This is a genomic window from Cyclobacterium sp. SYSU L10401 (genome assembly GCF_010993705.1).
Classification (GTDB): Bacteria; Bacteroidota; Bacteroidia; order Cytophagales; family Cyclobacteriaceae; genus Cyclobacterium.
The window spans coordinates 883,146-940,816 of the sequence record NZ_WOFO01000001.1; the positions used below are offsets into that span (position 1 = coordinate 883,146).

Here is a 57,671-nt window from a genome sequence, read left to right on the forward strand (position 1 = left end):
TGACTCCTTATGCCTTCTTCCATTTCCAGAATAAAAGATTTGTCGTCCAATATCTCGAGCCGTACCATACCGGTGAACTTTTCGGGTCGCTCGTTAAAGCTATTGTACCGAATACTTATAGGGCAGCTTTCTCCATAAAGCTCCTCGTACCGGTTAAATCCCTTTTCAACATAAAAGTTGTTGTAAAGTGACATTTGCTCCAACGATTTTTTGATCAATGAAGTAGATGTCAATACCTCTATTTCATTTTCAATAATATTGGTGGTCTGATAACCATCCAAATCATCTAAAACGGTATTGGTTGAAAATCCTTTTTTTGCCTCCTCATTGGTATTTATCATCAAAGTGGAGGTGATTTCGTATTGCTCCGGTGTATAATAAATATATGCCAGGGCAGCGGCGCAAAAAAATGAAACCCCCACGAGAAATAAATACCACTTCCTGAGATATTTTTTTAAATAAAATTCAAGGGGAACTGAACTAGATTTTCTTAAATCAATTTCCTGGCTCAATAAGTCCTTAATGTCCATGGTTAAATAAAAATTACTGTTAAATAAAAAGGAATTTAAACTTGCTGTTTGGTCACAACTTCGTCTGGTCAATCACAAATTCAAGATTGAGATCAAAAGGATCCATCAAAATTGACATGCTATTTTAATGGGAAAGAAGCTGTTTAAAGAAAAAAAAATATTTAATTTTTTAAATTTAATATTTATAAAATTAAATATTACCTGTCGTCCACAAACAACGCTGTTTTGCTATTTATTTTATTACAAACTTTTTTATGTATTTAAAATACATTTTTACAAATGTAAAAAATATTTAATCAAACTCAAATATTTTTTCATATATAAAAAAATGATTTTTGTCAGATTTCCGTTTCCTCCCAAAGTTAAATTTGGATTAGAAGCTTAAATTTTTCGGTGGAAGCTGACTATCTTATTAATATTTTGGTTTTTTTGTATTTTTAATATGGAAATAACTATATCCGAAAAAGTATGGAATAATATTTTAAAATCTAATAAATCTTTTCAAGAAGCTTTAGGTTATAGCACTTCTTTTTCGGCTTTAAAAATTAAATATTTAAATTAAAAACAGTAGTAATTATTAAAATATAAATAAAAAAATAAAAAATTATATCTTTCCTTTCTTCTTCAACTGCCAATACCGCATCAGACCGCTTACGGACATCCAGCTTGGATTCGCATACTCATAAAGTAATTGCAGTTTTTTGTCTGCTCCATGCTGTTCCATTTGACGGGTGGTGTAGGTCTGAAAGGCAGCTTCAACTGCTTCAATAGGGTTTTCATTATCAAAATGGACCTTCATCCAATTTGCCCAGTCATCCAGCGCATTATCCAATAGGGCAAAGTGTTTGTTGGGGTTGGTGATTTCCCCGAAGTGCGTCAGGTATATCTTTTCAGGATTCTGATCTAAAATGATCCTCATGGATTTTTTCCAATCTTCCAGATGAATATCGGGAGGAGGGCAGGGGGGGACCACTGGTCCATCGGATATTTTGACTCCTCCTACATCACCTGTAAAAATATTTCTCCCCAATTGCCAGGCAATGTGATGGCTGGCATGACCGGGGGTATGCAGGGAAGTAAAAGTCATATCCCCGATAGGGATGGTTTCTCCATGGGAGGCCGCAACCAATCGGCTCTCACTTATGGATTTCATTTTGCCCCAAAGCAGCTCCATGTTTTCTTCACCGTAAATCTTAGCTGCAGAATTCCAAAGTCTTTCCGGACTGGCCAGGTGAGGAATCCCAAGTGGGTGCAGGTAGATTTTAGCCCCTTCCTCCGCAAGTTTCCAGGCCGCACCGGCATGGTCGAAATGGATGTGTGTTAGCAGGACTGCATTCACGTCACCTGGCTTAAGTCCATGCTGTTGTAAACCCGCCACCAGGCTTTCCCAGGTGCTTTCCGGTCCTGTTTCTATCAGTACATGGCTGTCATTCTGGCTAATCAGAAAGCTGGCAATGGTATTTTTTTCTTCCTTAAAGTGCAGGTCAATGATCTTTATCTGGTACATTATCCGAATAAAGTATAGTTTCCAAACTGATCCATGGGTAAGGTTTTCCGAATGACAAAAGCACTGTCATTGGCCACCTGATTGACCATAGGAGATACGGTATACTTTGTCATTTCTTCATCAGGATAGGGTCCAAGCATTCCCAGCAATTCCTCTTCGGAAGTACGGGTATCCAGCCATTTGGCCTCGTCCTCTTTCTTAAGTATCACAGGCATCCGATCATGTATTTCGGCAGTAAGCTGGTTGGGAGATGTGGTTAAAATTAAAAATGTATGGGCTGTTTCACCTTTTTCGGTTTCAAACTCCTCCCAGATCCCTGCCAAAGAAAATAAAGTTTCTCCATGCTGCACAAAACGATAGGGAACCTTTGTCTTTTTCCCTATTTTTTTCCATTCAAAAAAACCATCAGCAGGTACCAGGCAACGATTTTTTTTAAAGGCAGCTCTGAAAGTAATTTTTTCAGCGATGGTTTCAGCCCGGGCATTGATGAGTTTACTGGATACTGGTTTGTTTTTTGCAAATGCAGGGGTAATCCCCCAATAAAAATGGGAAAATCCTTTGGGGCTTTCAGAGGTAATCACAGGGACGAGTTGAGAGGGTGCTATATTGTATCGTGGAACAAAAGGTTCCAGCATTTCAGCTTCAAACCTGTTTTCCAGGTCTGTTTTTGTTTTGGCAAGTGAGTATCTTCCACACATATTGAATTGAATTCAGCTTCAGGTAATGATGTAATTTAAAGATAATTTTCGCTTTGGATAAATTCAAGTGCCCTTATTTCAGACCAGTACCTTTCGGTCCTGGATCTGGGACTAAACCCTACGTGGCCTCCCTGCCTGGGGAATTCCATGTAAACCTTATCTGAGCGTTCTCCAATTTCCCTGGGATAACAAGATTTGCTTAGAAATGGATCATTCAGGGCGTTTAAAATCAGGCAGGGGAGCCTAATGGATTTCAGGAAAGTGAGGGAGGCGTTTTTTTCGTAATAATCCGCCGCATTTTCAAACCCATGCAATGGGGCAGTAAAGGCATCATCAAAAGCCCTGAGCGTGGAAATGGATGCCAGAGATCTGCCTTGAATTATCTCCGGAAAATCCAGGGCTTTTTCTCGTATTTTTTTCTTTAAGGAAAGGAGAAAATTATAAGCATAGATTTTATTTTTGAAATGATCTATCCGGTCACAGGAAGCACTTAGGTCAAGCGGTACAGAAATGGTCACGGCCTTTTTAATCTTATTCTGGCCAGGCCAATGCTTTTCTCCAAGATACTTGAGAGTGAGGTTTCCTCCCAGACTAAAACCAATCAGGTAAATGGTGCGGTATTTTACAGAAGCATGGCAAACCACCTCGTTTAGGTCATAGGTGGCACCGGAATGGTAAAAAATAGGTTTCAGGTTGGCAGGGCCGCTGCATCCCCTGAAATTCCAGTTCAACACATCATACCCATTATCAAAAAACATGCGGGCCATTCCTGTCATGTAGGGTCTTTGGCTATTTCCTTCCAGACCATGGCTGATGATGATGAGTTTTGAGCTGCCTTGCCTCAGCCAGTCCAAATCAAGAAAATCACCGTCTGCTGTGCTAATTCTTTCTCTTTCAAACCTTAAGCGATGCTTTTCCCTGAACAGTGCAGGGATAATGGTCTGCATGTGACCATTAGATAGCAGCTGATGGGGATTGTAATTTGATTTTATAAGTACAGGCATTTGAAAGGCGCAGGCATTCCGGAATCATTTCTTACGTGAAAATACTATTATTAAATTTGAATAAACATATTTTAAGAACTATTTTTGGATTGCTGAAAACATGAATTCGAATAATATAACTTATGGCCGAAATAATACGAATGCCCAAAATGAGCGACACCATGGAAGAAGGGGTGATTGCACAATGGTTAAAAAAGGTAGGAGATGAAGTAAAGCCCGGTGATATTCTTGCGGAGGTAGAGACGGACAAAGCTACCATGGAACTGGAGTCTTATGATGAAGGGGTATTGCTTCACATCGGTGTGGAAGAAAAAGACGCCGTACCTGTAAATGGGGTCATAGCCATTTTGGGAGAAAAGGGTGAAAATATAGATGACTTGCTGGAGGAAATCAAATCCGGTGGGGACGAGGCCTCTTCCAAAGACAGTGAACCCAAAAAAGAGGAATCAGAGGAAAAAGAAAAATCATCTGATACAAAATCAGAAGCGAAAAGTGAAAAAATTGATACCTCAGGTATCAATGCCACGCTGATCACCATGCCTAAAATGAGTGATACCATGCAGGAAGGAACCATTGCCAGCTGGTTGAAAAAGGAAGGAGATGAGGTAAAATCAGGTGATGTTTTAGCCGAAGTAGAGACCGACAAAGCTACCATGGAGCTAGAGTCCTATGAGGATGGCACCATTTTATATATTGGGATAAAAGAAGGCGATTCAGTAGAAGTCAACGGTGTCATTGCCATTATTGGAGAGAAAGGGGCCGATTATAAGAAGTTACTTGAGGCCCATAAACAAGAGGCGTCCTCAGAATCGGCAGAAGAAAGCACCAAAGAAGCAGAAGAACCGAAGAAAGAAACCTCGGAGAAGCAAGAAACCACCAAAAAAGCCGATGCTCCTAAAAGCACATCAAGTGCCAATGGCAGGATAAAGGCTTCTCCTCTGGCCAAAAAGATGGCCAGGGATAAGGGCATTGATATTTCGCTGGTAGAAGGCTCCGGTGACGGGGGCAGAATCATTAAAAAAGACATTGAGAATTTCGATCCATCCAAAGTTGCTGCAGCCGATAAGTCCGCCGGGGCAAGGGCAAGCGGTCCTGCTGTGGGTCAGGAATCTTTCAGAGAGGAAAAAGTTTCTCAGATGAGGAAGGTGATTGCCAAGCGGTTAGCTGAGAGCAAATTCACTGCACCTCACTTTTACCTGACCATGGAAATCAACATGGACAAGGCCATTGAGGCGCGTAAGAGCATGAATGAAGTGGCTCCAGTCAAAATATCCTTCAACGATATGGTGATAAAAGCTGTTGCGGCTGCTCTAAAACAACATCCCAATGTAAATTCCGCCTGGATGGGCGATAAAATCAGATACAATGAGCATGTACATATCGGCATGGCAGTGGCGGTAGATGAGGGCTTATTGGTGCCTGTGATCAGGTTTACCGACAGCAAAAGCCTTTCGCAGATATCCCAGGAAGCCAAATCTCTTGCAGGTAAAGCCAAGAATAAGGAACTTCAACCCAAAGATTGGGAAGGGAACACATTTACTGTGTCCAATTTGGGCATGTTTGGTATTGATGAGTTTACCGCTATCATTAATCCACCGGATGCATGTATCCTGGCCATAGGAGGAATAAAACAAACCCCTATCGTTAAAGATGGAGAAATTAAGGTAGGTAACTTGATGAAGGTAACCCTTTCCTGTGACCACCGGGTAGTAGATGGAGCCATAGGATCTGCTTTCCTACAGACTGTCAAACAATTATTGGAAGACCCTGTCAGGATACTTATCTGACAGTCAAAGAATCAATTAATGCCAAAAAGTCCTGGAAGTGGGACTTTTTGTTTTTAGTACAGTTATTGAAAGGATTGGGATAAAAAAGGAATATGGAAAAACTGAAATCAACCACCGTAGTAGCCATCAGTCATGCCGGACAGGTAGCCATTGGGGCAGATGGGCAGGCTACTTTGGGAAATACCATTGCGAAGAGCAGTGTCAATAAAATCAGGAAATTGCAGGGAGGAAAAATCGTTACTGGCTTTGCTGGTTCTACAGCAGATGCCTTCACGCTTTTAGAAAAATTTGAAGAAAAATTAGGTAAGTACAGCAACAATATGAAGCGGGCAGCAGTGGAATTGGCCAAAGAATGGCGAACAGACCGGATGCTGAGCAAGTTGGAAGCCATGATGATCATAGCAGATGCTGCTGATGTACTTATCATTTCAGGTACGGGGGACGTTATCGAGCCCGATTTGGGTATAGCAACCATCGGTTCCGGTAGCATGTATGCCCAATCAGCAGCCAGGGCACTCAAAAAATACGCACCCCAACTCAGTGCGGAAGAAATGGTCAAAGAAAGTCTGAATATTGCGGCAGACATCTGTATTTATACCAACCATAACATTATCATTGAAAAGGTAAATGATTAAATAAGGGCCTTCAAAATTTGATTTTGAAGGCCCTTTTTTCTAAACTTCAAAGTCATATACCTTCACCTGAGACCATTTATCTTTGTGGTCTTCTACAAACTGAAGGTGAATCGGATCTGTCTGGTAGAGGTCATGGTCACTGATGTTGTCAAAATAGACGGTCAGTGAAATGTGAAAACTATGGTCCACTACGTCTCTCCGTTGGGTTCCGGCTGGCACACCGATTTGGTAGTCTTTTACACTCTCGGTCTGGGCGATTTTCTTGCAGCCATCCATTACGGTTTTAAGATCCTCATCGGGCTTGTGCAGCCAGAAAAACACTTGATGTACAATCATGTTTGCGTGGGTTTTAGCGATGGTTTTTTGTGAAATAAATGCTCCTAGTCCCAAAGCAGTCAGGGAAGCCATAAATTTTCTTCTGTTGAGCATTATTTTTGTATTTTTATTAATAATAGTTTGAAGGATTAAATATAAAAATATATAGTTTAAAAAATTAAAAAGAACGGAATGAAATATAGAAAACTTGGGAAAACCGGAATGCATGTATCGGAAGTATCATTGGGCACCTGGCAGGTAGGAGGTGGCTGGGGAGGCTCCTTCGACAGGAAAGCAGCTTCTGATATCATCCATGAAGCAATTGATCAGGGCATAAATTTTATCGATACGGCGGATGTTTACGATGCAGGCATGAGCGAGGCAGTCGTGGGAAAAATCATCAGGCAGAGAAATGAGGAAGTTTTCGTGGCCACCAAGTGTGGCAGGCAAATCCAGCCGCATACAGCGGAGGGCTATACACCGCAAGTTTTAAGAGGCTATGTGGAAGCTAGTCTGAAGAATATGAATCTGGAATCCATTGATTTGATTCAATTGCATTGCCCTCCTACTGAAGTCTATCACCGGCCTGAAATTTTTGGTCTTTTTGAAGATTTGAAGAAGGAAGGGAAGATCCAAAACATGGGGGTAAGTGTGGAAAAGGTAGAAGAAGCAATTTTTGCCCTTGACTATCAAAATGTAACTACGGTACAGATCATTTTCAATATGTTTCGGCTAAAGCCTTCAGAAGAATTTTTCAGTCTTGCTAAAGCGAAAGATTCCGGGATCATTGTCCGGGTGCCTTTGGCAAGTGGGTTGTTGGCTGGGAAAATTGATGAAAGCACCAGGTTTCATCCGGAAGACCATAGAAATTTCAATAGAGAGGGAAAAGCTTTTGATAAAGGAGAAACTTTTTCCGGGATTGATTTGGACCAGGGTGTTCAGGCTGTAAAAGAACTGAAAGCCCTGTTCGGAGACAAGGCACCACTGGCAGCTTTAGCCATCAGGTGGGTTTTAATGTTTGAGGAAGTGTCTACTGTAATACCCGGAGCATCAAAACCGGATCAGGTTAAGGCGAATGTCGAGGCCGCATCCTTAGCGCCTTTAACAGGTAAAGAAATGGACACGGTGGCAGATATTTACAATAAGTATTTCAAAGCTGAAATTCATGAAAAATGGTAATAAAAAAGCCATGAAAACATGCTTTCACAGCTTTAGTCAATAAACAATAAACCCAAAATAACCCAATATAAGATAGGTAATGATCTGATATTCAATTAATTAAATATAAGTCAATTTAATTAATTTATCAACCCCTTTCCGGATAAAACTGGGGAAATACGTTTTTTCTTACCTCTTCCCCTTGTTTTGGGAATCAGTAAAATTAGGTAAGCAGAAATGATGACACATTGCCGATAGGTGAATTGAATACTTAAAAAAACCGGTGGAGCCACCCAAAACTCCACCGGTCCAATGGATAAAAAATCAGTTTTCCGAAAAAATCAGTCATAAAAGTCAGCGGATTTTCAGGCTTTTGCAGCCAATTTTTCTCCCATGAGTAGCACCTCATAGACCTGTACTTCGGTGATGTACTTTTTATTACCTTCCTTGTCCTCGTAAGACCTACTCACCAATTTTCCCTGAACACAAATTTCTGAACCCTTGTCGGTGTATTTGTGAATGATTTCAGCAGGCTTGCCGAAAGCAACGATACTGTGCCAATAGGTTTCATCAATTTTCTCCCCTTTGCCATTTTTATAGGATTCGTTGATGGCCAGGTTCAACCTTACCATTGGGGTGTTTCCATTGACTGTTTTAAATTCTGCTTTTGCACCCAGTCTTCCAATCAGTTGTACTTTGTTTTTAATAGCGTTCATGACTTTAATTGTTTTAGTTAATAATGTGAATGATTTCCGAAATGGAACAGGACAAAATTGGGGGGAGGGGCAAAATTTATTCGGGTTTTTTTCGTTTAAAACCGTTTGTAAATGTTTGTAAACGTTTTCAAACGGATACATTTATTTGTTAAATAACTTTTTTTATATATATTATGCTTAATTTTTACTTTAAAAGGACTTTTATGCCGGCACCACCTAAAAAATGTATAAGCTGTGGAAAGCCCCTGTTTGGTAGGGTTGATAAAAAGTTTTGTGATGATTATTGCAGAAATCACTATAACAATCAAATGAAATCAGGCAGCAACAGGCTGATTCGTAACATCAACAATGCCTTGAAAAGGAATAGAAATATCCTGTCTAATATTCTACCTGATTCGGAAGATACCGCAAAAATCCTCCGGGGACAAATGCTCGAAATGGGGTTCCAGTTCAGGTACAGCACCCATACTTACACGAATAAAAAGGGAAACGTGTATGCTTATTGTTACGATTACGGCTATTTAAAACTTGATCAGGAATGGATCCTTGTGGTCAGAAACAAAGAAGAAAAGAAGGACAGGTCCAAATTTATCAAATCATGAAATTGGGCTTATCCAGTTTTTTGTCTATCCTGTAAGCCGCATTAAGCAGGCCAACGTGGCTGTAGGTTTGAGGGAAATTTCCCCACTGGCTGCCGGTATGCTGGTCGACATCTTCAGAAAATAAATTCAGGTGATTGCAATATTTGCTTAAGGTTTCAAAACCTTCCATAGCTTCGTCCAATCGGTTGACACAGGCAAGTGCTTCAATGTACCAAAAAGCACAGATCAGGAAGGTGGTCTCCGGCTCACCGAAATCATCCAGGTGCTTGTAGCGGTAAAATAAATAATTTTTAGCTAACAGATCTTCTTCCAATGCCTTTAAGTGGTTATTGGCACTTTCAATATCATTGCCAAAATACCCCATGGTGATCATTTGCAGGGTACTGGCATCCATGTTTTTGGTTCCGATGGCCTGGGCATAAGCCTTTCTTTCTGGAATGTAACAAGCTTCAATTTTTTTGATGGCCTTGTTTTTTAATTCAATGGCTTTGTTTTGCATGCTCACATCTGAGAGCCGCTCGGCAATTTTTACCGCGGCGCTGGCTCCTGCCCAGTGAAACAGGAAAGTATAACAATGTTCCTGTTTTAAATTTCTGAATTCCCACAGTCCGGCATCTTTTTCATCCATTGTTTCTTCTATTTTTTGCAATAGATTGTTGATAAAAGGTTTGCTGTGGCTTTTTTCCGATTCAATAAACCTTTTATCTGCATACAATGGCAACAGGCTTACCAATACCTGACCGTAAAGGTCGTTTTGAATGTGGGTATAGGCCTGGTTTCCAAAGCGCACGGGTTTATTACCCAGGTATCCTTCAAGATCGGCCACCGTTTCCGGCAACCTGGAGGAGCCTGTAATGGAATAAAGTGGCTGATACCTGCCTTTTTCATCCATAGGCAGGTTTTGGATAAATTCAAAGTAGCGCTCCAATTCCTCAAAGTGTCCCAGGTGGTTGAATACATTGAGTGTATAGTAGGCATCCCGCATCCAGCAATAGCGGTAATCCCAGTTTCTGGTGGAACCTGGAGATTCAGGGAGACTGGAGGTGGAGGCAGCTATGATGCCTCCAGTATCTTCATACTGATGGATTTTTAAAACCAGGGAGGAGCGTACGACAAGCCTTTGATAAAAATTCGGGATACTGGTAGACTTTACCCAGTTTCGCCAATATTGGGAGGTGGCATTCAGGAATTTTTCGATGGTGCTCTCTATGGGTGCTTCCAAAGGATTACCGTAAGTGAGTACCAGGTAAACCGTTCTTTGCAACCTGAATTCCTGTTCCTCCATGATATAGGTTATAGAACAGTTTGTGGTCAGCCTTACCTGCTGGTCTCTTCCTGCAAATTGAATGTGGTTGCTGCCAGGAGTAGGTATCAGTTTTCGTTTTCCATAATCTGCCACTGGCTGGCAGTTGATTTTGATTTTGGGTTCCCCCACCAATGGCTCAATTTTCCTGACCAACATTAAGGGCTTGAAATAACGGTCGAAATTGAAAAACCGAGGGGCAAAATCGGTTACCTTGTAGTTTTCTCCTGCAGAAGTTTCTACAAAGGTTTCCAATATATTGGTGTTTTCCTTATAGCCCTGGCGGGAAGTGAACCCCCCATTTTGGGGTAAGATGGTAAACTCCCCCCCCTTTTCTTTGTCCAACATACTTCCAAAAAGAAAATCGCTATCAAAGCGGGGCAAACAAAGCCAACTGATATTGGTGTTTTTCTCGATATGGGCAATATAACTGCAATTACCTATAAGGCCGGTACCGTAAGTATGTTTTTCCATTGAAAAGCTGGTTAAGATCTATAAGACAGAATACGCCATTCTTTTAGGGATAATAAAAGGATTGGGCAATTAATTTACGAAGTTATTAAAATAAAGACTTGATAGTAATAAAATGATACCTTTATTACTTTAATACCTCCAAAAATTTTCGGGACACTTTTACCAGCATGCTTTGATTGATACTCGGTATCCGGATAATAAAGTAATCCTGATTTGATTTTTGGATACATTCGCCTTCAAAACCCTGCAAGGCCCCCCCCAAAATCCGTACCTGTTCCCCTTTCTCAATATCATCGGTTTCTACCTCTACAGCTACCCCTGTTTCAATTAACCGTTGGATGGTGTCGATTTCACTTTGTTGGACCATGGCATGCTCCCCTGAAAAATTGATAAATTTAACCGCTCCGCTGATTTGTAAAGCCTCCCAAAGCCTTTCTTTACTGGTGTAGACAAATAGATACCCGTTAAACAAGGGTCGCTGTACTTTTTTCTTTCGATCACTCCACTGCCTTATTTCTTCTATCATAGGAAGGTAAACGCTGGTGCCCTTTTCTAGTAGCCTTTGGGCAACTTTTTTTTCTGCTCTTGGCGCAGTGTACATTACATACCAGTTACATTTTTCCGTCATCATATACAGGGTTAAAATCCGAAAGTACCGAATAATTTGGGTAACCTTCAATACCTGGTTTTTGTAATTTTTTATATTTTTTTTCCCAACCTCATCTGAATAAGCATTGAAATATATTTTTATGCTTTTTAAATAAAAAATAATGGATTTAAAATAAAACTTTACAGTTTTGATTTTTTTATTTACTTTTGAGAATTAACTCTAAAAAACTGAACCTGAAGCCTAACTGACAATGAAACCCTGATTTTATTCAGACATTTTTAATATTTCAAATTAATTGGATTGGTAGGAGTAAGAAGCTTGGGAAATTTTAAAATGAGGACATTTTGTGGCTTATGGCAGTTTTATTTTTGTAATTAAACAGCGAAAATCGAAATCATGGAAATTGTTAATGTGGTATTATCTGGAGGAGTAGGGAGCCGTTTGTGGCCGCTTTCACGCAAAAGTAAACCAAAGCAATACCTGCCCATTTTTAATAATGAGTCCCTTTTCCAGAAAACTGTACAGAGGAACTCTGGTATTTGCAACCAGGTAATGGTGGTGGGTGGCGTAGATAATTACAAGCTTTCCAGGGATATACTGGAGGCAATGGGTATTTCCGCCTACCTGGAGTTGGTGGAAGCTGCACCTCGCAATACCGCAGCGGCAATAGCATTTGCAGCCCTTTCGGTACCTTCTGATGCCATTTTACTGGTTACCCCATCGGACCACCTGATTGGTGATGTAGACAAATACGAGGAGGCCCTGAAGCAGGCGGTGGCTATGGCTCAGAAGGGCGCATTGGTAACCTTTGGGCTGATCCCGACAAAGCCGGAAACCGGGTTTGGTTACATAGAACATCAGGGCAATGAAGTTCTTGGTTTCAGAGAGAAGCCGGGTTTGTCCAGGGCAAAAGAGTTTTTGCAGAAAGGCAACTTTTTATGGAACAGTGGCATGTTTTGCTTCACTGCGGGGACCTATCTGGAAGAACTTCAGAAGTATGAGCCGGAGGTATTGGAAAAGTCAGCTAAGGCATTGGAACATGCAAGGGATGGCTTTTTGCCACTTGAATTAAGTATGGAAATTCCTTCTATCAGTGTAGATTATGCGGTGATGGAAAAATCAGATAAAATCAAGGTGGTGCCCTCCTCCTTTTCCTGGTCTGATATGGGGTCTTTTGAAGCACTATATGACTATTTCCAGGTTGGAAGCAAAGAAAGAAGTGGAAATAACCTGGTTTTGGGTACTGCCAATAAGCATGTGGAATTTGTTGGCCTGGAAAATGTGGTACTGGTAGAAACAGCTGATGCGATCTTAGTGCTGCACAAGGAGCATGCACAGGAGGTCAAAAAGGTGTATGAAAGATTGGAAAAGGAAAACCCCGGACTATTAAATTAAAAAAATGTTAGACAAACAGACCAAAATATATGTAGCAGGTCATAAAGGCATGGTAGGGGCTGCCATTTTCAGGTCCCTAAAAGAAAAAGGTTACCAAAACTTAATTGGCCTGGGCAGTAGTGAATTGGATTTGAAAAACCAAAAGAATGTCAAATCATTTTTTGAAAGTGAAAAGCCTGAGATCGTGATAGATGCCGCCGCAAGGGTGGGAGGAATCATGGCCAATAACAATTATCCCTACCCCTTTTTGATGGAGAACCTTTTGATCCAGAATAACCTGATCGATTTTTCTCTTCAGGCCGGTGTGGAGAAGTTTATTTTTTTAGGAAGTTCCTGTATTTACCCTAAGCTTGCACCTCAGCCACTCAGGGAGGATGTGCTGCTTACTGCCGCATTGGAGCCAACCAATCAATGGTATGCATTGGCGAAAATAGCCGGTGTAAAAGCTTGTGAAGCCATCAGGCAGCAATATGGTAAGGACTTTGTGAGCCTGATGCCAACCAATCTTTACGGGCCCTTTGATAATTTTGACTTGGAAACCTCCCATGTTCTTCCGGCCATGATCAGAAAATTTCATGAAGCAAAAATCCATGGACATGAACACGTCAAACTGTGGGGAAGCGGCACTCCGATGAGAGAGTTTTTGCATGTGGACGATATGGCAGAAGCGGTTGTTTTTGCCATGGAGCATACCTTTGAAGACAATTTATATAATGTGGGTACAGGGGAAGACCTTACCATCAGATCCCTTGCTGAATTGATTCAGCGTGTTACCGGCCATCAGGGAGATATCCTCTGGGATAGCAGCAAACCGGATGGAACGCCCAGGAAATTGATGGATGTTAGTAAAATGACAGCAGCAGGCTGGAAAGCCAAAATTGGATTGGAACAGGGTATTCAAGACACCTACCAGTGGTTCCTGAAAAATATCGATCAAATCAAACAGGTTAAATTGTAATATATTTTTATCAGCATTAAATTAAATTATCTATGAAAACGGCGTTAATTACAGGCATTACCGGGCAGGACGGCGCCTATCTTGCAGAACTTTTATTATCCAAGGGATACATTGTACACGGAATAAAGCGAAGAGCATCCCTTTTTAATACAGACAGGATTGACCACTTGTATCAGGATCCACACGATGATAACAAGCGTTTGTTTTTGCACTATGGAGACCTGACGGATTCGATGAATTTAACCCGGATCATTCAGGAGACCAAGCCGGATGAGATTTACAACCTGGCAGCCATGAGCCATGTAAAGGTGAGTTTTGATACCCCTGAATATACAGCCAATGCCGATGGGGTGGGCACACTCCGAATACTGGAAGCTGTTAGACTTTTGGGAATGGAGAAACAAACGAAAATATATCAGGCTTCGACTTCCGAGCTGTACGGTTTGGTACAGGCCGTTCCACAGTCTGAAACCACTCCATTTTATCCCAGATCTCCTTATGCCGTGGCCAAGCTGTATGGGTATTGGATCACGGTAAACTATCGGGAAGCCTATGGGATGTATGCCTGCAATGGGATTTTATTCAATCACGAATCTCCATTAAGAGGGGAAACGTTTGTCACCAGAAAGATCTCAAGAGCGGTGGCCAAAATCGCTTTGGGATTGCAGCAGGACCTGTATATGGGTAACCTGGATGCCAAAAGGGATTGGGGACATGCCAAAGATTATGTGGATGCCATGTGGAGGATCTTGCAACAAGAAGTTCCCGAGGATTATGTCATCGCAACCGGCGTCACTACCAAGGTCCGGGATTTCATTAAAATGGCCTTTGATGAAGTAGGGTTTAAGTTAAAATTTGAAGGGGAAGGCTTGAATGAAAAAGGTATCCTGGAAGAAATTGACAGGGAAAAAGCGTTTGATATTCTGGGTACTTCCCATTTTAAAGTCAAAAAGGGGGATGTTTTGGTGAAAATTGACCCGGCTTATTTCAGACCTACAGAAGTTGACCTTTTGATCGGAGACCCGACCAAGGCCATGACCAAATTGGGATGGAAGCCAAAATATGACCTTAAGATGCTGGTAGAAGACATGGTGCTTTCAGATGTAGGCTTGTTCAAACGGGATATACATTTGATGAAGGGCGGACATAAGGTACTGAACCAGGCGGAGTAATAAGGATTTTGTTTAATAGGTAAAATTTTAAGTTATGCGTAAAATTTAATTATTTTGCGCATAACTTTTTTAATTTCAATCAGGCTTTAACTTTTATTCCTAATTTAATTTTGTTTTTTCGTTTGCCAGGACCGATTCAATAAATAAACATCTTATGTAATTCCGCTGGTATTGCTTACTTTTGTGCGGATATTCAATATTTTCCCCTTTTTTGTTGATCATAAAGGTTATCTCAATATTTAAAACTCTTTTGCTGAATGTAACTGAGGAGGCGAAGCTTTAATTTTTTGATAAATAAACATCAGAAAGTTTTATTTGATTGCAGTCTCATCACTATCAACAGGTACTCAAATGCTACTAAAAATTTCAATTCAAAAACTAAGATTTGTTCTTTTAGGTATTCTATTAGGTGTAGGGTTGGTCTCTTACGGCCAATCCTTGCAGGATATTCAAAACCTTAAAGTGGATGAGCTTTCTGATGCCCAGATAGAACAACTGATCAGGCGTGCAGAGTCATCCGGGATGAATGAGGCGCAATTGGAGGCTATGGCCAGGGAAAGAGGCATGCCGCCGGCAGAAATAAGCAAGCTTACCCAGCGCATTCAAATGCTCAAATCAGGCAATGTGGAAGGGACAAATGGGAGACAAAATCAGGGGGCTAATCAACGACAGGTCGAAGGTAATGTCAGTGATCAGATCGATGTTTTTGATTCTTTGAGACAATCAGACCCCTACTATGACCTGAGCCCGGAGCAAAAGAAGATTTTCGGTTTTACGTTATTTCACAATAAAGAACTTAACTTTAATCCTAATTTAAACCTCCCTACACCTGACAATTATGTGTTGGGTACCGGAGATCAATTATTAGTGGACGTGTATGGCGCGTCTCAGCAATCCCTGGACTTAACTGTATCTCCTGAAGGTACAGTTTTTATTCCGGATATTGGCCCGGTCAATGTAGGTGGGGCAACCATTGAAGCGGTGAGATCCCGCTTGAAGAATGCTTTGCAACAGATTTATTCTGGCCTGGGAGGAGCCAGTCCCAATACTTTTTTCCAGATCAGGGTAGGTAATATCCGAACCATACAGGTGACCATGGCAGGCGAGTTGAGGGTTCCCGGGAGTTATTCCATGCCTTCTTTTGCGAACGTCTTCAATGCCTTGTATCAGGCAGGGGGGCCAAATGAAAACGGGTCATTTAGAAATATTCAAGTTTACAGGGACAGCAAATTGGTAGGAGAAGTAGATATTTATGCCTTTTTGGTTGAAGGAAAACAGGAAGGAAACATTATTTTACAGGACAATGATGTAGTAATTGTCCCTCCTGTGAGAACGAGGGTAGAATTAGATGGGCCGGTCAGGAGGCCTGGTATTTTTGAAATTAAACCAGGAGAAAGTATCACCGATTTACTTTCCTTTGCCGGCGGATTTAAAAGTAACGCTTACCGAGAACTGATGACGGTAAGGCGAACGACAGATCAGGAAATGCGGGTGGATAATGTATATAACAACGATTTTGAAACCTTCGCCATCAGGGATGGAGATTTTTTTACGGTAGGAACTATCCTGGAGCGGTTTGAAAACAGGGCACAGGTTTCCGGGGCGGTTTTTCGTCCTGGCGAATTTGCCATAGAAGATGGCATGAGCTTAGAGGCATTATTGAAAATGGCAGGCGGCCTTCGTGGTGACGCCTTTTCTGAAAGGGTTTCCTTATACCGTACCAATCCTGATTTTACTATGGAAATCATTACCCTAAACCTGGGTGCGATACTTTCCGGCGAAGGGCCAGACATCAAATTGCAAAGAGAAGATATCCTGCACGTTCCAAGCATTTATGATCTCAAGGAAGAATACCATGTGCAAATTTCAGGAGAGGTAAACCGTACCGGTGTTTATCAGTTTGCAGACAGCATGACGGTAGGGGACCTGATTGCCAAAGCCAAAGGTTTCAAGGAGTCTGCTACCAGCTCAAATATAGAAATTGCCAGAAGGATCAAGGGAAATGTCAGTGGTGAAATTGCCCAAATTATCAATATATCCATAGATCCCAATTTAAAAATTAGCGAGGAAGAAAAAAACATTCTCCTGCAGCCTTTTGATCATGTATTTGTCCGGCAAAGCACTGGCTTTCAGCCTGAAACAGTTGTTGAAGTGGAGGGGGAAGTTTTTTATCCCGGGGAATATGCACTTGAAAAAAGAGATGAAAGAATATCTGATGTATTGAATCGGGCAGGTGGCATGAATCAATTTGCCTACGCCAAAGGAGCGACTTTAATCAGAAGAACCGAGTTTTTCAAGACTAAAGAAGAAGAAGTATTGAAGCTGGAGCAACTGGAGTCCTTGTTGGAAAATATGGAAAGGGATGAAAAGGTGGAGAATGCAGAGTCTGAAAAAGAGTTGATGAAACGGCTGGAGGAGAGGGTCGCACTTCTAACGGAAGAAAGGGTAAAAAATAAAACAGGAACAGATGGTCAGGAAATGGAAAGCTTTTCAGAGGACAGGTATCAATTTCTGGAAGGAGCGGACAGCTCTGTCATGGAAGAAGCTACCCGGGATAAGGAATTAATAGGGATCGAATTGGATAAAATCCTTCAACAACCGGGCTCAAAATATGACCTGATATTACAGGAAGGGGATGTCATCAGTATACCTAAGGAGCTACAAACAGTAAGAATGCGGGGGGAGGTTTTGTATCCCACTACGGCAAGATATGATGAAGGCAGGAGTTTCAGGAATTATATTTCCAGAGCTGGAGGGTTTAGTGAATCAGCGCGGAAATCCCGCTCCTATGTGGTTTATGCCAATGGGGATGTGAAGAGAACCAACAGGTTTTTATTTATTTCCTTTTTTCCAAGGTTAGAACCCGGCGCAGAAATAATTGTTCCCCAAAAACCTGAAAGAGAACCCATGTCTGTACAGGCATGGATTGGTATGGCCTCAAGCTTAGCCACTTTGGTTATCTTGATTGATAGGGTTAGGAGGTAAAAAAGAATGGCCCATTTTATTTCCTTCCAGAATATTCCAGGCTGATAATATAAGTAGTATGGCTCCGGGTTTAAAAAAAAGTATATTAACAGGGATATTTTGGAACACCATCCAATTGGTCATCAATAGAACTTTTTCTTTTGTAATCAAACTTATTCTGGCTAAAATTTTATTTCCAGAAGAATTTGGTTTAATCGGGATGGCGGTTGTTTTTACCAGTTTTGTCGAAGTTTTTAATGATTTGGGCTTTGGAGCAGCAATTGTTCAGAAAAAAGAAAACTTAATCAATGAAAGTCACTTCCATACAGCTTTCTGGACTGGCATTGTTTGGGCGATAGTTTTATATGCTTTTATTTACTTTTTTTTAGCAGACCTGGCAGCAAATTTTTATGACGAACCTTTACTCGAAGAAATCATTCCGGTCCTGAGTTTGGGGATTTTACTGAACCCCATAAACCTGGTGCATAAAGCTCAATTGACCAGGGCAATGAATTTTAAAAAATTGGCCTACATCAGCAACACAAGTAGTATTATTTCCGGTTCAATATCTTTAATCTTAGCGCTACTTGGATTTGGAGTTTGGTCATTGGTATTCAATTCCGTAACAGCGTACGTCATTTCCCTTCCACTTTTTTTTGTAGCGACGGGTTGGAAGCCGAAATTTATTTGGGTAAGAACTGCATTCGATGATATTTTTGGCTTTGGCGTAAACACAATGGGTACCCAGGTTTTCAATAACCTGATCAATAAATTTGATTATCTGGTTATCGGCAAACTACTTTCTGTTTCTGCTCTGGGGGTTTATACTTTGGCATTTACGCTCACAGATACCTTTAGGGGCCAGCTAATGACGGTAATGAACCGGGTCATGTATCCCATATATGGTAAAAAGCAGGATGATAAGGTCTCTTTAGTAAAGTATTACCTAAAAGTGGTGAAATATAACTCCATGATCATTGACGGGATCATGATGGTTTTGGTAATTTATGCGGAGCCTATTATATTGTTGTTTTTTGGTGATAAGTGGATAGATACAGTCATTCCCTTACAGATTTTGTCCTTGTCAGTGGTCTTTCACATGATGGTTAGTTCCAACACCTCTCTCATCAGGGGTATGGGAAAACCCGGATTGGAATTCAGGCTACAGTTGTTTAAATCATTGGTACTTTATGTGCCTTTAATTTATTTTGGCACCAAATTTTTTGGTACCGCTGGGGCAGCTTTTGCGATCCTTATAAACAAGTTGATCAGTGTTATAATCGCCCAATATTTTCTCAAAAAATTATTGGGGATTAGTCTTATGGCATTGGTTGATTCTACCAAACCTGCATTGATCAGTTTTATTGCAGGATCTCTTTGGGGCTATGTGAGCTTTAATATATTTTCCCTTCATTGGGTAATTTCGGCCCTTATCGCAGTTGGCATCTATATGGGAGGCATCTACTTCATCGCAGGTAAGGAAATCAAATCGGAACTATCTGGTTTGAGAAAATTAAAAGCAGCTTAACAATGATTGAAAAATTAAAGAAAAAAATATCCTGGAGATACAGGCGTTGGGTAGAGATGCAGTTGCCATTTCACGTCTATAAAAGTAGGTTTTTAGCTACGCTATATTATTTTTTATTTTCAGATGCTTTCAGGAGGGAGAATCAAGCAGTACTGGCAGGGAAAGTAAAACATTTAGAGCGCAACCAAAAAGATAAGTCAAACCTATACTTGTTGGTTCGGAACACTCATAGAATTGAAAAAGGCTTGCTTATGCGGCCCATGAGGAAAACTTTTGCATTGGACTACATAGGCGAAACGGTGGATGCCTATTCCGGTTTTATCAAAGAAGAAGCAGGAAATCACGAAGCCCAGCAAAAATGGTTTACCGATGTGATAAGCAGCTACTTTGAATCAGTGGAAGAAAATGAAATAATAGCTGTAGAAAAAGAGAAGTTTTTTAAGTGTAAAGATTTTTTAAACGGAAAGGAGAGCCCAATTAGGTCTGTGCCCTACATGAGAAATAAGGAAACACTTTCCCCGATCACCTATGAGCAATTTTATGAATTGAACAGGCAAAGGAGGTCTGTGAGATGGTTTCAGGACAAACCAGTAGAAAGGGAGAAAGTCGATAAGGCGATTTTAGCGGCGATTCAGGCTCCAAGTGCCTGTAATAGACAGCCTTTTGAATACAGGGTGCTGGATAATCCTGATCTGGTGAAAAAAGTGGTTGATTTTCCGATGGGAACCAAGGGGTATGCCCATTCCATTCAGACGTTTATAGTAGTGGTGGGTAATCTGGATGCCTATTTTAGTGAAAGGGACAGACATTTGATATATGTGGACGCCTCTCTTGCCAATATGTCGCTAATGCTCGCCTTGGAAACATTGGGCTTGAGTAGTTGCCCGATCAATTGGCCTGATATTGAAAACAGAGAAAGAATGATGGAGGAATTTTTAAAACTTTCGCCTTATCAGCGTCCAATAATGTGCCTGGGTATTGGTTACCCTGACTTCACAGGTAAAGTTGCTTTTTCAGAAAAAAGAAGTTTGGATCAAATCAGAAAATACAATTAAATGATAGTCGAACTAAGAGGTGTGGGATTTGTCAATAAAGGAGCCGAACTTATGCTTCATGCCATGATGGATAAGGTGAAATCCAATTATCCTGATGTGGTATTTGCCATGGAAGTTAACAAGGCCTCGCCTTTAAAAAAGATTTGGTCCCTGGGAATCAAAGCCAAAACCAATGTAACCATAAAGAGGGTACCATTAAATGGTATTTTTGGCCTGTTGCCTGCTGAAATAAGAAGCAAACTGGGTTGGGTCATGGAGGACGAAATACAGGTGATACTTGACGGTTCAGGCTTTAATTATGGAGATAAATGGGGAGCAAAAAGGGCAGGAGACAGGCTTGCTGACCACCTGCCAGGGTGGAAGGAAAAGGGTAAAAAAGTAATTTTATTACCTCAGGCCTTTGGTCCTTTTACAAAAGCAGATTTGATCGAAAGGATGGGAATCATTCTCAATGAATCAGATTTAATTTTTGCCAGGGATAGGATTTCCCTTGAATTTATCCAACAAATAGCTAAAAACCATCACCAAAATAAAATTCATTTAGCGCCTGATTTCACGAATCTAAAAGCTCCGGTGTGGCCTGAAAGCAAGAATCAGTATGCCAATATGCTGGCCATTATTCCTAACCAAAAGATGCTGGAAACCGGCAACAATGCCCTAAACCAAAATTATCCGGAGTTTCTTAAGCACTTAATTGAACTGGCGATAAATAGGGGACAGCGGCCTTTTTTCCTGATTCATGAGAGTAAGCATGACAAAGCAATAGCAGCTATGGTCAACAGTCAGCTTTCAAAACCGATTCAAATTGTAGAAGAAGAAGACCCCCTGGTAGTAAAAGGTATCATCGGAAGCTGTTTTGCGGTGATCACCTCAAGATTTCATGGCCTGGTAAGTGCACTTTCTCAGTCTATCCCCTGTCTGGCCACAGGATGGAGCCATAAGTATGAAATGCTTTTCGAAGATTATGGTTACCCGGAAGGCCTTTGCCAACTTCAGGAAGAAATGGTTTACTACGAAGGTAAACTTGATTTGATTGTAAAAGAAGATTTAAGGATAGAATTGATAAAAAAGCTGAATACTGCTTCAAACAGGCAGAAACAATTGTCTAACGACATGTGGCAACTTGTTTTCAACAATATCAATGAATTGGTTTAGTATTTGACCTTGTCCTTGTAATTAAAAGAAATTTGGTATCCATTATTATTCCTGTATTTAACAGAGAAGGGTTATTGGCGGAAACCCTTGATAGTATAATCAGACAAACCTTTTCGGATTGGGAATGCATTTTGGTGGACGATGGCTCCCAAGATAGAAGTCTTGAGGTGTTACATAATTTTGCGGGCAAAGAGGCAAGATTTAAAGTATATGAGCGACCTGAATCCTGGCCAAAAGGAGCCCCTTCTTGTAGAAATTTCGGCTTTTTAAAGGCTTCAGGTACTTATATTCAATTTTTTGACTCCGATGATATCATGCTTCCTGAAATGCTGGCGGAAAAGGTCTCCTTTATACAGGAAAATAAAGGAAATGATTTTGTAGTTTCTAAGATGGCGGAATTTATTACACCGGATGAATGGTCTCCTCCCAATTACCAGTGTATATCTAGAAATACGGTAGAAGATTTTTTAAAATACAGAATATATTTTCTCACTCCTGGACCTCTTTTTAGAAAATCCTATCTCGATAAGCAATCCAAACTTTTTGATGATCAACTAAATAAACATCAGGAATGGGAGTTTTACTCCAGGTTGTTGCTCCAGGGATGCCAATATAAATTATTGGATAAAGTTCATTGTCTCAGGAGGATTCATGATGATAGTATTAAGTCGATTTTTTCTACCTCCCAGGAAGTAGAGGCAAAAAATTTAAAATTAAAGGCTTTAACAAGGTTAAATAGGAATACAGGTAATAACTACCGGGGATTGATGATCAAATTGTTTTGGAAAGATTACATTCGAAGTTCCTTTCTGTTTTTAAAGTATAGAAAATTTAAATATTTCCAAACATTAAATGAGAGTTTAATGTCTTTTTTAAGATAATTTAATACTTCATCAAATATTTATTTTTGAATATAATGAATACAATAAGATACGAATCAATAAGTCTAATAGTGGATGAACATGAGTAAAAAAATACAGGTGTTAGATAAATTTATTTCCGATTCTTTTCAAAGTGAGGAGATAAGTATTAAAGGGCTTGTTGGAACATTTTTAAGCTTTAGGGCTTGGATCGTTTCAGTTACGATTGTGGTATTCTTATTTGGCCTGGTTTTTCTAATCACTTCGCCTGATGAATATGTTTCGAATTCTAAGCTTCTTTTGGAACAACAGGAAGGTTTTAGCGGAAAATCCCTGGGAGGCCTTGCCGGAATCTCTGGATTAGGAAACCTGGGTTTGGGAAATCAAGACTCTGAGTCTATCCCAGCCGAGCTCATTCCTGATTTGGTGAGGGAAAGTGATTTTCTTAAGGAATTGATTGATGAAAAGATTTACATATCAGAGAAACGTGATAGTGTAACTTTAATTCAATTTGTCAATGAATATGAGGAGCACCACTTTTATTATTATCTATTTAGGCTTCCTGCGATGATCAGGACCAAAGTTTCGTACACCCCGGCTGGGGGCGAAAAAAATATACTTCCATCGATAATGGATTCAGAAAATCAGGATATACTATCTTTAAATCCTGAAGAAAGAAAGACAATTGAGCGATTAAGGGATAGAATTCAGATTGAAAAAGAGGACCGACTACTCTTGATACAAACAAAAATGCAAAACGCAGTAGGCAGCGCTCAGCTGAATGGTATTTTAATCAGAAAGTTAAAAAGCTACCTAACGGATTTAATATTAGAAAAGGAAATTCAAAATTTTGAATTTATTCAGGAGCGAACGGATGAGGCTAAAAGCAGGGTTGAAAATACCCAGAAAGCGCTTGCCAGATTCAGAGATAGCAACAGAGGTATCAATTCACAACTGGTAAAAACCGAAGAGGATAGGTTGCAAGCGGATTTTAACCTGGAATTTAATGTCTATACTTCCCTTGCGCAGCAACTGGAGCAAGCGAGAATAAAAGTGCAGGAGGCGACCCCAATGCTGACTGTTTTTCAAAAACCTCAAGTACCAACTATCAATAGTGAACCAAAATATATTTTACTAGGATTGGTTTTTCTTGTGGTCGGATTGGTACTTGCTATCCTTTCTTTTTTTGGATTGCTGGTATTTAGAATGGTTAAATTTCATTTTTCCGATGTTTAGTGTTATTATTCCCATATTCAATAAATTCCCGCACCTGGATCGATCCGTTGATTCGGTACTCCATCAGGATTTTAAAGATTTTGAATTGATACTGGTGGATGACGGATCCACAGATGGGAGTTATGAAAAAGCACTTTCTTTTAAGGATGATCGCATAAAGGTATTTCAAAGGGATTCCCCCGGGCCAGGAGGCTATGCTGCCCGGAATTTTGGAATTCAAAAGGCAAAATACGATTGGGTGGCCTTTTTGGATGCCGATGATGAGTGGCAGGAACACCATCTTTCTACCCTTTCAGGATTACTGGCATTCCAACCAAATGCTCAAATTCTTTCTACCTGCTGGCTGGATAATTTTGACAGCGAGGATCGTCAGAGGACTTTTCCCAATGCTTATTGCAAGGAAAACCAGGCAAGGGGTATCCATGAAATAGGCATCCTTACTTTTTTAAAAAGCAGCAGTAAAGGGGCACCTCCATTTTGGACTGGGGCTTTAGCGATAAAAACGACACTGCTGCGGTCCATCAAAGGTTTTCCTGAAGGCAGGTGCAAAAGGGGAGGAGATGTGGATACCTGGCTACGAGCCATGTATTTTGGGAAATTAGCTGTATGGTCTCCTTTGCAAACGGTGACTTACCATAGGGATTCAATGAATATGGTGACAAAGCAGGAGAAATTTGAATTGGGTTGTGAAGCAGAGACCGTGAAAATCCTTGCTAAAAAGGCCAATAAATCCGAATTAGAAGCCCACTTGCATGTGTTTTTAAACGCAAGAATCGTCAGCAGGTGGCTTCAAACACTGAGAGTAGGTCAAAGACCAGGATCACTTTTGGGAAAAGTATCCTGGAAATACCTTGATTTAAAAGGAAAAATATTAGCTCTAACTTCCATGTTGCCAAATGACTTTGTCTCTCAGGTATATCGGCGTTTGAAAAAAGGGAAATACGACTAAGCTTTGGGTATTAAATTAAGATTGCCGGAACGCCTGTCCATTGGAAAGATCCTCCAGTGGGATTTCTTTTCTGTTTTGCTGGTGGTACTCCTTTTTTTCAGGATACTGGTGGACAGATCTGGATTAGGTGCTGCCGTTGGGCTGGCCCTTTTGGGAGGGTTTTTCCTCCTGTTACTGTTTAAATTGAGATTGCCAAAGTACCTGCTTTTATACTCGGGTCTGTTTTTTCTGTTGGTCGGTTTCGCTGCTCTTAATGCTGTTTACATCCATAAAGAACCCTTTTTTACCATCAGGGGAGTGATTCGCTACTTCTCCTATTTTGCGGTGTTTATCATGGCCTATTACAGCAAGGTGTCCTTTAAGCAAATTTTTATGCTATACACCCTGGTGGTTCTGCTGGAAGGTATGCTGGCTGTTTTTCAATTTTTGTTTATGGGAATGGAAAGACCAAGCGGTACTTTTATCAATTCAAATCACTTCAGCTACTTTTTGGTGCCTTATTTTGCCATTTTACTTATCGTCTACCGGCTTTATTTCTTTTCTTTTCTTGTTTTTCTTTTTTCCGCATTCCTGGGTGGTATGGGTGGGGTGATCAGTCTTTTGTTGGTGTTGTTTTTATTCATGCTCCGCTATGCCAGGCGATGGCAGAAAATTTCTGCGGTATTAATCTTTCCTATTTTCCTGGCAGGGACAGCATTATTGATGCAAAACAGGATTAGGGAGCTGACTGACGTATCTACTATTACGGAGAGACTTGCCGAAGATCAGGCAGGGGGAGGCAGTTCCCTGGTATGGAGAATAGTGACCTGGAAACTGATGTATGATGAGTTGGTGGAAAAGGATGGCCTGTACACTGGCATGGGTTTGGAATATGCTTCACTGGTTAGCCCTTACTTTCTGGAAAGCAGCATCAGAGAGCCACACAATGACTACCTGAGGGTATTGCTTGAATTCGGCCTGTTTGGGCTATTGATGTTTTTATTCGCTTTGTATTACGCCTTGTCCAGGATGAGAAAAGCCTCCATAAAATACAATTCAAAGATTTACTTTGCCATCTATACTGCGCTGGCAGCCATTTTTTTAGGAATGATTGTTGGCAACATCATTGTATTGAACACACTTTGGTGGTTATTACTATCGGTGATTGCCATCCTCCATAAAGAAGAAAAGGAAAAAACAGAAGCTTAAATGAGCCATAAACTTGCGATCATAACACCGGCAAAAAATGAGGCAAAAAACATCCCGAATCTGGTTCGAGGGATGGCCAGCCAAACCCACAAACCGGACTTATGGATTTTTATCAATGACGGGAGTACCGATGATACGGTTCAGGTATTTGAAAAAGAGTTGGAGGGCAAAGCCTCTGCCTTTGAGAAAACCACTGTGCTGCGGATAGACTATCAGGATGAAGAAAGTGGGTATGCATTAGGGCCAAAGTATAGCAGAATCATCAAGTTTGGGCTGGAGCAAATTTTCAATCTCGAAAAGAAAAGTAAGGTTGACTATGATTTTTTAGGGATTTTGGACAGCGATGTGGTTCCGGAAGAAAAGTACTACGAAAGCCTGCTGGAAAATTTCAACGAGGATCCTAAACTCGGGATTGCTTCTGCAGCCCGCCAATTGGAAGACTATGGAAGCGAAATCATCACCAGCTATGTAAATAGGAGTTTCGCCCCAAGTGGATTCAGGGTATGGAGGCGAAAATGCCTGAATGAGACAGATTATAAGATATCGGTTTCTCAGGATGCCGTATCTGCTGCCAAAGCCATCATGATGGGCTGGAAGGTAAAGTCCTTTGCTGATTTAGAAGTTCGTTTGAGACAAAGAGGAGCTAAATTTGGATACGAGTACTATGGGAAATCTGCCTACATGCGACATGTACCCTATTTATATGTATTGGCAGGGGCTGCCAGGATGTTTCTTCGGGGGAAAAAAATGGATGCCAGACAATACATCAATGGCTATAAGGAGGCCGCCAGACAAAACATCAGCCGGATTGATGATCCTTTGGCAATAAAATACTTCAGGCATCGGTTTTATTATAAATTACTGGGAAAGTAATGAAACCAAAAGTCATTCTGTTAATTTATGGGTCAGGCGGGCATAAAGCCCAAATGGAAAGGTTGCTGGATCGCATGGTAGAGAAAGGTGCAGGGAATGGATTGAAATTTCTATCCATTACGGAAAGTGGAGCATCCATTAAACATCCCCTTGTGGTGGAAAATAAAGAACAGCCTGCCTTTAGGAATAAATATTTCTCCCTTGCCAACTTCTTAAAAATACCACAAAAATACCTTAATTTCTTTCAGTGCTTTTTATCCATCAGAAAAAAATACCAGGTAGTTGCTGTTATTTCTACCGGGCCGGGATTGGCGATTCCTTTTTCATTCTTATTTAAGATGGTAAAAGCTAAAATTATCTTCATTGAAACCTGGTCCAGGTTTGAAACCCAATCTTATGCCGGAAAGGTAATGTACCGGCTTGCTGATAGGTTTTATATTCAAAACCGCTCCCTGGCCAGGTTTTATCCATCGGCTATTTACTCTGGATTATTATGAATATCTTGGTCACAGTAGGTACAACCAGGTTTGATTCTTTGATAAAATTCCTTGATCAAATGGTCATACCATCGGATATTACCTTCACTTTCCAAATTGCCGACGGGACGTATAAGCCACGTAACCATCCATTTTTTTCATTTACAGAAAATATAGATCAATATTACCAAAAGTGTGAGGCAGTTATTTGCCATGCGGGTGCAGGGACCATTTACAAACTTCTGGAACTTAGGAAACGAATTATCATAGTACCCAATACAGAAAGAACAGATAACCACCAATTGGATATAGCGGCATTTATGGGCAATAATGGACATGCCCTGACGATCATTGATTTTAATGAACTTTTCAATGCCCTGCAGCAAATCAGGGAAATTGATTTGATACCTTTCGAAAAACATGACTTTGATAAAACTGAGGAAATTCTCAGGTACAGCGTGAGTGGGCGTTAAGCTTTTCTTTTTTTATTTTGATTCCTATTTTTTATAGCCGTAACATGTCCGTGATCAAGTTTAGAAAGGGTTGGTTTATCTCCTTGCTTTTCCTCCTTTTGCATTTTGATGCTTTTTCCCAGCTCCTGGCACCGGGCACTCCGATTTTGGACGAATTTTCCAGAAGACAGCAGTTAATCAACCCTGGGAAAGCAGCTGACCCAGAGAGGCTAGCCATTCGTCCCATCCTGGCAGATGCGGTCGGCCTGAAGAAAACATCAGATTCAAAGAAGAAGCTGTTTGAATTTTCTGTCCTCCCATTATTCATTAATCAAACCATAAATACCCAAAGACCTTATGGCTGGGGTGATTTTGGAATCCCACCGGGACGTGGATTTCAGCATTACCTGAGTGGCGGATTTTTTGCCAGCTTAGGATTTTTAAACCTACAATTTCAACCAGAAGTTGTCTTTGCTCAGGATAAGCCTTTTCAGGGTTTTTCTGATGGTTTTTCTCCTGCTGTACAGCGCGCTCGGTTCCACTATTGGAACAATGACGATACCCCGGAAACTTTTTCGGATGGAGGGTATAGCAGGTTTTGGTGGGGCCAATCAAGTTTGACAGCCAGTTTTGGAGCATTTGAAATTGGAGCATCTACACGTTCCATTTGGTGGGGGGCGGGACAATGGAGTTCACTCACTTTTTCAAATAATGCCGAAAGTTTTCCACATTTTACCTTAAATACCACCAGGCCGGCAAAAACCCCCATTGGTAATTTTGAAGGGCAAGTACTGGTAGGAAGGTTGGAAAACTCGGGAAGAGAAGCTTCCCAGATTCCACAGTTAAATGACAGGTATTTCCTCCCTTTCAATGGAGATTGGAGGTATTTGAATGCTTTGATGCTGAGTTATCAGCCAAAATGGGTGCCTGGCTTATTCATCGGTTTTCTAAGGACCTTTCAACAGTATGATGAAAATAGAGGCGATACATTCAGGGACTATATGCCCATTTTTGATGCTTTCCAAAAAAAGAACTTTTTTGAAGATGGAAACACGCTTGCCTTTGACAATGAAGCCAGAGATCAGCAGGCAGTGATCTTTTTACGCCTGGTAAATAAAGAGGCAAAGGCGGAGATATATGGGGAGTACGGTAGAAGGGACCACTCATACGACTGGCGGGAAGCGCTGATGAACCCGGAACATGCCAGAGCTTATTTGATGGGGTTTCAAAAGCTTTTTTCATTGAAAAAAGAAAACAAGTATTTCCAAATCAGGGGTGAAATGACCCAACATCAGGAATCTGTGAACCGGTATATCCGGTACGAAGGTTTGGGTGGGAGGACCTCCTGGGCCACACATTACCAGGTAAGGGGGTTTGTCAATAGAGGGCAACCTTTAGGAACTGGCATAGGTACGGGTAGTAACAGCCAAACCCTTGAATTTTCATTTGTTGAAGAGTTCGACAAATTGGGGATAATAGTGGAGAGAATCGCCAATCACCAGGATTTTTATTACCGGGCCTTTGGCCAACAAAAGGAGGTGCAGCCCTGGGTGGATCTCAGTGCAGGACTAATTTTTGATAAACGCTGGAACAATTTTTTGTTGGGGTCAAAACTCCAGTTGGTGAATGGAAGAAATTATCAATGGCAAAGTGCCGACAACAGCAGTCCTGAATTTCCTTCAGGAAATCATTTGCTGTCCTTTCATGGTAACCTCCAATTGGTTTACTTATGGGATTATAAGAATAAATAGTTAGTTTAAGGGCTTGTAAATATTCATCTGATAAAAATAAAGAAAATGAAAATACTGGTAACGGGTACAGCAGGATTTATAGGTATGCATCTGGCTCAAAAGCTTTTGGAAAGGGGTGATGAAGTAATTGGGGTAGATAGTATCAATGATTATTATGAGGTTCAGCTAAAGTATGATCGCCTGAAACTAACCGGTATTGATCCGGCAAAGATCGATTACGGGAAAATGGTGAGCAGCACCCGACATCCCCAGTATCAGTTTATTCAGCTTAAATTAGAGGATAAAGAAGGGTTATTTAAACTTTTCAAAGAGCAAAAAATTGATAAAGTGGTGAATCTGGCAGCTCAGGCAGGGGTGAGGTATTCCCTGACCAATCCGGAAGCCTACATCCAGGCCAATATAGTTGGTTTCCTGAATATACTGGAGGCCTGCCGTCATTTTGAGATCAAACATTTGGCTTATGCTTCCTCCAGCTCTGTATATGGCACCAATACCCAAATGCCTTTTTCCACCAGTCAAAATGTGGACCATCCGGTATCATTGTATGCGGCTTCCAAAAAGTCAAATGAGCTAATGGCCCATACCTACAGCCACCTTTTTGGTCTGCCTACCACTGGTCTAAGATTTTTTACTGTGTACGGACCCTGGGGTAGACCAGATATGGCACTATTTCTGTTTACAAAAGCCATATTGGAGGACAAACCCATTCAAGTGTTCAATTATGGAGAAATGCAAAGGGATTTTACCTATGTAGATGATATCGTGGAGGGAGTAATTCGGGTAGTAGATCATCCTCCACTGGAAAATCCGGATTGGGATCCGGCGACCGGGGATGCCAGCCAATCAAAGGCTCCCTATACCGTATATAATATTGGGAATTCCAATCCCGTACGTTTGATGGACTTTATCAAGGCCATTGAGGGAGCACTGGGAAAGGAAGCCCAAAAAGACATGTTGCCCCTACAGCCGGGAGATGTTCCGGCTACTTTTGCAGACACCAAACCCCTGGAGAATGAGCTGGGATATAAGCCCGCCACCTCCGTGACATTTGGTATTCAAAAGTTTATAGATTGGTACATAAGCTACTATAATGTGTAATTAAATTTCGGTTTTCAGGAAATTTCACGTAAAAACACTAATATTGTAAATTCATTATGTTTACTTTTGTGAAAACTTTCATAATATGAATATTTTTCTATCCACAGTTACATCATTTTTCTTTGGTTTTTTAATGACTCCTGTATTGATCATGGTATTGAAAAGGATCAATTTCATGGAAGCTCCGGGAGGACGAAAGATACACGCGGGTAGTATTCCATCCATGGGCGGAATCGCCATTATTTTTGCAGCTTTTTTAGGGCTTTTTGCCTGGTTAAGCTTTGACCAAATCGTGGAAACCAGGTATTTTCTGGTCGCCCTTGGAATCATGTTTTCAGTTGGCCTACGGGACGACCTGATTGAGTTGAGTGCCACCCAGAAATTAATCGGCCAGTCAATTCCGGCTTTTTTCGTGATTGTGATGGCCGATATCCGTATCTCGGGATTGTATGGATTCATGGGGATTTATGAAATCCCTTACCTGATTAGTGTATTGATTACCTTCTTTGCTATTTTGATATTGACCAATTCCTTCAACCTTATCGACGGCGCTGACGGCTTGGCTGGGTCACTCAGCCTGGTCACCCTGACGATTCTGGGTTTCTGGTTTTTTAGCCTGGGGATGACGTCCTATAGCTTGATATCCTTTACGCTGGTTGGCGGTGTTCTTGCATTTTTGGCATTCAACTGGCATCCGGCAAAAATATTTATGGGAGATACCGGTTCTTTAAGTCTGGGTTTTGCGCTTGTGGTATTGGTTATTTTATTTGTAGATAAGACGGGAACCATGGCCCCCTGGGAAGGCTTAAAGGTAAACGCACCCTTTTCAGCCGGGATGGCATTCCTGATTGTCCCCATTTATGATACGGTCAGGATCTTTATCAAACGGAGCCTAAAAGGTAAATCCCCACTTAAACCAGATAAAAGCCATGTCCACCACTTTTTACTTCGAATGGGTCTTAAACATGACCAGGTGGCCTTGACGCTGGGAACAGTTAAACTTAGTTTTATTGGCATGGTCTTTTTTGGTTATGCATTAAATGATCACATACTCTTTCCTGTGCTGACCCTGGTGGCCGTTTCCTTAGGTATATGGATGGACAAACGAACACTTAAAAACATCAAAAACAACTGTAAAAAAGCGCCCAGCTTGTCCGAAAAAGGAGCCATCAGAAAGAAGAAGCCCTTTGCCAGGCGCAAACCTGAAATTTCGAAAAGTGTACTTTCGGATAATAAAATCAATATGAACTGAATGCCCTGAGGAAATTTGAATCAGGGTACTATATTATTGAAAAAGGCCGCTACCTGAGGGAGCGGCCTTTATTTTTCCATTCATTCATTTTCACACGTCACAAATTTCCACCCCTTGCTGTAGGGAAGCCAGTTTATCTTCCCGCTTGGGAATAAACTCCTGACCCACATATCCGGTATATCCGGTATCCAGGATGGCCTTCATAATGGCAGGATAATAGAGTTCCTGTGTTTCGTCTATCTCGTTTCGTCCAGGCACTCCTCCGGTGTGGTAATGGGAAATATAGGTATGATTTTTTTTGATGGTGGCAATCACATCTCCTTCCATGATCTGCATGTGGTAAATATCATAAAGAAGTTTAATGTTTTCAGATCCCACGGCCTTACATACTTCAACGCCCCAGGCGGTATGATCTGCCTGATAATCTTCGTGATTTACCTTGCTATTCAATAATTCCATGCACATGATGACCCCATGTTTTTCTGCGGTAGGCATGACTTTTTTCAGCCCCATGGCACAATTCTCAATCCCTTTGGTATCATCCAGTCCGTTTCGATTTCCGGAAAAACAGATGATCTGCTTGTAGCCTGCAGCAGCCACTTTGGGGATTACCTCTTCGTAACTTTTGATCAGTTCTTCATGCAGTTCCGGATTGTTCCAGCCCCTTTCGATTCCCAAACCCGCACCCCAGGGCATGGCACAGTCCAGTCCATGTTTTTTGAGAATGGGCCATTCCTCCGGTCCGGCCAATTCTATAGACTTTAGACCGATTTCTACTGCAGCCTTGCAGAGGTCTTCGAATGCAATATCATTGTAACACCACCTACACACAGAGTGGTTGACATTGCCTTTTAAGTTTTCCGGAAGCTGTGCTTCCGCTGCCAAAAGCCGGCTGGACAAACCGGGGACCAGCATGCCTGCCAGGCCTGTACCCGCAATTTTCTTCAATGCTTTTCTTCTTGGGTTATTCTTGAAATTTTTCATGAAATAATAAGTTAATTAAGATTCTTTTTTTAAGGACATCAGGTAAGCTACCAGGTCCACCAATTCCTGGGTACTCATCGCCTTCTCCAGTCCGGAAGGCATCATGGAGTTTTCCATTTGTTCCATACTGTTCATGTCTGCCGTTTTAATGGGTACAGTATTGCCCCCCGGCATTTTTAATTCTATATCGGTCTCGGTTTGGCTGGCTATTATTCCACCCAGGGTACTGCCATCTTTCATTTGAAGGACATAACCTTCATACCCGAAGCTGATTCCCGCATCCGGGTGAAGGATGGAAATGTACTGGGCCTCTTTAGAAAGCTTGCTACCTATTTCAGTAAGCTTTGGCCCGAAATCCATCCCAACATCACCTGCTTGATGGCAAAGGGCACAATGGTTTTTGAATACCACCAGACCTTTCTCTTCACTTCCCTCCATGGCCAGCAATTCGTTCATTGGGGGGAGGGGATTTTCATCGTCGGTAGAACTATCCAGGTAACTCGCAGCTTCGGCACGTACACTTTTTCTCCAGGCACGGCTTACTCCGGTGACAGCTGCAGGGATGAGGTTGTCAGGAAGCCTTTGAGACTTCAAAAGTTCCAATATTTTTTCTTCTCCTCCATAACTACCGCCGATAGCTGAAGTGGCCTCCCTCCGAGTATTGAGGGGTAAAGAACTGTCAAAGGCCATGTCTTCGAGCATTTGCAGGGACTCCTGTGTACCGATGCCTCTTAGTACCAAAAGCATGGGGTACACTTTTTCTTCCTCGCCACTATAAAGCACCTCTTTGATGCGATTGATTCCATCCAGCCTCAAAAGCAGGCTGGCGGCGGTCCTCCCCAGGTTGTTATCACTTTGATTCAAAGCCATCTCCAGTAGCCTTGGATTTTCTGACTGTACTTCAAATTTTTGTATCAATTCCAGATAAGGTTCGGTCCCCACACTTTCATCCAGGGCTTTTCTTAGGGCTTCCTGGGCAATTTCCGATCGATTCAAATAATCCGGATCCAAATGAGTAAGCACCAGTTTATGGATGCTGTTGCTTTCCTCCTGATTTTCCTGACGCAAAGACCCCTCTTCGAGCATTTTTACCAGTGCAGCAGATTTCCCTTCCTTATCCGGATTAAAGTCAAATGCCCTGAAATACCGCAGGCGATCCTCCAGAGGTTGGCTTTGATCTGAGGCCAGGTCAGCCAGGTGCGGCACAGCATTTCCTGTCCGTGATCTCCAAATGATGTCCTGGTTCTTTTTGCTGGTCATCAGCTCGTCACCGGTTTTTGCAAGCCATGCATTGTAAAAGCTATCCCACTGCCCGGCGGCCCCAATTCCCAGGGCTTCCAGGTACCAACGGTCCTCCCCATCATGCTGGGTAGCCAGGGTGGCCCACAGTTCCGGGGCATTCGGGAGACGTGAATTTCTTATAGCAATGGCCGCTTCTCTTCTTACCTGAGGGTCAGTGTCGCTGACCAATTCTTTGAGATATGGAGTCAGATCCAGTTTTGCCTGTCTGGCAGCCCTCAATCCGGCTATCCTTAAATCCGGATTTTCATGATTGATGGCCGCTTGGATATATTGATCACTTTCCTTATCTATTTTCGCAAGGGCCCAAAAGGCACGTGCCTGAAACCTGGGATTGGCATCTTCATAGAAAATCCGTTCCAGAGCTGGGGCAGCATCCTTACCCATGGCTTTAATGTTTTTCCAGGCCAGGTAGCGGGTGGAAAGATTAGGATTCAATAATGCTTCCAGTGTGCCATCGAGCGTATTGAACAAGATTTCTGGTTGCTCGTGAGTAGGCGCTGAATTGGTGATCCTGAATATCCTACCCCTGTTTAGGTCTCCGACCTGGTGCCCGCCAACGCCAGGATCATACCAGTCGGAAACCATTAAAGAACCGTCCGGCGCAACACAAACATCCGAAGGCCTGAACCACTGGTCCTTGTCCCCTTCCATGATATTTACGATGGAAGCCTTGTAGCCTGCACCATCCTTTTCAACAGGGTATGCACGAACTACATTCGGACCCGCATCGGTATGGATCATCTGATCCCAGAAAATTTCCGGCAAAGCCCTGCCTTCATATACCACCATCCCTGTGGGGGAACCTGCTCCAGTTTGCAACAGGTTTGGGACGACGCCCGGGTCATTCAGATGCCAGTGTTGTTCCGGGATTTCTTTTTCCTTGTTGGTCCTGTTGGCTCTCCAGCCTGCACCTGTCATTTCATCCTTGTAGCCGAAATTGCCATACTCCATCACATAATTGATACGGACACCTTTGTTGCCATCATCATCATTATCAGATTGCCACATGGTGCCGTAAGAATCTACCGCTACTTCATAATTGTTGCGGAAATTTTGTCCCAAAACTTCAATTTCAGTAAAATCAGGGTTACATCTGAATATCAGCCCTTCTTTGTAATGCTCTGGGAGAATGGGGTCTCCGTTGGTATCTTTCAATACCTCTCCGTTGCGATCTTCAATAGAACCACCAGAATTTCCGAAATTAAAGTAAAATTTGCCGTCCGGCCCGAATACAAAGGCATGCATGCCGTGATCGTGCTGTTCGCCACCTATCCCTTTAAAAATGACTTCCTTTTTGTCTGCCTGATCATCCCCATCGGTATCGGTCAGCAGCCATACATAGGGACTTTGGGAAACGATTGCCTGATTACCCATAACCCAGATCCCCAGGGGGGCATTGAGTTCAGGATCCTGGTAAAACACTGTACTTTTATCCGCAGTACCGTCACCATCGGTGTCCTCCAGTATCAGGATTCGGTCTCCCTCAGCTTTGGTCTCATTTCCGGTGATGGCAGGGCGGTAGTTGTAGGCCTCACAAACCCAAACCCTGCCCTTGTGATCAATGTCAATATTGGTAGGATTGGTGAGCATGGGTTCTGAAGCGAAAAGGTTGACTTGAACGGATTCATTCACCTTGATGCCCAAGAGCGCATTTTCAGGCATCCTTTTTTCTTCTTCAGTCAATTGATCAAAGGGGTGTTGGGTTACCTCTTTCGTATCTGATGTACAGGATACGCTGATTACCAAAAACAGCAATGATATCCATAAAGGCATTCGGTAAAATAAATGAGGCATGATGGGGTAGAAGTTATTGTTAATGATGCTAAGAAATCAGGCGTTAATAAACGGAAATTTACCTGATTAAACCAATTATTTTAACTGTTTTTTTGACAGTTATCCCCGGGTTATTATTTAAGGAAAGGGAGTTTTCTTCACCCGTTGAAAATTACAGGTAGTACCTCAGGAGCGAAAGTGAGTATTCATTCAGGATGTTTTTTTATCTTCACTTACCATTATAAAACCCGATCAAAATGAAATTAAACAGAAGAAAATTTATTGTAAGCAGTTCTGTATTGGCTGGATCTCTGAGTATGGGAGCATTCCCCTCCTGGAGCTTACCTTCGAAAACCAACCAAAAAGTGCGAATAGGTATCGTAGGGGGGAGGTTTGGTGCTACTTTTCAATTTCATGAACATCCGGACTGTGTGGTGGAGGCGGTAAGCGATCTGCGTCAAGACCGCCGGGATCATTTGATGAAAACCTATGGTTGTTCGAAGAGTTATCCCTCTTTGGAAAAGCTTTTGGAAGACCCCGGGGTAGATGCGGTTTTTCTGGCGACTCCTGCCCCGGACCATGCGGCACATACCCTTGCCAGCCTTAAAGCAGGGAAGCATGTACTTTGCGCTGTACCCCTGGCCATGAATTTGGAAGAATGCGAGCAGGTGAAGGAGGCGGTTTTATCCTCTGGCAAAACCTATATGATGGCAGAGACCACCACCTACATGCAGGGAACCATTTCTGCCAAAAAATTCTATAAAGAAGGTAAGTTTGGTGAAATATTTAGTGCAGCGGCGGAATACAACCACCCAGGTCTGGAGGTGCTTTGGTTTGAAAACGGGGCCCCAACCTGGAGACATGGATTGCCTCCCATGCATTACCCTACCCATTGTACAGCGTTTTTGATCAGTGTTACAGGGGAAAGGTTAAAGAAAGTGAGTTGCATGGGTTGGGGGAATGGTGACGGTCTGTTAAAGGACAATCCTTATGAAAATCCGTTTTGGAATGAAACAGCTTTTTTTCAAACCAACAGAAACCATCCATTTAGGGTGGAGGTGAATTGGAAAGGTGCCTTAAGAAATGCAGAAAGGGGAGAATGGAGGGGAGAGAAAATGAGCCTTTACCTGCCGTCCGGACATGCAAACCTGGCCACCATGGTCACCGCAGCAGAACAGTTGGGGAAAGATGATGCAGGGTTTGAACATACTGATAATAAGGTGACGGCCTATGAGTTTCCTCAATGGTGGAAAACAGATATGCTCCCTGAAAAAATGCGGCACAACAGCGGGCACGATGGCTCTCATACCTTCATTACACATGAATTTATCAGATCAATACTGGAAGAGAGATTGCCAGAGGTGAATATATACGAAGCACTGGCCTATACGGTACCTGGGATAGTTGCGCACCAATCGGCCCTGAAGGGTGGAGAATTACTCAGCATTCCGGATTATGATGATTGAAATGGTTTCCCTTCAGCTTGTCCATAAATGATGCTTGGAAGGCCGTCAGCGAATGTATTGGACCTTTCAGGCCGAGCTGACGGGCAGCCAGCAGGTATACCTCCTCTTTGCTCAATCCATTTTCCCTTAAGGTTTTTATGGCCAGGGCACCCTCCGACTTGGATAGTTTCTGCTCCCCGTCTTTGACCAAAGGATGGTGAAAAAAAGTAACCTGAGACAAGGGGTCTCCCCCTAGATGTGCGGAGAGATGGATCTGCGCACAGGAGGAGTCCCATAAATCCTCCCCCCTGACAACCAGATCCACACCAAAATAGCTGTCATCTGCTACCGAGGTCAATTGGTAGGCAGGATCACTATCTTTTTTCCTGACCACAAAATAATTCATGGACTGTGGTAAATGGCAGGGCTTTATTGAATCAGGGTAAGTTCTGAGCTGACGTAAACCTCGTGTCCGGGTGTCCAGCCTCCAGGAAATATTCTTTCCTTGTAAATCAAGGTGTCGCTGCAGACAGTTTCCGGTATACCAGCCTTTTGGATGATTTTGTCGCAAGTTTTTTCTGGAACAATCACAGCCAAAAGCCTGGTCGTTTTCTTTTAAATGTTGAAGTAGTTCTTCATATTGATCCATCCGGTGTCTTTGGGAAAATTGTTGCTGATGCTCTGCGACAGTTCGGGGGCCTTCATCGTAGGGGATTTCCAAAAATTCCAGCGTATCAAAGATATCCTGTATGAATTTTACCCGGGTTCTTCTTTCATCCAAATCATCAATTCTTAACAAAATCCTGGCACCATGATTCCGGGCCAGGCTGGAAGTAATGAGAAAAGATACCACATTTCCAATATGGAGGTACCCACTGGGGGTAGGAGCCAGCCTGGTTTTTTGGAATGGGGGATTCATGTTGTCGGGTTATCAGCCACATGCCCGGCCAGGCTGACGGGAATAAAGCGGGCGAAGAGCTCCTCTTTGTACCACCTTTCCTGTTTTACTTTTCTTACAATTTCTCTGTGGCCGGACTGGTAGGCAAAAGTTTCCATGTGCTGCTGGCTTTTCCAATAACTGAAGGTTGCCTGCTCTATGGCTGGCCATTCGCCTATCCCTTTGGTATAAATCAAACCATCAGCTTTGGCAGCCGCCCGACTACTTGCGGGAACCTGGGTTAAGAACCTCAAAATTTTATTCCACCTTAACCGCGCTCTGGTGATAACCATGATCGGGCCAGTTGCCTTTTGCTCCTTAACGGTAAAGGGTTGCCGGCCATGCCATGTGCCATGACTCTGTATGCACTGCATCCAATAGGTGAAATTGCTTTTGCACTGCTGGTTAAACCGCAGGTAGGCTTCCGAATCGGTAAAGTTTTCCGCAAATGCCAGGTTGTTCCAAACCATCAGCAGGGCATAGGTTTTGAGGTCCGGCTTAAGGGAAAATCCAAATCCTCCACCTGTCCCCATTAGTTTAAAAAACTTTACTCCCTTGGCTTTTTTTAATGGTGCTATAGCCAGTTGCATCTGATTAAAGGCCCACCAACGGTTTCGTCTGGGGTACTCAAAAAAAGTGATGGATACGATTTCTTCTTTGGAACTCATGGCAGGTGCTCACAACGTTTCATCCTCCAGGATGCTTTGTAAAATTAGTAAAGCAAAAGTAGATTACACAGGTCTTTTGCCTAAAATCAATCAAAAACCCGCTTAATGATTACTCTGATCAATAAAATAGCCAATGCGATGGTGGTACCGGCAATTACAAATTCCATATTTCAGCGGGTTAAAATATTTTATAGATTAGATGAGCATACCCAACAAATTATTGATAGTGAATCAGGAGGGTTCACACATACCAAAAGTTTTGTTTCAAAGTGATTAACCTTTTTATACCGGATAAAGTTTGCCTGGTCTCTCTGAAAAGTAGGAGGAAGTAATGAAAATACTATGGTTTTCTCCCTTACCTTTGTAGCTTGTTTAGTATTTTATGGAACCATTAAAAATCCGTAGACTTTCTGCAGGTGTCTTTTTTTTCCTTACGGGGTTGTGTTTTTCTTCCTGGGCGTCCAGGATTCCTGATTTTCAGGAGCGGTTCCGCCTGAGTGAAGGACAGCTGGGCTCAGTGCTTTTGGGTATGCCCTTGGGATCTCTCCTGGCCTTACCATTGGCGGCATGGGCTGTTTTTAGATTTGGGAGCAAGGCAGTAGTGCTGATAGGCATGTCATGCTATATCCTGGCATTATTGGGGATCGGCTTGTCGCCTGACGCTTTGGTTTTGGCCATAATGGTGTTTGTATTTGGGATAATGGGTAACATGATGAATATTTCTCTGAATACCCAGGCTCTTGGAATTGAGAAAGATTATGGTAGGAACATCCTGAGCTCCTTTCATGGTTTATGGAGTTTGGCTGGTTTTTTTGGTGCCGGAATTGGTGCCATTATGGTGTATTTTGAATTTTCTCCCGGGGAGCACTACCTGTTCATTTTGCTTGCCGGTGCCTTATTGATTGGATTATTTCAGAAAGGGATCGTTTCAGAGTCAGGAAATCGGGAAACTGCAGGAGGAGGGTTTCATTGGAAAAAGCCGGACACTGTGATTATCCAATTGGGTATGGTTGGTTTTTGTGGCATGATGTGCGAAGGCTGCATGTTTGACTGGTCCGGTGTGTATATGGCCAAAGTGGTCGACGCCCCATCAGGTTTAATTCCAACCGGATATGTGGCCTACATGGGTGCCATGGCGATGGGCAGGTTTGCAGCCGATAAGCTGGCTAATAAGTTCGGGAAAATTAAGGTGCTGAAATTCTCTGGCTTAACTGTTTTTGCAGGACTGATGCTTGCCGTATTATTGCCTACCATTTGGGCTGTCATTCCGGGGTTTTTGATGGTGGGTTTTGGAACCGCAGCAGTGGTGCCGCTTACCTATAGTCTGGCTGGGAAATCTTCCAGTTATTCTCCGGGGATCGCTTTAGCCATGGTGTCTACCGTTTCTTTTTTTGGTTTTCTTTTAGGGCCGCCGCTGATTGGCTTTATCGCAGAGTGGGTAGGTTTGAAAGGATCTTTTGCTTTGATTTCTTTGGTAGGATTGATGATTACTTTTTGGGTTTGGGTAGGAGAAAAGAACTTTTCTCCGGCTGCAGTCTGAAAATCAGGGCTTTTTATATAAAAATACAGCCTTATTGGTTTTTAAATTTTTATGCTTATTTTTACAAAAATTTAATACCCAACCAAGTCGGTAGGTTTTATAGAATAAACAAAAAAATAGCATGCAGGAGTCATTGGTCTCAAAGAAAATATATTCAAAAGAAGAGATAAAGGAATTGAATGACAAGTACCACAAATTGACTGTGGAAGAACGGGTTCATCAGTTATACCTTGATTTTGATGAGCGGGAAGTGATGCTCACCAGCTCTTTTGCCGCTACATCAGCCTTGTTATTGAGTGTTTTCTCCAAATGCAATCCCAAGCAAAAGATCTATTTTATTGATACAGGATATCATTTTCCGGAAACCCTGGCATATAAGAAAAAACTTACCGAACTCTACGGCCTGAACGTCGCCTCAGTCAGCGCAGGAAAAGAGGATCATGAATACACCAGTACCAACCAAACCTGGAAGACTGACCCTGAGCTTTGCTGCTCCATTAATAAAGTAAAGCCCTTGGAGCTCATTAAGAGCAGATTTTCGGTCTGGGTGTCCGGATTGATGAGCTGGCAGAGTGACCATCGCGCCAGCCTGGATATTTTTGAGGAAAGGGGAGGGATTTTGAAATTCTACCCCCTTCTGGATGTGACAGAAAAAGAACGGGACCAATACATCGAAGAGCACCAACTTCCCTTTCATCCCCTGATTGCTTTTGGCTACCACTCCATTGGCTGTAAACATTGTACCATACCGGGAGAGGACAGAAGTGGCAGGTGGAACAATAGTCCTAAAACTGAATGTGGCTTGCATTTATAAAACCAACCTTTTACCTGCTGTAAAATTTTAAGCGTAAATTTGACACAAAACCTATCCAATTGTTGGATGGGTTTTTCTTTTTCGATAATTTTCATCCGCAAAAAATCAGAATTTTATGAGAGGGACCTTTATTCTATTTTCTTTTATACTTGTTTTTTTGGCTTGTAAGCCGGAAAGACCGGTAGAAATCATCGAATCCACCACTTCCGAATCCTTAGATTCCCTGAGCAAGGCACTTGCCTGGCCGGAAGAGTTGGCCGTACAGGCTTTTTCGGGTCCTGAGCTGACTCCCAGCCCTGCTTGTCTGGCAGTCTCCCCTTACGGAGAGGTGTATGTAGGGGTGGATGCGATCGGGTCCCTGGGAAAAACGCCGGGAAAAGGGAGAATCGTCAAACTCCTCGATCTGGATAATGATGGTGCAGCTGACGAACATACGGTATTTGCAGAAGTGGACAATCCCAGGGGGATCATCCCTTTGGGAGATCAATTATTTGTCTTGCATACGGTATTTTCTCAGGATGATAGCCTGGCGACCGGTATGAACCTGGTGGTCTTCGAAGACAAGGATAATGACGGCATAGCGGATGGACCTTCAAGGCCTCTGATTGAACACATCAGTTCACCCAAGTTTTTGCAGGGGAGAGGGACAGACCACGCTACCAATGGTATAAGAATGGGAATAGACGGATGGATCTACATTGCCGTAGGAGATTTTGGATTTCATGGAGCCATTGACAGGGAAGGCAATGAAATGACCATGCTTGGGGGAGGCGTCCTGAGGGTACGTCCAGACGGCACTGAAATGGAAGTGTACACCCATGGCCTTAGAAATATTTATGATGTAGCGATTGATCCTTACATGAACCTTTTTACCAGGGGAAATACCAATGATGGGGGCGGATGGAATATCCGTTTCATCCATCAGGTTCAAACCGGTGAATATGGCTATCCCGTGTTGTTTAAGCATTTTACTGAAGAAATTATCCCTGCCCTGGTAGATGTAGGGGGAGGCTCCGGAACCGGCGCTTTGTTTATGGATGACCACCGCTGGCCGGAAGCCTACGATAAAGTCCCCATGATGGCCGACTGGGGAAGGAGCCAGCTGTACATTCACCGCGTGACAGCCGATGGCCCTTCCTACACCCAGGAGGAGGAAGAGTTTTTCAAGTTACCTCAGATCACAGATCTGGATATCGATGGTTCAGGCAGGATGTATATGGCTGCCTGGGATGGGGCTGGTTATTCCGGAAGTGAAGACAAAGGTTTTGTGGTAAGGGTGGTTCCAAAGGTTCTGGAATACAGCGAGATGCCTGACCTGACTTCAGCAGACGAGGATGACCTGGCCGAAATGCTTATGGAAGGAAGTGCCACCATCAGACTTTATGCCCAGCAGGAATTGGTAACTAGAGGCACGGATGATGCGGCTTCAGAGGCCTGGGAGGTAGCAACAGACAGGCAGGCTCCGGATTATGCCAGGGTTGCGGCCATGTATGCCTACTCCCAGATCAGGGGCACTTCCGGTTTGGAAGACATGAAAGCATTACTGGAAGATCCCGACATGAAGGAATATGCCATCAGAGCGATTACAGATAGGAAAGCCTTTGTAGAAGAAATGTCAATCGAGCCATTTGTAGAAGCTTTGAGAGACGCTTCTCCCAGGGTTAGAGCAGCAGCAATTATTGCCCTGGGTAGGATAGGGGATAAAGCGGCTATTCCGCATTTGATGGAGATTGAGGTACCTGATTCGTTTCAGGCTCCCGAATTTGGAGAAGAGGGACCCCATGCCCGGCCCAATTCGGAAATTATTTTGCCCCATCTGGCTGTCAGGGCTTTGGTCAATCTTGGTGCAGATGAAGAAATTTTGGAGCAAGTGGGTTCAGGTAATTCGGACCTCGCCCTTTGGGCATTGCGCTACATGCATACTCCTGAGGTAGTTGCCGGGTTGATTGCCAGGTACAATGGAGCAGGAACAGAGCAAATAGAATTGAAAAATGGTATCCTTACCGTTCTGGCCAGGCTCTATACCAAGGAGGCGCCTTACGATGGTTCCTGGTGGTGGGGTACCCGCCCGGACACGCATGGGCCCTACTATAAATCGGTACTTTGGTCAGCTTCTTCCCAAATCAAATCCTTGTTTGAGCAGCTTTGGGACAATGGCTCCCAAAATGACAAGGATTTTATTGCCATGTTGAATCAGAAAAACCGCATGGGAATAACCGAATTTGGTGGGGATTATACGGTAACTGAAGTCCTGGAAGAGCCTGATGTAGATTTGGAAAAGATCAAAAATCAAAAGGGTCAAATAGGGGAGTCTTCCATTGAAGACATCCTGCTGGCCATGCAGGAGATTGAGGGTGAAGCGGTGCAAGGGAAAGCCATATTTGAACAACAGGGCTGTAAGGCCTGCCACAGTATAGAGAAAGGGGAACAAATGAAGGGACCCTTTATGGGTCAGATCGGTAGCATCATGACCAGGGAACAGATTGCCGAATCCATATTGAAACCGGATGCTTCCATCTCCCAGGGATTTGCTACGGTGATGATCAATACCCATGATGAAAAAACTTACGTGGGATTTGTTACCGAGGAAAGTGCGGACCGCCTGGTGATCCGTAATATCGCCGGACAGGCCTTTACCTTACCGGTGGAAAATATCAAGGACCGAACAGAAATGGAAAACTCCATGATGCCGGCAGGACTGGCCAATTCCTTATCCTACGAAGAATTTGCCTCACTGATTACATATCTTTCCGAACAAAAATAAGTGGCATAAAAAAATACCAGAAAAGGCTTGTAAAATGTTTTACAGGCCTTTTTTGTTAGCCCATGACCTTTTTTTTGATTTTCTTGAAGAAAGAGGGACCATCATTGCTTTGCTGGCTCTTATTGAATTGGTCATCTCCTATCAGCAGGGCCAGGGGTTGGAGTGGGATGTAGTTTTCACAGATGACTTTGAGCATGGCTGCAAAAGGCAAAAACAATACCATCCCTGCCACACCCCATACCGATGCGCCGATGATCAGGCTTAATATGGCGGCAAATGCGTTGACGTTTACACTGCTGCCTACTACCTTAGGACTCAGGAAGTTGCTTTCGATGACCTGAATCAGCCAAAACATCCCAGCCACCGCTATGGGAACCCAGAGCTCATCTTTGGACATAAACGCATACAATACTGGGATAGTAGCACCCAAGGTGGTGCCTATATAAGGGATAATGGAAAGCGTAGCCGCCAGAAAGCCGAATAAAAATGGGCTATCCAGTCCGATAATCCATAAACCGGTACTATTGGCCAGGCCCAGAATCAGAATTAAGGTCAGCATGCCGGAAAGGTATTTTTGACCCACTTTTTGGATTTTCATTAACATTTTAAGGTATTGGGTCTCCTTTTCCTCTGGTGCAAATCGCATGAATGCACTGACGAGCCCTTCTTTGTAGATCAGGAATAAAAAAGTATAGATGATTACCGTGAACAGCCCGGTGAGGATGCTGGCCGTATTGCTGAAGGTTTTTCCCAGCAGACCGGCTGCCCCATCCTTGATCCACGCTTTTCCGTCTTCCAATAACTGATCTTTATCGAAATTACCCAGAAAACTTAAGTTTTCATTAATAAACACTACCGTATCGGTAAATACACGCATCAATTTTTCTCCGAAATCAGTCAATTGGTCCGATAGGGAAATGATTTCTGCAGAGAAAAAAGTCAGGACACCTATTAAGATCAGGAAAAAGGAAAGCAAAACTGTAATCGCAGCTCCGATGTTTCCTATCTTCTTTCTTTTTAACCTTTTGTGCAAAGGATGTAAAATAAATGCCAGTAACAGGGCCAGTCCCAAAGGAATGAGAATGGATTTGGCCACCACCATTATGGCGATGACCAACACGCCAAAGGCCAGGGTAAAGAACAAATGTTGAAAGGATAGTTGCATAGGGCTGAATTAATAATGACAATTTTCAAATGGTCAATAGATTACATTTGTCGCTTCGGAAGAGAAACGTGCAGTCAGGCGTTATATGAGTTGTTTCCAGACAGATATCCTGTAGTGAATCAAACAGGGTATTTCCTGAAATTTTACCTTAAGTTAGAGAAAATTTATCGTAAATGATTCGAAAGGGAATTTTTAACTTTGAGTTCGGGCGGGCTATCCATAAAGGTGGGTTTTTTCAAGGGGAGTTAAATTGAAAAATGAGGCTTTTTTTGGTTTTGGATCTGATTATTATTGGTTTTGGGTCAAAAAAATTGAAACATGTGTATCTTTGGATTTTTAAAGCATTTTTGGTCATGCTCTTCAATTCTTTTCTATTCCTTTTTGTTTTTTTACCAATTGTTCTATTGGGATTCTATGGACTAGGCTCCAAAATGAAGCTTTCTGTTATTGTACGATGGTTGTTTCTTTGTTCCCTGCTGTTTTATGGATGGTGGAAGCCCATATACTTGATGCTCATAGGTCTATCCATCGTTTTTAATTTCCTCATCAGCAAGGAGGTAGCAAAAGGGAAGCAACCATTTTTGGTGGTCGGAATAGGCTTCAATCTTCTGATCCTCTTTTTTTACAAATATGTAGATTTCTTAATTTTTAACGTCAATGTTATTGCAGATGCCTCTATTGCTTATCTTGACTGGGCACTGCCATTAGGGATTTCTTTCTATACTTTTCAGCAAATTGCCTATTTGGTGGATTTGAATAGGGGCATCGCTTCGAAAACCAATTTCTTCTCCTACGGTTTATTCGTTTCTTTTTTTCCCCAACTAATTGCTGGTCCCATCGTGCATCACAAGGAAATGATGCCCCAGATCAGGAATCCGTTACTAACCCAAGTTAATTACCAGAATCTTTCCAAAGGTTTTTTTATTTTAATGATGGGGCTTGCAAAAAAAATCATCCTGGCGGATACTTTCGGGATAATCGCAAATAACGGGTATGCCAACATTGAATTGCTGGGGAGCCAGGAAGCATGGATCACTTCCCTGGCTTATTCCCTGCAATTGTATTTTGATTTTAGTGGGTATTCTTCTATGGCCATAGGATTGGGATTGCTTTTTAATATCCAATTGCCTCAAAACTTTAACTCCCCTTACCGATCTGTCACCATTCAGGAATTCTGGAGGAACTGGCACATTACCCTAAGCAGGTTTCTTCGGGATTACATATACATTCCTTTGGGAGGAAATAAAATGGGTCCGGGAAGAACGAATGTCAATTTGATGGTAACCTTTCTTCTGGGAGGGATTTGGCACGGGGCAGGATGGACTTTTGTTATCTGGGGTTTTTTGCATGGAGGAGCCCTGGTCATTCACCGGTATTGGAAAAACTCAGGGAAGGCATTACCAAAAATACCCTCCATTCTGATTACCTTTTTATTTGTAAACATTACCTGGGTCTTTTTCAGGGCTGATAATCTTCAGGATGCTACTGACCTGCTGGTGGCCATGTTCGATTTTTCAAAAACTGCTCCCCGGGATTTCTACCTGGTCAGCAACCTCTATAATTCACCCATTTGGGCTGCAGGGGTGTTACTACTGTTTTTACCAAATGACATGCAACTCGGCAATCAGATTCAACCAACCCTCAAATACGGGGTAATGACAGTCCTATTATTTGTACTGAACCTGATATTCCTGAACTCTATTGTTCAAAATGATTTTCTGTATTTCGATTTCTAATTGGTTATGAGTAAGGAATTTAATCGGTATTTTAAACGTGTTCTTTCCACTTGCTTTTTGGCCGCAGTTGGTTTGGTTTTATTTAATATCTGGCTGGATATTTTTGGCGTTTTTGGGATCGAAAAACACACGCGCGTTTACGGAGAAGAGCGGATATCCAAATACCTGATGGCATATAGGTACATTCCGGAGAATTTCGAAGGCCTTATTCTGGGCCCCTCCCTTTCGGCGAATATTAACCCCGAATCCGCAAAAGAGATCCGTTATTTCAATACCAGCCTTATGGGAGCGAGGATTCAAACCATGATTCCCTTACTTGAAAACGTGCTGGCATCAGCGCATCAAATCAAGCGAGCCTGGATATGCATTCATCCCTACATGACGCAAAGCAGTGAAAAAGAGGTAGACTTAATAATGACTCCCAGGGCTTATTGGGCTGCCTTTGGGTCGATTCATTTGCTACGGGTGTATGGCTTTTCCTTGATTAGGTGGATGAATCTGGCACCCAATAAATACCCAACGGGCCAATACCTGGAGAATGGGACGAATAAATTTGAATCGCTATTCAGAGTTACCGATGTAGCTGCTAAAATCGAAGAAGAAAAAGCCTTACTTCATGCGGAAGATTTTGAGATCACCCCCATTTCCGAAGCTTCCCTGAAGGAGTTGTGGCGATTGTTGGAAGTCAACCAAATACAAACACGGGTTTACTTTCACCCGGTCCCTTTACCCATCTATGAGGAGCACAAGAACGCTTTCGCACAATATTGGGAGCAGGTAAAGTCGACTTATACTCAAAAAAGCCCCCTGGTTACTTTTAAGAATTTTAACGATGGTGATTTTTCTTCTTTTACCGGCGACTTCTCCAATTACATTGATCATGGGCACCTGAGCGAGAAAGGGCAGGAATTATTTCTTAAAGAACTGATGCAGGAATGAATTTTTGTAACATGGCTCAATGATTGTGTGTTAAGCATGAGGGCAGTGGTACATACGCAGGAACAATGCCAGCAGTAGTTTATTGAAAATGAAAAAATAAATCAAATGAAGATATTGAAGGTACAGGCCATTTTATGGACAATTATTTTAATGGCCGGGTGCACTGCCTCCGAAGTCAACCGTTTTATCCAGGGAGCCACGGAGGCGACTTTGACAGAACAGGATGTAAGCAATGGCCTGAAGGAAGCCCTTATCAAGGGTATTTCCACAGGTGCAGATCAGGCATCAAAAGAGGACGGCTTTTTTAAAAATGATTTGATCCGTATAGCACTCCCGGCCGATGTGCAGCGGGTAGAAGGAACCCTGCGAAGGCTTGGTTTGGGAGCGGAAGTAGACCGGGTTATCCTTACCATCAATAGGGGAGCGGAGAACGCAGCCAAAGAGGCCAAGCCCATATTTATTGACGCCATAAAGCAACTCACGGTTCAGGACGCCTGGAATATTCTAAAGGGAGAGCAGGATGCTGCCACGCAATATTTGCAAAGGACTTCTACCGATAGGTTAAAGGTTTTGTTTGCCCCTCATGTGCAGGAAGCCCTGGATCAGGTAGGTGCGACCCGGTATTACGGAGATCTGGTAAACAGCTACAATAGCCTGCCCACCACGGCCAGGAAGCTGGATCCCGATCTCAACGCTTACGTCACCAATATGGCCATTTCAGGGCTTTTTGAATTGATAGCCAGGGAGGAAAAGGCCATCCGGGAGAACCCTGCGGAAAGGACTACAGCCCTCCTGCGAAGGGTTTTTGCGGCACAGGATAATTGATTTTTTCCCGGAATTTATTAACCTCAACTCAAAAATTCAGTGCCTGCTAAATTGGCATAATAACAAGGGGAAGGACGAATATAAAATTCATCCCGAAAGTAGTAATTCGATAACACTTAATGGCAGTCTGTCAATAAAAAATGTTAAAATTAATTTGGTGGTTTCTATTTTTTTACTAATTTAAATGTTGAAAAATGATTTTCTTACCTTTAGGTAGGAAACCGATTAGTCATATGATGCATCAGGTCTTTTTTGATCCGTGGAGGTTGAACCAGGGTTAAGAAAGTTTTTCAATTTCTTTTAAATTACGATTTGAGTACCCCAAATCCGGAGAATTAAAACCAACTATTCCGGTTTATTGCCGATAGGTGAAGTTTTTCATCTGATTCCTACTGATATTTCAGTATTGCTTATCGGTTGTCGTTTCCTGTTTCAGGTATTGCGTGCAGGCGGGTAATGTGTCTGCATTAACCAATTTATTCTTTTACTTAAAACGATCAACTATGAAAAGTCATTCATGGGGAATGGTGATTTTTTGTGTCGCCATCTGTTGCCAGCTCAGGGCGCAGGGACCTGTAGAGGTCATGCAACAGTTAAACCCTAAATTCTGGCAAAAAACCCCTAACATAGCCGCTATGGAAAAATACGGAGATTACCCCGTTAACCTGTACACAGGGTTGCCGGACATATCCATACCCATTTTTGAAATCAATAGTGGCCCATTAAAGGTGCCTATAAGGTTGAGCTATCATGCTTCAGGGATCAAATACACAGAGCAGGCCAGTTGGGTAGGGCTGGGTTGGTCACTTTTGGGTGGAGGCTTTATTTCCCGTAATGTCAATAATAAACCGGATGAAAATAGTTTTCTCCGCAATATCAATGATTACACGATCCCTAACACCCCGGACTGCAATGATTACGAGTATAAAAAGATGTCAGTCGATATTCTGGACCGGGAGGCAGATTTGTTTTTTTATCAGTTTCCCGGGCAAAGCGGAAGGTTCTACCTCAGGCAGGCTGCGGCAGAACCCTTTTTATTTCCAAATTTACCTTTGAAAATATTCCATACCAGAAATCTGGACCAATTCGAAATTTTGGATGAGAACGGCATGGTGTATCTTTTTGGTAAAAGCAGCAACGATGACCGGGCAACAGAATACATCACTTCAGGTGGTACGGAAGGACATGTGGCCACCTGGTACCTGATGGAAATGAGATCACCCGACACGGACGATTTCATCACTTTTTCTTACCAGAATGTGGGCAAATCCTATCAACAGGGAGTCCAAAATATCATGACAGTATTGGATGACTGTACCTTTTTGCCCAACAATGAATTGGATTGTCCCCAGCTAGATACGAATATAGCTACCAGGTACACCAGTACTTCATCTATTCAGCTGGGGCTATCCGAAATCAGGTTCAAAACAGGGATGGTTAAATTTATTTTGGGCTCCAAACGACTGGATCAACCAGGTCTCAATCACCTGTCCCGAATTGAAGTTTATGAAAAAACCGGTGGAACCTATCAGTTGATAAAACAATTCGAATTTGACCTTGACCAATATTTTCAGGACCGTAATCACAGCCAAAATTACAGGTTGAAGCTGGATGCGCTTCGGGTAAAAGACGGGGTAAATACGCTGATAGGCAGCCATACATTTGATTACTTTACAGATTACTTTTCCTGGGATAAGCCCAATAGCAGCTACAGGATTGATGATTTTGGCTATTTCAACAATAAACCCAACGCTGACCTTATACCCCCAACCGAGGTGGATTTGACCACCGGATATACCATTAGTTTTGGAACAGCGGATAGAAGTACGGATACCACCTACCTGAAGGAAGGAGTCTTGAAAAGAATCACCTATCCTACCGGGGGCTATGCGGAGTTTGAGTTTGAACCGCATCAATACCGAATTCTGGATAAAGCCCACTTTACCGGAGGGCTCAGGGTAAAAAAAATCAGGAGAAATACCGGATCCCAAACCCTGGTCAAAAACTTTGTTTATGGAGGAAATGGTCCTGGGGCGGGCTTCAGGAATTTTATTTTGGATGAGTTTCTCTATTCAAACACCAGGTACTTAAAAACGGGGACACAAACATCCTCCCTGCGCTACAGGAGCCGGATGTATTATTCCAGTGCCGTAACAGGCAGGGGCTATGATGAATGTCCTGTAGTGTATCCCATTGTAACAGAATATGAAACCGAAAACGGTAAAAATGGCAGGACGGTTTATGAATTTGATGACAAATTACACATTCCAGATATAGTAATAGGTTATCCTTTTGGTACTTCCACCAAGCCATTCATCAATTCCATGGCCTGGGCAAGAGGTAAATTGACCCGCAAAACGGTTTACAACAGCCATGATGAAATTTTGGCGCAAACCTCGATTCACTATGAAAACTTCAGGGAAGATGAGCAACCGGTGGGGCAAGGCGTTTTTCAGTATGTTTATCAAAATGGAAGTTTAGGATACCCCTATTTTGAGATGTGTAAGGAAAACAATATACTTTACGATGCCTATGAATACATTGTAACAGAACAGAAGCAAGCCACAGGGATTTACAGGCAGACCAAAATAGAGGAAAGGTTGCTTACTCCGGGATTAAAGGATTTTACCAGGCTTACCAAAATAGAATACCATCCTGAATTTTTGCAGGAAACCAGAGCGGAAAGCCGCATAGTAGGTGACAATTCCCGTTCGACTATCAAGGTAAACCGGTACGTTACCGATTTCCTTAATAGAGACAAAAACTCAACTGAACAGGCCTTTATTTGTGATCAAATTTACAAGCAAAATAGATTGCATGTCCCCCTTGAAACATATACCATTATCAAAGGCGGAGATCAGGTAAGTGAACGAATTGTCTCCGGACGGATCAATACCTACAAAGAAACATATCCCGGATCGGGCAAATACAAAAAAAGTCTTGTCCACTTTTTGGATACAGCCAGCCCGCTGGAATTGGCTACCTATAAACCAGGACATTTTGATGCCTCAGGAAACTTGGTCATGGATGAGCACTACCGGCCTGGATTGAGTTTGGATCAATACGATGAATCCGGAAACCTGGTTCAGATGACCAGGACTGCAGGGCATCCCGTTACCTTTCTATATGGTTATGACGGTGCTTTACCGGTAGCGATGGTAGACAATGCACCATGGACAAAGGTTGCTTTCACCTCCTTTGAAAGCAAGGAAAAGGGAGCATGGACCTATTCAGGAGATGGCCTGGTGCTGGAAGCAGGCGCTGCGAAAGCAGGAAAAAAGGCTTATTTGCTGTCCAGTGGACAGGTATCTGCTACTGCAGTCGGAGCCGATGAAAACAATGCCTTTAAATTGAGTTTTTGGGCAAAAGCCACATCAGGAACCCGGACATGGACATTTATGGGGCAGACAGAGACCCTTAACAGCCAATGGAAGCTGATAGAAAGATCTGTTACCCAGCCCGCTGTTACCATAAAGGGTGGTGGTATCTACATTGATGAACTCAGACTTCATCCGGTAGAAGCGCAGATGACCACTTTTACTCATGCGCCTTTAAGAGGCCTGACCTGCGTAATGGATATCAGGAATGCGGCCAAATATTATGAGTATGATGGTTTTGGCAGGCTGGAAGCTGTCCGGGATCAGGATGGGTTATTGACAACACTCCATGAATATGCTTACATGATACCCTGAAAGGCTATGAAACCAATATACCTATTGCTTTTGTTTCTGTCTCCAATTTTTGGTTTTGCCCAGGAAATGGAAAGCCAGGTGGCTCTTACAGGTGTATGGGAGCTTGACCTTGAGCAGCAAATGCAGGAAGTCCAGGAAAATCAGGATAGCAAATTTACCACCATGCCTGGCCCTGTTAAGGAAATGTTTCTGGCATCACTGAAAACAAGGAAATATATTTTTTATCCCGATGGTGTATTTGAGGCCTTTTGGCTATTGGGAGGCAAATCCCATGTGCTGGGAGGAACCTGGGAATTTGAGTTTCCGGGTAATTTGAGTCTATCTCCTGAGAACGGGCAGGAAAAAATTTATGCGGTTTCATTTCATAAGGAGACCCTGAAGTTGGCTTCCCGGGAAAATACAGAAAATGTATTGCATACCCTTTACCTCAAAAGAGAAGTGCCATGAAAATAATTTTTCACGTATTGCTTTCCTTTTTCGCTGGTACCCTTTATGCGCAGGTAAATACCACCAATGTGAAGATTTCCGGCCCTACTTCAGTAGAAATCGGTGAAGTGGTAGTTTTCCCGGTAGCCTTTTATGGTAATGGCTACCGACTGAGTGTGCCGGTAAATGGCAGTTATAATTGGATGCATAGCGGCGGACAATTGGTACATTCCGATATTTCCGGTCTCCGGTTGACCTTTGAAACAGCGGGAGACTATGAAATTTTTTATGGCTATAGTGAATTTGATAGTTATTTTTACGACAGCAGGATCATAACGGTCAAAAGCAAGCGAAACTGTCCTCAGATCAGCCCCTCGGCCCCTGAGGTTACACTTATCCAAAAAGGCAGGGCCAGGTTGGAAGCCAATCCTGCCCCGGATGGCTTTGCTTACCGCTGGTATGATGCTGACCAGACAAGCCAACTTTCAGCTAGCAGGAAGTTTCGGACACCCTTGCTGACCAAAAGCAAAACCTATTACCTGGCCTACCAACATACCACTACCGGCTGTCTGACCCAAAAGGTCCCGGTCAAGGTAAAGGTGCTCCCCGAAAACAGAAACCGAATAAGTACCTATCAAGCAAGGGTACCCATTACCTCGGCGGCTGACTTGCTGGAAGGTCCAGCGGAATTGGTCTACCAAACCAATACCTATTATGACGGTATTGGCAGGACCCAACAGCTGGTAAACGTAGTATCTAATTCAAAAGGTCAGGACATAGTAATTCCCATGGTTTATGATGAGGTGGGAAGGCAGGCACTTAAATTCCTTCCCTTCCCGGATGGGGGACAGCAAACGGGGCTTTTCAGGGAAAATGCGATTGACCTCCATAGGGATTTTTACCAGCAGGCTTTTGGAGACCCCTTCCCTTTCCAGAAAACTGCATTTGAAGCTGCTCCTCTGAATAGAGTGGCTAAAATAGCACCATCTGGAAAGGACTGGAAGATGGGAAGTGGCAAGGAGTTAAAGTTCAGCCGAAGGACCAATACGGAACAAGATGAAGTGAAGAGGTTTGACTTGAACGAACAGGGTCTTCCGGAACACCATGGAGAATGGCCAGCCGGCAGTTTGTGGGTGGAGATCAACGACAACGAAGACAACCTGCGCACGTTGAGCTTTATGGATGAGCAGGGCAGGGAGATTTTAAAGAAAACCCAACTGACAGCCAATCCATCGTCGGGAGGCCACCAGGGCTGGTTGTGTACTTATTCAATATATGATGATTTTGGGAATCTCCGGCTGGTAATTCCCCCCAAGGCCGTAGAGATCCTGCATACAAAAGGTTGGGAATTGTCCACTGACCCAAACTTGTCGGAGGCGCAATATTTTAGCTACCGGTACGATGGTAGGAGGCGACTGATGGCGAAGAAGCTTCCCGGAAAAGTCATTGAGTACCTGTTGTATGACCGACTGGACAGGCAGGTGGGCTTTCAGGATGGGGAGCTCAGGAAAAAAGGTACCTGGCAGTATATACTGTACGATGCATTTGACCGGCCGGTGAAAACCGGACTGACCACCGACAGCAGAAGTCAGGCTGTGATACAGCAGGAACTCGACAAGCAGCTCAAGGTACTACCTGTAAAAAATAGCAGGGAAACAGGCAGCATAAAAACCGGCAAGCACCTGATTTCCTCCAGATACGCTGGCCATGAGGTGTTCATGGCCTCTGAAAGCATTGTCCTGCGCCCTGGTTTCCATTTTAAAGCCACTGAAAATAGCAGTTTTTCCGGCAGGATAGCTGAAGTGGAAAAAGCCGAAAGTAATATTTTCCCAAGAGAAGAAGGTGAAATCCTTACTTTGAATTATTATGACAAATATGAAAATGCGCCTGCGGGAGAATACAAACAGGCTCCGGGATATCCCCTTTCCCCTAGTTTCCGCACCACAGGGTTGTTGACGGTAAAGAAAATCAAAGACCTGGAAAGTGGCAGGTATACTACCAGTACCTATTTTTATGACGAAAAAGGTCGGGAAATACAATCCCTGGAAGAGCATCCTTTGGGGGCTACCATCAGGCGCTCCAGCCGGTACAATTTTGAAGATCAGGTGACGGAAACGTTTACGGAATTGATTCATCCGGTTAATATGACGATACGGAAGATGTATTACTATAACCGGGCCGGTCTGCTTTCCAGTATTAGCCAGCAGATCGATAATGGTGCTACGGTTACCCTCGCAAGTTATCGCTACGATGAATTAGGGAGAAAATCAGGAGTTCATTTCCCTGCCATTCCTGATGCCGGTCAGGATTACAGATACACTATTCGGGGCTGGTTAGCAGAAATAGGAAGTTCTTCTCCGGGACTTTTTTCCCAAAACCTGCAGTACCAAGAGAGCGGAAAGCGTTGGGATGGTAACATTACCGCTGCCGGGTGGAAGGGAATGGACGGGACGGTCCGGCAGTATAGCTACAGCTACGATAAACCAGGCAGGCTGCTCCAAGCTGCCTATAAGGTAGCCACCTCGGCCGGGGAAAATAACCGGTATTCCATGGACCAGATCAGCTATGATGCCAACGGAAACATCAAAAGCCTGCGAAGGAGAGGAGCGAGAACAGAAAAAGAATATGCGGTGGTGGATAACCTGAAATACGAATACGATAGCAATGTGATGCTGGGCGAATATGGTAACCAACTGACCCGGGTAAAGGATAGCCAATACAAAAAGACCTATATATCCTCCGATTTCAAGCCAAACCAAGCCAACGGTTTGTACAGGTATGATGCCAATGGAAACCAACAGACCAACCAGGACAAAGGCCTCACGGCTATCTCGTACAATCACCTGAACCTGCCACAGGAGTTTGCCTTTGAGGATGGACAAAAGCTGAAATACGCTTATGATGCAGCAGGAACCAAGCGCCGGCAGGCTTCCTACCGAAATGGAACGCTGACAAAAGAAACCCATTATGTCGGTGATTTTGTATTCGTTGATGGCCGGCTGGACTACGTTCTTCATGAAGCGGGCAGGGTGGTGTTTGAGTCGGGAAAGGCCATCTATGAATTTTTTCTTCGGGACCATCTGGGCAACGTGCGCCAGGTAATCCGGAAACCCTTAACCGAGCGGGTAGTTGCCACCATGGAAATAACAAATGCAAAAAGGGAAGCGGTAGACTTTGGTCAAATTGCGGCCAGCAGGCAGTTGGGTCCGGAGCACAATACGACGCCCGGAGGAACACAGGTTGCCTGGCTGAATGCCGGGCGGGGACGGCTGCTGGGTCCCTCACGCAGACAGGCGGTGGGTGCGGGCAGCCGACTCATGCTGTCTGTGCAGGCGAAATACGAAGCCCCGGGCAAGACCAGTATCCATCCGGATGATTTTATCAAAGCCGGAATCAGGGAAGGATTGGTCGCTGATGTGCGGGAAATAGGCATTTCCAATTCGGTGCCAACGGGTTTGGGGATTTTACAATTGGTCGATTTGGTGATCAGGGACTTGCAACAAAAAGCTGCCCCTGAGGCCTATATGATGTATGCTTTGTACGATAAGCAGGGAAAACTTTATGAAAGCGGCAAGGAGCTGCTCAGTAAAAAAGCAGCCAACGGTCATGAAAAACTGGAAAAAGAGCTGTATATTAGTCAGGAAGGTTATATGGAAGCCTTTCTGGTGAACGAAACGGCAGAAAATGTCTGGTTTGATGATTTCACCGTTGAGACGACCCTTTCTCCCGTCATTCAGGAAACCCACTATGACCCCTGGGGTTTGGAGTTGACCGGTCTGGGATATCAGCGCGAGGGGGTGAAGGAGAACAGGTATTTGTATAATGGGAAGGAGCTTCTCGATGGCCATAATCTTAATCTATATGATTTTGGAGCTAGACACTATGATCCTGTGTTGGGAAGATGGATGACCGTGGATCCCATGGCCAGCGAGAGAGATTGGCTTTCTCCCTACAACTATGTGCAGAACAATCCGCTGAACAGGATCGATCCTGATGGGATGTTGGACGAATGGAGATTAAATACAAATACTGGTGAGCTGGATTGGATAAGTGATTTAGGAGGCGAATCAATGCAAACTGTACATATTGGGAATAGAAAAACTGTAATAGAAGGTTCAAAAAATAATATTCATGTTGGAGCTGCGGCCGTTCCCGGTGGTAGGCTTGGAGATTTTGCATATACTGTAAGTAAAGTTGATTTATGGTCTGATCTCCCTCATGAATATCAAGGGCATTATAATGCATTCGATCTTGTTGAGAGATATAATGCAGCGCAAAAAGGAGGGATTAAAATCAGAAGTATTAGAGAAATGGAAAGTCAGGGGCTATCCAGAAGCGATATGGTTTGGAACAGGTCGGATTATGGTAGGCATCTTGTCAGAAAATACGGAAGTAAGGATTCTTTTTATATGGCAGCTGATTTAGGGATGATTCCTTTGCCAGCTCCAGCAGGCGTTGACGATTTTACATTTGCAGGAAGTGGGGTGTCGGCGATAAATACGTTCTCAAAAAACCGAAATATGCTGAAAGCTCCATCTCAGTTGAATATTACTGCCAAAGGTGTCAAGTTGTCAAATAATCCATGGATCAGATTTCTTCAGGAAAATAAAGGAAGTTGGAGTGGCAGTGATTGGTTAAATCAAGCCAGACAGGCCTATAATGTGTTAAAAAAATGAATTACATGTTGGAGTTGGTTTATACATGCAGAAAGTGTGGTAAAACCAACTCTTTATTTTCTTTTAAAGAGGATCGTTATAAACTTTCACAGAAAGTAGGGAGTGAATTTGATGTGGAATGTCGGTATTGTAGAAAATCAGATAAGATAAAATTGAATAAAGTTTATGCCAGGATCAAACCTGTGTATTCTTTTATTGTTTTTAGCTTATTATTCCTTTTAGCTTGTTTAACCTGTTATTTTCTATTGAAGGGATATTGGAGAGATAATATTTTAATACAGAGT

The 57,671-nt window shown here is 42.8% G+C and carries 44 protein-coding genes (1 of these 44 only partly in view); 31 read left to right on the forward strand and 13 right to left on the reverse strand.

The window, feature by feature from the left end:
- From GL182_RS03680 to GL182_RS03695, 4 genes are all read right to left on the reverse strand, one after another.
- On the reverse strand, positions 1–530 hold the beginning of the coding sequence (locus GL182_RS03680) for a GumC family protein (RefSeq protein WP_163378195.1). The gene continues 1,816 nt to the left of window position 1, outside the view; the window shows 530 of its 2,346 coding nt (coding positions 1–530); its start codon is at positions 528–530; its stop codon lies off the left edge, out of view.
- A 604-nt stretch (positions 531–1,134) separates the two neighbouring features.
- Entirely contained in the window at positions 1,135–2,037 is a 903-nt protein-coding gene (locus GL182_RS03685) for an MBL fold metallo-hydrolase (RefSeq protein WP_163378196.1), read from the reverse strand.
- Positions 2,037–2,735 (reverse strand): SOS response-associated peptidase, encoded by a 699-nt coding sequence (locus GL182_RS03690; RefSeq protein ID WP_163378197.1) that lies wholly within the window; start codon positions 2,733–2,735, stop codon positions 2,037–2,039. The genes GL182_RS03685 and GL182_RS03690 overlap by 1 nt, the downstream gene beginning before the upstream one ends.
- A gap of 35 nt (positions 2,736–2,770) precedes the next feature.
- Positions 2,771–3,739, reverse strand: a complete 969-nt coding sequence (locus GL182_RS03695) for a YheT family hydrolase (RefSeq protein ID WP_163378198.1) — start codon at positions 3,737–3,739, stop codon at positions 2,771–2,773.
- A 122-nt stretch (positions 3,740–3,861) separates the two neighbouring features.
- Between GL182_RS03695 and GL182_RS03700 the strand changes: the two genes are divergently transcribed.
- Positions 3,862–5,526, forward strand: a complete 1,665-nt coding sequence (locus tag GL182_RS03700; protein WP_163378199.1) for a pyruvate dehydrogenase complex dihydrolipoamide acetyltransferase — start codon at positions 3,862–3,864, stop codon at positions 5,524–5,526.
- A 92-nt stretch (positions 5,527–5,618) separates the two neighbouring features.
- The gene (gene hslV / locus GL182_RS03705) at positions 5,619–6,161 is read left to right on the forward strand and encodes an ATP-dependent protease subunit HslV (RefSeq protein WP_163378200.1); all 543 of its coding nucleotides are present in this window, start codon (positions 5,619–5,621) and stop codon (positions 6,159–6,161) included.
- A gap of 39 nt (positions 6,162–6,200) precedes the next feature.
- Here hslV and GL182_RS03710 read toward each other — a convergent pair whose 3' ends face one another.
- Positions 6,201–6,590 carry a Dabb family protein gene (locus GL182_RS03710; protein ID WP_240469555.1) on the reverse strand — a complete coding sequence of 130 codons (390 nt, stop codon included), beginning with the start codon at positions 6,588–6,590 and terminating at the stop codon, positions 6,201–6,203.
- Between the two features lie 78 nt (positions 6,591–6,668).
- On the opposite strand from GL182_RS03710, the gene GL182_RS03715 reads away from it, so the two are divergent.
- Complete coding sequence (locus tag GL182_RS03715; protein ID WP_163378201.1) at positions 6,669–7,655, forward strand: aldo/keto reductase; 987 nt, start codon at positions 6,669–6,671, stop codon at positions 7,653–7,655.
- A 344-nt stretch (positions 7,656–7,999) separates the two neighbouring features.
- Here GL182_RS03715 and GL182_RS03720 read toward each other — a convergent pair whose 3' ends face one another.
- Positions 8,000–8,350 (reverse strand): single-stranded DNA-binding protein, encoded by a 351-nt coding sequence (locus tag GL182_RS03720; RefSeq protein WP_163378202.1) that lies wholly within the window; start codon positions 8,348–8,350, stop codon positions 8,000–8,002.
- A 308-nt stretch (positions 8,351–8,658) separates the two neighbouring features.
- Between GL182_RS03720 and GL182_RS03725 the strand changes: the two genes are divergently transcribed.
- Positions 8,659–8,952: a hypothetical protein gene (locus GL182_RS03725; protein WP_240469557.1), complete on the forward strand. Its 294-nt coding sequence runs from the start codon at positions 8,659–8,661 to the stop codon at positions 8,950–8,952.
- On the opposite strand, the gene GL182_RS03730 is transcribed toward GL182_RS03725, so the two are convergent.
- Together GL182_RS03730 and GL182_RS03735 are read right to left on the reverse strand one after the other, a co-directional pair.
- Positions 8,942–10,729, reverse strand: a complete 1,788-nt coding sequence (locus tag GL182_RS03730; protein WP_163378204.1) for a glycoside hydrolase family 15 protein — start codon at positions 10,727–10,729, stop codon at positions 8,942–8,944. The genes GL182_RS03725 and GL182_RS03730 overlap by 11 nt on opposite strands.
- Positions 10,730–10,853: 124 nt before the next feature.
- A complete protein-coding gene (locus GL182_RS03735; protein ID WP_163378518.1) occupies positions 10,854–11,357 on the reverse strand; it encodes a UpxY family transcription antiterminator in 504 nt (167 codons plus the stop codon).
- Between the two features lie 378 nt (positions 11,358–11,735).
- Here GL182_RS03735 and GL182_RS03740 point away from each other — a divergent pair, with 378 nt between their 5' ends.
- From GL182_RS03740 to GL182_RS03820, 17 genes are all read left to right on the forward strand, one after another.
- A complete protein-coding gene (locus GL182_RS03740) occupies positions 11,736–12,734 on the forward strand; it encodes a mannose-1-phosphate guanylyltransferase (protein ID WP_163378205.1) in 999 nt (332 codons plus the stop codon).
- A 4-nt stretch (positions 12,735–12,738) separates the two neighbouring features.
- A complete protein-coding gene (locus GL182_RS03745) occupies positions 12,739–13,692 on the forward strand; it encodes a GDP-L-fucose synthase family protein (RefSeq protein WP_163378206.1) in 954 nt (317 codons plus the stop codon).
- A gap of 32 nt (positions 13,693–13,724) precedes the next feature.
- The gene (gmd, locus tag GL182_RS03750) at positions 13,725–14,864 is read left to right on the forward strand and encodes a GDP-mannose 4,6-dehydratase (protein WP_163378207.1); all 1,140 of its coding nucleotides are present in this window, start codon (positions 13,725–13,727) and stop codon (positions 14,862–14,864) included.
- Positions 14,865–15,215: 351 nt separating this feature from the next.
- Positions 15,216–17,849 (forward strand): SLBB domain-containing protein, encoded by a 2,634-nt coding sequence (locus GL182_RS03755; protein ID WP_205603568.1) that lies wholly within the window; start codon positions 15,216–15,218, stop codon positions 17,847–17,849.
- Between the two features lie 58 nt (positions 17,850–17,907).
- A complete protein-coding gene (locus tag GL182_RS03760; RefSeq protein WP_163378208.1) occupies positions 17,908–19,356 on the forward strand; it encodes a lipopolysaccharide biosynthesis protein in 1,449 nt (482 codons plus the stop codon).
- A 2-nt stretch (positions 19,357–19,358) separates the two neighbouring features.
- Positions 19,359–20,411 (forward strand): nitroreductase family protein, encoded by a 1,053-nt coding sequence (locus GL182_RS03765; RefSeq protein WP_163378209.1) that lies wholly within the window; start codon positions 19,359–19,361, stop codon positions 20,409–20,411.
- Complete coding sequence (locus tag GL182_RS03770) at positions 20,412–21,566, forward strand: polysaccharide pyruvyl transferase family protein (RefSeq protein ID WP_163378210.1); 1,155 nt, start codon at positions 20,412–20,414, stop codon at positions 21,564–21,566.
- A gap of 32 nt (positions 21,567–21,598) precedes the next feature.
- On the forward strand, positions 21,599–22,447 hold the full coding sequence (locus GL182_RS03775) for a glycosyltransferase family 2 protein (RefSeq protein WP_163378211.1): 849 nt from the start codon (positions 21,599–21,601) through the stop codon (positions 22,445–22,447).
- A gap of 81 nt (positions 22,448–22,528) precedes the next feature.
- Positions 22,529–23,662: a hypothetical protein gene (locus GL182_RS03780; RefSeq protein ID WP_163378212.1), complete on the forward strand. Its 1,134-nt coding sequence runs from the start codon at positions 22,529–22,531 to the stop codon at positions 23,660–23,662.
- Positions 23,655–24,611 (forward strand): glycosyltransferase family A protein, encoded by a 957-nt coding sequence (locus tag GL182_RS03785; RefSeq protein WP_163378213.1) that lies wholly within the window; start codon positions 23,655–23,657, stop codon positions 24,609–24,611. The genes GL182_RS03780 and GL182_RS03785 overlap by 8 nt, the downstream gene beginning before the upstream one ends.
- A gap of 3 nt (positions 24,612–24,614) precedes the next feature.
- Positions 24,615–25,799 (forward strand): O-antigen ligase family protein, encoded by a 1,185-nt coding sequence (locus tag GL182_RS03790; RefSeq protein ID WP_163378214.1) that lies wholly within the window; start codon positions 24,615–24,617, stop codon positions 25,797–25,799.
- Complete coding sequence (locus GL182_RS03795; RefSeq protein ID WP_163378215.1) at positions 25,800–26,672, forward strand: glycosyltransferase family 2 protein; 873 nt, start codon at positions 25,800–25,802, stop codon at positions 26,670–26,672.
- Positions 26,672–27,169, forward strand: a complete 498-nt coding sequence (gene pssD, locus GL182_RS03800; RefSeq protein WP_163378216.1) for a PssD/Cps14F family polysaccharide biosynthesis glycosyltransferase — start codon at positions 26,672–26,674, stop codon at positions 27,167–27,169. The genes GL182_RS03795 and pssD overlap by 1 nt, the downstream gene beginning before the upstream one ends.
- A complete protein-coding gene (gene pssE / locus GL182_RS03805) occupies positions 27,166–27,621 on the forward strand; it encodes a PssE/Cps14G family polysaccharide biosynthesis glycosyltransferase (protein ID WP_317167780.1) in 456 nt (151 codons plus the stop codon). Before pssD ends, pssE begins: the two co-directional genes overlap by 4 nt.
- A gap of 44 nt (positions 27,622–27,665) precedes the next feature.
- On the forward strand, positions 27,666–29,351 hold the full coding sequence (locus GL182_RS03810; protein ID WP_163378218.1) for a capsule assembly Wzi family protein: 1,686 nt from the start codon (positions 27,666–27,668) through the stop codon (positions 29,349–29,351).
- A 45-nt stretch (positions 29,352–29,396) separates the two neighbouring features.
- The gene (locus GL182_RS03815) at positions 29,397–30,449 is read left to right on the forward strand and encodes an NAD-dependent epimerase (RefSeq protein ID WP_163378219.1); all 1,053 of its coding nucleotides are present in this window, start codon (positions 29,397–29,399) and stop codon (positions 30,447–30,449) included.
- 85 nt (positions 30,450–30,534) lie between these two features.
- Positions 30,535–31,701 (forward strand): glycosyltransferase family 4 protein, encoded by a 1,167-nt coding sequence (locus tag GL182_RS03820; RefSeq protein ID WP_163378220.1) that lies wholly within the window; start codon positions 30,535–30,537, stop codon positions 31,699–31,701.
- Between the two features lie 90 nt (positions 31,702–31,791).
- On the opposite strand, the gene GL182_RS03825 is transcribed toward GL182_RS03820, so the two are convergent.
- Both GL182_RS03825 and GL182_RS03830 read right to left on the reverse strand, forming a co-directional pair.
- On the reverse strand, positions 31,792–32,685 hold the full coding sequence (locus tag GL182_RS03825; RefSeq protein ID WP_163378221.1) for a hydroxypyruvate isomerase family protein: 894 nt from the start codon (positions 32,683–32,685) through the stop codon (positions 31,792–31,794).
- Positions 32,686–32,700: 15 nt separating this feature from the next.
- The gene (locus GL182_RS03830; RefSeq protein WP_240469559.1) at positions 32,701–35,781 is read right to left on the reverse strand and encodes a PVC-type heme-binding CxxCH protein; all 3,081 of its coding nucleotides are present in this window, start codon (positions 35,779–35,781) and stop codon (positions 32,701–32,703) included.
- A 236-nt stretch (positions 35,782–36,017) separates the two neighbouring features.
- Here GL182_RS03830 and GL182_RS03835 point away from each other — a divergent pair, with 236 nt between their 5' ends.
- On the forward strand, positions 36,018–37,226 hold the full coding sequence (locus tag GL182_RS03835) for a Gfo/Idh/MocA family protein (RefSeq protein ID WP_163378222.1): 1,209 nt from the start codon (positions 36,018–36,020) through the stop codon (positions 37,224–37,226).
- Here GL182_RS03835 and GL182_RS03840 read toward each other — a convergent pair.
- The gene (locus tag GL182_RS03840) at positions 37,201–38,124 is read right to left on the reverse strand and encodes a glutamate--tRNA ligase family protein (RefSeq protein ID WP_163378223.1); all 924 of its coding nucleotides are present in this window, start codon (positions 38,122–38,124) and stop codon (positions 37,201–37,203) included. The genes GL182_RS03835 and GL182_RS03840 overlap by 26 nt on opposite strands.
- The gene (locus GL182_RS03845) at positions 38,121–38,810 is read right to left on the reverse strand and encodes a spheroidene monooxygenase (protein ID WP_163378224.1); all 690 of its coding nucleotides are present in this window, start codon (positions 38,808–38,810) and stop codon (positions 38,121–38,123) included. Before GL182_RS03845 ends, GL182_RS03840 begins: the two co-directional genes overlap by 4 nt.
- Positions 38,811–39,192: 382 nt before the next feature.
- On the opposite strand from GL182_RS03845, the gene GL182_RS03850 reads away from it, so the two are divergent.
- The 3 genes from GL182_RS03850 to GL182_RS03860 all read left to right on the forward strand — a co-directional run bounded on the left by GL182_RS03850 (position 39,193) and on the right by GL182_RS03860 (position 43,928).
- Positions 39,193–40,350, forward strand: coding sequence for an MFS transporter (locus GL182_RS03850; protein WP_163378225.1), 1,158 nt, complete (start codon positions 39,193–39,195; stop codon positions 40,348–40,350).
- A 121-nt stretch (positions 40,351–40,471) separates the two neighbouring features.
- Entirely contained in the window at positions 40,472–41,164 is a 693-nt protein-coding gene (locus tag GL182_RS03855; protein WP_163378226.1) for a phosphoadenylyl-sulfate reductase, read from the forward strand.
- 115 nt (positions 41,165–41,279) lie between these two features.
- The gene (locus GL182_RS03860; protein ID WP_163378227.1) at positions 41,280–43,928 is read left to right on the forward strand and encodes a HEAT repeat domain-containing protein; all 2,649 of its coding nucleotides are present in this window, start codon (positions 41,280–41,282) and stop codon (positions 43,926–43,928) included.
- Positions 43,929–43,983: 55 nt separating this feature from the next.
- On the opposite strand, the gene GL182_RS03865 is transcribed toward GL182_RS03860, so the two are convergent.
- Complete coding sequence (locus GL182_RS03865) at positions 43,984–45,093, reverse strand: AI-2E family transporter (protein WP_163378228.1); 1,110 nt, start codon at positions 45,091–45,093, stop codon at positions 43,984–43,986.
- A gap of 431 nt (positions 45,094–45,524) precedes the next feature.
- Between GL182_RS03865 and GL182_RS03870 the strand changes: the two genes are divergently transcribed.
- The 6 genes from GL182_RS03870 (at position 45,525) to GL182_RS03895 (ending at position 57,387) form a co-directional block, all read left to right on the forward strand.
- Positions 45,525–46,829, forward strand: a complete 1,305-nt coding sequence (locus tag GL182_RS03870) for an MBOAT family O-acyltransferase (protein ID WP_240469561.1) — start codon at positions 45,525–45,527, stop codon at positions 46,827–46,829.
- 6 nt (positions 46,830–46,835) lie between these two features.
- Positions 46,836–47,768 carry a hypothetical protein gene (locus tag GL182_RS03875; protein WP_163378230.1) on the forward strand — a complete coding sequence of 311 codons (933 nt, stop codon included), beginning with the start codon at positions 46,836–46,838 and terminating at the stop codon, positions 47,766–47,768.
- 105 nt (positions 47,769–47,873) lie between these two features.
- Positions 47,874–48,593, forward strand: coding sequence for a DUF4197 domain-containing protein (locus GL182_RS03880; RefSeq protein WP_163378231.1), 720 nt, complete (start codon positions 47,874–47,876; stop codon positions 48,591–48,593).
- Between the two features lie 503 nt (positions 48,594–49,096).
- Positions 49,097–52,285, forward strand: coding sequence for a hypothetical protein (locus GL182_RS03885; protein WP_163378232.1), 3,189 nt, complete (start codon positions 49,097–49,099; stop codon positions 52,283–52,285).
- Positions 52,286–52,291: 6 nt separating this feature from the next.
- Positions 52,292–52,732, forward strand: coding sequence for a hypothetical protein (locus GL182_RS03890; RefSeq protein WP_163378233.1), 441 nt, complete (start codon positions 52,292–52,294; stop codon positions 52,730–52,732).
- Entirely contained in the window at positions 52,729–57,387 is a 4,659-nt protein-coding gene (locus GL182_RS03895) for a DUF6443 domain-containing protein (RefSeq protein WP_163378234.1), read from the forward strand. The genes GL182_RS03890 and GL182_RS03895 overlap by 4 nt, the downstream gene beginning before the upstream one ends.
- The last annotated feature ends 284 nt before the right edge of the window (positions 57,388–57,671 follow it).

What these genes read in the sequence shown, in the direction of transcription:
- GL182_RS03840 (WP_163378223.1), bottom strand. Translation starts at nt 38,124, where the DNA reads ATGAATCCCCCATTCCAAAAAACCAGGCTGGCTCCTACCCCCAGTGGG.
- GL182_RS03885 (WP_163378232.1), top strand. Translation starts at nt 49,097, where the DNA reads ATGAAAAGTCATTCATGGGGAATGGTGATTTTTTGTGTCGCCATCTGT.
- GL182_RS03845 (WP_163378224.1), bottom strand. Translation starts at nt 38,810, where the DNA reads ATGAGTTCCAAAGAAGAAATCGTATCCATCACTTTTTTTGAGTACCCC.
- GL182_RS03695 (WP_163378198.1), bottom strand. Translation starts at nt 3,739, where the DNA reads ATGCCTGTACTTATAAAATCAAATTACAATCCCCATCAGCTGCTATCT.
- GL182_RS03895 (WP_163378234.1), top strand. Translation starts at nt 52,729, where the DNA reads ATGAAAATAATTTTTCACGTATTGCTTTCCTTTTTCGCTGGTACCCTT.
- GL182_RS03890 (WP_163378233.1), top strand. Translation starts at nt 52,292, where the DNA reads ATGAAACCAATATACCTATTGCTTTTGTTTCTGTCTCCAATTTTTGGT.
- GL182_RS03700 (WP_163378199.1), top strand. Translation starts at nt 3,862, where the DNA reads ATGGCCGAAATAATACGAATGCCCAAAATGAGCGACACCATGGAAGAA.
- GL182_RS03780 (WP_163378212.1), top strand. Translation starts at nt 22,529, where the DNA reads ATGAGTAAAAAAATACAGGTGTTAGATAAATTTATTTCCGATTCTTTT.
- GL182_RS03855 (WP_163378226.1), top strand. Translation starts at nt 40,472, where the DNA reads ATGCAGGAGTCATTGGTCTCAAAGAAAATATATTCAAAAGAAGAGATA.
- pssE (WP_317167780.1), top strand. Translation starts at nt 27,166, where the DNA reads ATGAATATCTTGGTCACAGTAGGTACAACCAGGTTTGATTCTTTGATA.
- GL182_RS03835 (WP_163378222.1), top strand. Translation starts at nt 36,018, where the DNA reads ATGAAATTAAACAGAAGAAAATTTATTGTAAGCAGTTCTGTATTGGCT.
- GL182_RS03870 (WP_240469561.1), top strand. Translation starts at nt 45,525, where the DNA reads ATGAAGCTTTCTGTTATTGTACGATGGTTGTTTCTTTGTTCCCTGCTG.
- GL182_RS03760 (WP_163378208.1), top strand. Translation starts at nt 17,908, where the DNA reads ATGGCTCCGGGTTTAAAAAAAAGTATATTAACAGGGATATTTTGGAAC.
- GL182_RS03770 (WP_163378210.1), top strand. Translation starts at nt 20,412, where the DNA reads ATGATAGTCGAACTAAGAGGTGTGGGATTTGTCAATAAAGGAGCCGAA.
- GL182_RS03785 (WP_163378213.1), top strand. Translation starts at nt 23,655, where the DNA reads ATGTTTAGTGTTATTATTCCCATATTCAATAAATTCCCGCACCTGGAT.
- GL182_RS03690 (WP_163378197.1), bottom strand. Translation starts at nt 2,735, where the DNA reads ATGTGTGGAAGATACTCACTTGCCAAAACAAAAACAGACCTGGAAAAC.
- GL182_RS03745 (WP_163378206.1), top strand. Translation starts at nt 12,739, where the DNA reads ATGTTAGACAAACAGACCAAAATATATGTAGCAGGTCATAAAGGCATG.
- GL182_RS03725 (WP_240469557.1), top strand. Translation starts at nt 8,659, where the DNA reads ATGAAATCAGGCAGCAACAGGCTGATTCGTAACATCAACAATGCCTTG.
- GL182_RS03720 (WP_163378202.1), bottom strand. Translation starts at nt 8,350, where the DNA reads ATGAACGCTATTAAAAACAAAGTACAACTGATTGGAAGACTGGGTGCA.
- GL182_RS03685 (WP_163378196.1), bottom strand. Translation starts at nt 2,037, where the DNA reads ATGTACCAGATAAAGATCATTGACCTGCACTTTAAGGAAGAAAAAAAT.
- GL182_RS03730 (WP_163378204.1), bottom strand. Translation starts at nt 10,729, where the DNA reads ATGGAAAAACATACTTACGGTACCGGCCTTATAGGTAATTGCAGTTAT.
- GL182_RS03715 (WP_163378201.1), top strand. Translation starts at nt 6,669, where the DNA reads ATGAAATATAGAAAACTTGGGAAAACCGGAATGCATGTATCGGAAGTA.
- GL182_RS03795 (WP_163378215.1), top strand. Translation starts at nt 25,800, where the DNA reads ATGAGCCATAAACTTGCGATCATAACACCGGCAAAAAATGAGGCAAAA.
- GL182_RS03755 (WP_205603568.1), top strand. Translation starts at nt 15,216, where the DNA reads ATGCTACTAAAAATTTCAATTCAAAAACTAAGATTTGTTCTTTTAGGT.
- GL182_RS03810 (WP_163378218.1), top strand. Translation starts at nt 27,666, where the DNA reads ATGTCCGTGATCAAGTTTAGAAAGGGTTGGTTTATCTCCTTGCTTTTC.
- GL182_RS03825 (WP_163378221.1), bottom strand. Translation starts at nt 32,685, where the DNA reads ATGAAAAATTTCAAGAATAACCCAAGAAGAAAAGCATTGAAGAAAATT.
- gmd (WP_163378207.1), top strand. Translation starts at nt 13,725, where the DNA reads ATGAAAACGGCGTTAATTACAGGCATTACCGGGCAGGACGGCGCCTAT.
- hslV (WP_163378200.1), top strand. Translation starts at nt 5,619, where the DNA reads ATGGAAAAACTGAAATCAACCACCGTAGTAGCCATCAGTCATGCCGGA.
- GL182_RS03710 (WP_240469555.1), bottom strand. Translation starts at nt 6,590, where the DNA reads ATGCTCAACAGAAGAAAATTTATGGCTTCCCTGACTGCTTTGGGACTA.
- pssD (WP_163378216.1), top strand. Translation starts at nt 26,672, where the DNA reads ATGAAACCAAAAGTCATTCTGTTAATTTATGGGTCAGGCGGGCATAAA.
- GL182_RS03765 (WP_163378209.1), top strand. Translation starts at nt 19,359, where the DNA reads ATGATTGAAAAATTAAAGAAAAAAATATCCTGGAGATACAGGCGTTGG.
- GL182_RS03815 (WP_163378219.1), top strand. Translation starts at nt 29,397, where the DNA reads ATGAAAATACTGGTAACGGGTACAGCAGGATTTATAGGTATGCATCTG.
- GL182_RS03865 (WP_163378228.1), bottom strand. Translation starts at nt 45,093, where the DNA reads ATGCAACTATCCTTTCAACATTTGTTCTTTACCCTGGCCTTTGGCGTG.
- GL182_RS03875 (WP_163378230.1), top strand. Translation starts at nt 46,836, where the DNA reads ATGAGTAAGGAATTTAATCGGTATTTTAAACGTGTTCTTTCCACTTGC.
- GL182_RS03880 (WP_163378231.1), top strand. Translation starts at nt 47,874, where the DNA reads ATGAAGATATTGAAGGTACAGGCCATTTTATGGACAATTATTTTAATG.
- GL182_RS03830 (WP_240469559.1), bottom strand. Translation starts at nt 35,781, where the DNA reads ATGCCTCATTTATTTTACCGAATGCCTTTATGGATATCATTGCTGTTT.
- GL182_RS03735 (WP_163378518.1), bottom strand. Translation starts at nt 11,357, where the DNA reads ATGACGGAAAAATGTAACTGGTATGTAATGTACACTGCGCCAAGAGCA.
- GL182_RS03850 (WP_163378225.1), top strand. Translation starts at nt 39,193, where the DNA reads ATGGAACCATTAAAAATCCGTAGACTTTCTGCAGGTGTCTTTTTTTTC.
- GL182_RS03860 (WP_163378227.1), top strand. Translation starts at nt 41,280, where the DNA reads ATGAGAGGGACCTTTATTCTATTTTCTTTTATACTTGTTTTTTTGGCT.
- GL182_RS03820 (WP_163378220.1), top strand. Translation starts at nt 30,535, where the DNA reads ATGAATATTTTTCTATCCACAGTTACATCATTTTTCTTTGGTTTTTTA.
- GL182_RS03740 (WP_163378205.1), top strand. Translation starts at nt 11,736, where the DNA reads ATGGAAATTGTTAATGTGGTATTATCTGGAGGAGTAGGGAGCCGTTTG.